Origin of the sequence: Actinosynnema sp. NPDC020468, assembly GCF_040642015.1 — a bacterium.
Taxonomy (GTDB): domain Bacteria; phylum Actinomycetota; class Actinomycetes; order Mycobacteriales; family Pseudonocardiaceae; genus Actinosynnema.
Genome location: NZ_JBFAEO010000009.1, coordinates 10,683 through 68,353 on the forward strand (window position 1 = coordinate 10,683; position 57,671 = coordinate 68,353).

Annotated in this window: 29 protein-coding genes (1 of these 29 only partly in view); 20 read left to right on the top strand and 9 right to left on the bottom strand. The window is 73.5% G+C overall.

Annotated features, from left to right (window positions below):
* The first annotated feature begins 20 nt into the window (after positions 1 to 20).
* Positions 21 to 2,327 carry a HEAT repeat domain-containing protein gene (locus AB0G50_RS09510; RefSeq protein ID WP_360104356.1) on the top strand — a complete coding sequence of 769 codons (2,307 nt, stop codon included), beginning with the start codon at positions 21 to 23 and terminating at the stop codon, positions 2,325 to 2,327.
* Positions 2,328 to 2,364: 37 nt separating this feature from the next.
* Here the strand turns inward: AB0G50_RS09510 and AB0G50_RS09515 are convergent, their stop codons facing one another.
* A complete protein-coding gene (locus AB0G50_RS09515) occupies positions 2,365 to 2,841 on the bottom strand; it encodes a hypothetical protein (protein ID WP_360104359.1) in 477 nt (158 codons plus the stop codon).
* A 100-nt stretch (positions 2,842 to 2,941) separates the two neighbouring features.
* Here AB0G50_RS09515 and AB0G50_RS09520 point away from each other — a divergent pair, with 100 nt between their 5' ends.
* Complete coding sequence (locus AB0G50_RS09520; protein WP_360104362.1) at positions 2,942 to 3,757, top strand: AAC(3) family N-acetyltransferase; 816 nt, start codon at positions 2,942 to 2,944, stop codon at positions 3,755 to 3,757.
* A gap of 449 nt (positions 3,758 to 4,206) precedes the next feature.
* Entirely contained in the window at positions 4,207 to 5,175 is a 969-nt protein-coding gene (locus tag AB0G50_RS09525; RefSeq protein ID WP_360104365.1) for an XRE family transcriptional regulator, read from the top strand.
* Here AB0G50_RS09525 and AB0G50_RS09530 read toward each other — a convergent pair.
* Together AB0G50_RS09530 and AB0G50_RS09535 are read right to left on the bottom strand one after the other, a co-directional pair.
* Complete coding sequence (locus tag AB0G50_RS09530) at positions 5,121 to 5,921, bottom strand: hypothetical protein (protein ID WP_360104368.1); 801 nt, start codon at positions 5,919 to 5,921, stop codon at positions 5,121 to 5,123. The two genes, AB0G50_RS09525 and AB0G50_RS09530, sit on opposite strands and share 55 nt — an antisense overlap.
* A gap of 12 nt (positions 5,922 to 5,933) precedes the next feature.
* Positions 5,934 to 6,551, bottom strand: coding sequence for a papain-like cysteine protease family protein (locus tag AB0G50_RS09535; RefSeq protein ID WP_360104691.1), 618 nt, complete (start codon positions 6,549 to 6,551; stop codon positions 5,934 to 5,936).
* A gap of 352 nt (positions 6,552 to 6,903) precedes the next feature.
* On the opposite strand from AB0G50_RS09535, the gene AB0G50_RS09540 reads away from it, so the two are divergent.
* Positions 6,904 to 7,581, top strand: a complete 678-nt coding sequence (locus AB0G50_RS09540; protein WP_360104371.1) for a hypothetical protein — start codon at positions 6,904 to 6,906, stop codon at positions 7,579 to 7,581.
* Here the strand turns inward: AB0G50_RS09540 and AB0G50_RS09545 are convergent.
* A complete protein-coding gene (locus tag AB0G50_RS09545) occupies positions 7,578 to 8,351 on the bottom strand; it encodes a CPBP family intramembrane glutamic endopeptidase (protein WP_360104374.1) in 774 nt (257 codons plus the stop codon). The two genes, AB0G50_RS09540 and AB0G50_RS09545, sit on opposite strands and share 4 nt — an antisense overlap.
* A 197-nt stretch (positions 8,352 to 8,548) precedes the next feature.
* Positions 8,549 to 9,439 carry a LysR family transcriptional regulator gene (locus AB0G50_RS09550; protein WP_360104377.1) on the bottom strand — a complete coding sequence of 297 codons (891 nt, stop codon included), beginning with the start codon at positions 9,437 to 9,439 and terminating at the stop codon, positions 8,549 to 8,551.
* Positions 9,440 to 9,538: 99 nt separating this feature from the next.
* On the opposite strand from AB0G50_RS09550, the gene mdlC reads away from it, so the two are divergent.
* On the top strand, positions 9,539 to 11,113 hold the full coding sequence (mdlC, locus tag AB0G50_RS09555; RefSeq protein ID WP_360104380.1) for a benzoylformate decarboxylase: 1,575 nt from the start codon (positions 9,539 to 9,541) through the stop codon (positions 11,111 to 11,113).
* A 38-nt stretch (positions 11,114 to 11,151) separates the two neighbouring features.
* Positions 11,152 to 12,336 carry an MFS transporter gene (locus tag AB0G50_RS09560; RefSeq protein ID WP_360104383.1) on the top strand — a complete coding sequence of 395 codons (1,185 nt, stop codon included), beginning with the start codon at positions 11,152 to 11,154 and terminating at the stop codon, positions 12,334 to 12,336.
* 16 nt (positions 12,337 to 12,352) lie between these two features.
* On the opposite strand, the gene AB0G50_RS09565 is transcribed toward AB0G50_RS09560, so the two are convergent.
* Entirely contained in the window at positions 12,353 to 16,111 is a 3,759-nt protein-coding gene (locus AB0G50_RS09565) for a hypothetical protein (RefSeq protein WP_360104386.1), read from the bottom strand.
* 99 nt (positions 16,112 to 16,210) lie between these two features.
* A complete protein-coding gene (locus tag AB0G50_RS09570) occupies positions 16,211 to 16,717 on the bottom strand; it encodes a MarR family transcriptional regulator (protein ID WP_360104389.1) in 507 nt (168 codons plus the stop codon).
* Between the two features lie 256 nt (positions 16,718 to 16,973).
* Between AB0G50_RS09570 and AB0G50_RS09575 the strand changes: the two genes are divergently transcribed.
* The 5 genes from AB0G50_RS09575 to AB0G50_RS09595 are packed head-to-tail and all read left to right on the top strand — an operon-like array spanning position 16,974 to position 23,546.
* On the top strand, positions 16,974 to 17,927 hold the full coding sequence (locus AB0G50_RS09575) for an aldo/keto reductase (RefSeq protein ID WP_360104392.1): 954 nt from the start codon (positions 16,974 to 16,976) through the stop codon (positions 17,925 to 17,927).
* A gap of 43 nt (positions 17,928 to 17,970) precedes the next feature.
* Positions 17,971 to 19,629, top strand: a complete 1,659-nt coding sequence (locus tag AB0G50_RS09580; protein ID WP_360104395.1) for an ABC transporter substrate-binding protein — start codon at positions 17,971 to 17,973, stop codon at positions 19,627 to 19,629.
* 7 nt (positions 19,630 to 19,636) lie between these two features.
* Positions 19,637 to 20,641 (top strand): ABC transporter permease, encoded by a 1,005-nt coding sequence (locus tag AB0G50_RS09585; RefSeq protein ID WP_360104398.1) that lies wholly within the window; start codon positions 19,637 to 19,639, stop codon positions 20,639 to 20,641.
* Positions 20,638 to 21,540, top strand: a complete 903-nt coding sequence (locus AB0G50_RS09590) for an ABC transporter permease (protein WP_360104401.1) — start codon at positions 20,638 to 20,640, stop codon at positions 21,538 to 21,540. The genes AB0G50_RS09585 and AB0G50_RS09590 overlap by 4 nt, the downstream gene beginning before the upstream one ends.
* 2 nt (positions 21,541 to 21,542) lie before the next feature.
* Positions 21,543 to 23,546, top strand: coding sequence for an ABC transporter ATP-binding protein (locus AB0G50_RS09595; protein WP_360104404.1), 2,004 nt, complete (start codon positions 21,543 to 21,545; stop codon positions 23,544 to 23,546).
* Positions 23,547 to 23,556: 10 nt separating this feature from the next.
* Here the strand turns inward: AB0G50_RS09595 and AB0G50_RS09600 are convergent, their stop codons facing one another.
* Positions 23,557 to 24,240, bottom strand: coding sequence for a GntR family transcriptional regulator (locus AB0G50_RS09600; RefSeq protein WP_360104407.1), 684 nt, complete (start codon positions 24,238 to 24,240; stop codon positions 23,557 to 23,559).
* Between the two features lie 111 nt (positions 24,241 to 24,351).
* On the bottom strand, positions 24,352 to 24,744 hold the full coding sequence (locus AB0G50_RS09605) for a BlaI/MecI/CopY family transcriptional regulator (protein ID WP_360104410.1): 393 nt from the start codon (positions 24,742 to 24,744) through the stop codon (positions 24,352 to 24,354).
* A 92-nt stretch (positions 24,745 to 24,836) separates the two neighbouring features.
* Here AB0G50_RS09605 and AB0G50_RS09610 point away from each other — a divergent pair, with 92 nt between their 5' ends.
* From AB0G50_RS09610 to AB0G50_RS09650, 9 genes are all read left to right on the top strand, one after another.
* On the top strand, positions 24,837 to 25,769 hold the full coding sequence (locus AB0G50_RS09610) for a M48 family metalloprotease (RefSeq protein WP_360104413.1): 933 nt from the start codon (positions 24,837 to 24,839) through the stop codon (positions 25,767 to 25,769).
* A 792-nt stretch (positions 25,770 to 26,561) separates the two neighbouring features.
* A complete protein-coding gene (locus tag AB0G50_RS09615) occupies positions 26,562 to 26,792 on the top strand; it encodes an MbtH family protein (protein ID WP_360104416.1) in 231 nt (76 codons plus the stop codon).
* Positions 26,789 to 31,537: a salicylate synthase gene (locus AB0G50_RS09620; protein WP_360104419.1), complete on the top strand. Its 4,749-nt coding sequence runs from the start codon at positions 26,789 to 26,791 to the stop codon at positions 31,535 to 31,537. The genes AB0G50_RS09615 and AB0G50_RS09620 overlap by 4 nt, the downstream gene beginning before the upstream one ends.
* 20 nt (positions 31,538 to 31,557) lie before the next feature.
* On the top strand, positions 31,558 to 33,162 hold the full coding sequence (locus AB0G50_RS09625) for an AMP-binding protein (protein WP_360104694.1): 1,605 nt from the start codon (positions 31,558 to 31,560) through the stop codon (positions 33,160 to 33,162).
* A 45-nt stretch (positions 33,163 to 33,207) separates the two neighbouring features.
* Complete coding sequence (locus AB0G50_RS09630) at positions 33,208 to 37,935, top strand: amino acid adenylation domain-containing protein (protein WP_360104422.1); 4,728 nt, start codon at positions 33,208 to 33,210, stop codon at positions 37,933 to 37,935.
* Positions 37,932 to 52,949 carry an amino acid adenylation domain-containing protein gene (locus tag AB0G50_RS09635; protein ID WP_360104425.1) on the top strand — a complete coding sequence of 5,006 codons (15,018 nt, stop codon included), beginning with the start codon at positions 37,932 to 37,934 and terminating at the stop codon, positions 52,947 to 52,949. Before AB0G50_RS09630 ends, AB0G50_RS09635 begins: the two co-directional genes overlap by 4 nt.
* Positions 52,946 to 56,560: an amino acid adenylation domain-containing protein gene (locus AB0G50_RS09640; protein ID WP_360104428.1), complete on the top strand. Its 3,615-nt coding sequence runs from the start codon at positions 52,946 to 52,948 to the stop codon at positions 56,558 to 56,560. Before AB0G50_RS09635 ends, AB0G50_RS09640 begins: the two co-directional genes overlap by 4 nt.
* A gap of 37 nt (positions 56,561 to 56,597) precedes the next feature.
* The gene (locus AB0G50_RS09645) at positions 56,598 to 57,641 is read left to right on the top strand and encodes an ABC transporter substrate-binding protein (protein ID WP_360104431.1); all 1,044 of its coding nucleotides are present in this window, start codon (positions 56,598 to 56,600) and stop codon (positions 57,639 to 57,641) included.
* A gap of 26 nt (positions 57,642 to 57,667) precedes the next feature.
* Positions 57,668 to 57,671: the start of a TauD/TfdA family dioxygenase gene (locus AB0G50_RS09650; RefSeq protein WP_360104434.1), read on the top strand. 920 nt of this gene lie beyond the right edge of the window; the window shows 4 of its 924 coding nt (coding positions 1-4); the start codon lies at positions 57,668 to 57,670; its stop codon lies beyond the right edge, outside the window.

Consider the following 57,671-nt stretch of genomic DNA (forward strand, 5'->3'; position numbering starts at 1 on the left):
TGATTGGTGATCCTGGTGCGGTGGGGGCGTTGGCGGTCGCGTTGGCCGGTGACGTGGAGGGGAGTGTTCGTGGTTCGGCCGCGAAGGCCCTGGGGTTGATTGGTGATCCTGGTGCGGTGGGGGCGTTGGCGGTCGCGTTGGCCGGTGACGTGGAGGGGAGTGTTCGTGGTTCGGCCGCGAACGCCTTGGGGCTCATCGGCCGGGTGGACGCCGTGCCGGCGTTGGTGGCGGCGCTCGCCGGTGACGCGGAGGCCGGTGTGCGTGGTTCGGCGGCGGACGCGTTGGGGCACATCAGGGATCCGCGCGGGGTGCCGGCGTTGATCGTCGCGTTGGTGGAGAACGGCGAGGCGTACACGAGGGGTTCGGCGGCGAACGCCTTGGGGCTCATCGGCGATCCTGGCGCGGTGGACGCGTTGGCGGTCGCGTTGGCCGAGGACCGCGACGCGGGAGTGCGCGGTTCGGCGGCGAACGGGTTGGGGCGCATCAGGGATCCGCGCGGGATTCCGGCGTTGACGGTGGCGCTCGCCGGTGACCCCGACGCCAACGTCCGCGGTTCGGCGGCGAACGCGCTCGGGCTCGTCGGTGATCCCGACGCGGTGGAGGCGTTGGCGGTCGCGTTGGCCGAGGACGCCGACGACTACGTCCGCGGTTCGGCGGCCAACGCCCTCGGTCGCGTCCACGCCCCCGGCGCCTTGGCGCCCCTCACCGACGCGCTCGTGCGCGACGTCTCCGGTCCGGTCCGCGGCACGGCCGCGAACGCCCTCGGGCTCCTGGGCGACCCGGCGGCGGCGGAGGTGCTGCGGACGACCATCCGCGATCCGAAGGAGACCCTGTGGACGCGGCGCAGTGCCGTGGGCTCCCTCGGCCACCTGGACACGGGGCCCGAAGCGTGGATCATGGCGGTCGCCGACCGGCTCAAGGTCGGTGCCAAGAACCAGCCCGCGCGCGCACTGCGCGGTGCCATCGTGGACCTGGTGGCCCACCGGGAAATCGAGCGGAGCGCGAAGGAGTGGTTGGTCGGGGTGATCCGCGAGGACCGGGATCGGATGAACCGCACCACGGCCCTGGAAGGTCTGGCGCGGGCGGGTCAGGCGGACGTCGAGCTGATCAAGTTCATCATCGCGCCCGAGCTGCCGCGCGAGGACGGGCGACCCCGGGACACCGACGCGGGCGTGTGCGGTGTCGCGGCGACCGCCGTCGTGCGCGCCGCGGTCGACCGCCCGGACTACACCGAGGCGCTGCTCCCCAGTGTCGCGCGCCTGCTGGCGCACAAGGACACCCGGTGGGCGACGGTCATCCCGCCCCTGACCCAGCTGCGCCTGCTTCCCCTGCCGGTCGCCGACCGGGTGTTCTCCCGCCTCGTGCAGCTCCTGGACGACGGGCCGGTGGAGAACCCGAACCTGGAACGGGCGCTGGCCGCCGAGCGGGAGTTCCTGGCCGAGCGCCGCCGTGTCCAAGCCGACGTCGAGTCCTTCTCCGGCAACCCGGAGGCGGTGCTCGCCGGATTCCGCCACCAGAAGTCGAGGTTCGAGGTGACCGCACCCAGGAACGGCGACGAATACCACGTCGCCCTGCTCACGGCAGTGCCGGTGGAGACCAAGGCGCTCTTCCACGTGCTCGACGAGCGCGGCGTCCGCCCGGTCGAGGCGCAGCGCGACGGGCGGTACTACGACGTGTTCGAACTGGCCTCCGAGGGCCGTCCGCCGGTCCGCGTGGTGACCACGCAGGCCACCGACCAGGGCGGTCAGTCCGCGGCGGCGGTGACGCGCGACCTGCTGTCGGCGTTCCGGCCGGACCTCGTGCTGCTGGCCGGGGTGTGCGGCGGGTTCGGCGAGCGCGGGGTGTCGGTGAACGACGTGCTGGTCGCGCGGGAGGTGTTCGACTACGGGCCGGAGAAGGTGCGACCCGAGGGCGACGGCCTGCGACCGCAGGTGTACCGCACGGACGAGCAGGTGCTGCGGTTGGTCACCAGGCTCGACGCCCGGGGCAGGTTGGACGAGTCCCTCGGCGGTGGGCAACTGCTGGTGAAGGACTTCGTGAGCGGCGAGAAGGTGATCGCCTGGAAGGACTCCGCACTGCGGGCCCGCCTGCTCGGGTTGTCCACCGACATCGGCGGGGTGGAAACCGAGGCGCACGGGGTGCTGCACGCGATCTGGGAGGCGTTCAAGGTGAAGGACTTCGTCGGCGGTGCGATGCTCAAGTGCGTCAGCGACCTCGGCGACGAGGAGATGACCGTGGACAAGAAGGTCAAGCAGACCGAGGCCGCGCGGCGGGCGGCACGGGTCGCGCTGGACGTGGCGGGAGCCTTCCACCGCGTGGACGCCTGACCCGCGCCGACCTCGTCCCCGGTCCGACGCCGGATCGTCAGCCCGTGCGGGCCGCCAGGGCGGTGGCCGCGGTGGCGGTGTCGGTCCACGCGGCCGTGGTGGGGAGGTCGATCACGGCCAGCGGCGCCACGCCGGTCAGGTCGACGGGGGTGTCGACGGGGAAGGCGCGCAGCGTGGTGGCGTGCGGGTGCAGGGGCACGAGGGCGTCCTGGCCGTCGACGGTGGTGCGCAGGGCCATGACCTGGTCCGCGCCCAGCGCCGGGTCGACCCGGACCTGCCAGGCGGTGGCCTCGACGCCCCGTTCGGCGAGCAGGGCGACGACGGCCTGGGCGTAGGCGTCGGTCGCGGCGATGATCCGGGAGGCGCGGAGGACCCGCAGGTAGCGGTCGGCGGGTTCGTGGGTGCCGCCCTGGTCGTGGCGGACCGGTGCGGGCTGGTCGTCCAGGGTGGCGAAGGTGGCGCGGGCCGCGTTCTCCAGGTCGTTGGGCTTGCCTGCCACCAGTGCCTCCAGCATGCGAAAACGATCGATGCTCGTATTTTGCACGGGGCGTCCGCGGCGCGCCGGGTGCGGGTGGTCGACGCGTACGGTGTGCGGCGGACGAGGAGGCGTGTCGATGATCGGTGTCGAGCGGCTGGGTGAGGCCGTGGACGAGGTCGCGGTGAGCGGGAGGCCGGTGCTGGTGCACGCGGCGCTGCGGTCGTTCGGCGAGGCGGTGGACGCCGACCTGCTGCTGGACGTGCTGTTGGGGCGGGGGTGCACGGTGCTCGTGCCGTCGTTCACCGAGCCGCAGTTCGAGGTCGACCCGCCCGCCGCACCGCGCCCCGCGCGCAACGGGTTCGACTACGCCGACGTGCCCGCCGACCCCGGCGTCCCGGACGGTCCCGGGTACGACGTCGGGTGCGGGCTGGTCAACGAGGAGTTGGGCGTGTTCCCGGCGGTGCTGCTGCGCCGGCTGGACGCCCGGCGCGGCGACCACCCGCTGAACTCGTTCGCGGCGGTCGGTCCGCTCGCGGGCGACCTCGTCGGCGAGCAGGGGCCGAAGGACGTGTACGCGCCGATCCGGGCGCTGGCGGAACGCGACGGGGTGGTGCTGCTCGTCGGCGTGGGCGTGGACGCCATGACCGCGATCCACCTGGCCGAGCAGCGGTCGGGACGGCGGCTGCTCGCGCGGTGGGCGCTGGACCACGACGGCGAGGTGACGGCGGTCGAGGTCGGGTCGTGCTCGGTGGGCTTCACCCGCCTGGAGCCGGTCCTCGCGCCGTTGGCCCGGGTCACGGCGGTCGGCGCCTCGACGTGGCAGGCGTTCTCGGCGGGCGCGGTGCTCGACGCGGCGACGGAGGCGATCGCGGCGGACCCGGCCATCACCCACTGCCCGGACGAAGACTGCTTGCGCTGCAACGACTTCATCGCCGGCGGCCCGATCTGGTGAGTCCTCGGTGGCCGGCGGGCACGCGACCCGCACCGCGGCGCCGGCAGCAGCACTTGGTGGTCGAGGCCGAGCCCCGGCGAGCAGCCCACGACGGCGGGCGTGACGGTCTCGGGTTCGCCCGCGACGCGTGGTCGGGCCGCGGTCACCCGGCCCCGGAGGTGGGCCGCGACGACCGGTACGGCCACCACCGGCGTCGCGAACGTGGCTCCGAGCCCCCGCGGCCGGCACCGTGCCGCAGCCCGGCGAGCGGTATCCGGGAATCCGCCGCGAGCACCGGAACGGTCATTCGAAATGTCTCATTAAGTGGTTTTGTGCCTTTTTGGGCGGGACCTCGACCGCGGGCCATCCGACTTTGGTAGGTTGGCCGTTCCGCCACCTCGTGCCTACAGTGCGTGGGTCGTGATCACCGGATGCCGGGCCGCCCTGACTTTGCCGCGTGAGGTATGTGCATGCGTCATGAGATCCAGGTGGTCGGGCGTGACCGGGCGGATTCCGCGTCGCCGGGGGATTTGGCCCACGCGCTGAGGTACGGCCCGTTCTCGCGGGCGCTCGCCGAGGCCATCCGCCGCCGAGGCCTCTCGCTGGCCCGGGTGTGCGCCCACCTGAAGTCGCACGACGTCGCGATCGCGCAGTCGACCTTGAGCTACTGGCAGCGGGGACTCCGGCACCCCGCCGCGCCGCGCGCGCTGGACACCGTGCGCGCGTTGGAACGGGTGCTCCGGCTGCCGGAGGACAGCCTCGTCGTGCTGGTCGGCCCGGCGCCGCACCACGAGCTGGACCGGCGGGTCGCGTCGATCCCCGAGCTGAGCGAGAGCTGGACGCGCACCGGGGTGCTGCTGGGCGAGTTCGACGGCGTGTCCGGCGTGCCGTGCAACTCCGAGCTGGACGTGGTGACCGTGTTCGACGAGGTCCGGCTGACCGGTGACGGCGGGATCTCGGAGCTGGTGTCCACCATGGCGGTGCGGGCGCGGCGGCCCGGGCCCGACGGGTTCGTGGTGACCCACCAGGCCGAGGCGCCGGACGACATCGCGACGGCGCGGGTGCTGGCCGGCGAGGGGTGTCGGGTCGGACGGGTGCGCAGGCAGCCGTCGTCGGCGGGGATGGTGTTCGAGCTGCTCTTCGACCGCCGGCTCACCGAGGGCGACGTGCACGTGTTCACGTCCACCCTGGTGTTCACCACCCCGGCCCGGACACCGACGTTCTACCGGGTGGTCCGAGGTCCGATGCAGGCCTACCTGATTCGGCTGCACTTCGACCCGGCGGCGCTGCCGGTCCGCTGCACGCGGGTCGAGCGGCCGCGCGAGGGGCTCGCGCCGACGGTCAGCGAACGGCTGCTGTGCGGCGCCGACGGGTTCGCCTGCGCCTACTTCGGCTCGGTCGACCCGTCGATCGCGGGCGTCGACTTCCTCTGGGAGTAGCGCCACACCACGACCGCCGCGAACCCGAGCACCAGCACGCCGCCCGCGATCAGCAGGGCGAGCGTCGTCGTGGACGGACCGGAGAACGTGGCCGGGGGCGCGATCTCGCGCTGGGCGAAGCCGATCCCGTGCTCCTTCTCGTAGTCCGAGCCCGGCAGCTTGTCGCCGTAGCGGGACTTCACCTGCTTCTGGTACTCCGCGAGCGGCAGGAAGCCGCCGACCTCGGACTGCGGCAGGCTCGCCTGGAGCAGTACGACGCCGGTCGGGGTCAGCTCGTACCACCCGTTGATCTGGGGTTCGTTGAGCAGCACCGAGTCCGGGCGCAGGCGCTTGCTCAGGGTTTCCTCGTCGTCGCCGGAGAACACGCTGCCGACCGACCAGTGCCCGCCGCCCTCGGGGTTGGCGCGCAGGGTCGCCCGGTTGCCGTCGTCGGCGGTGGCGGTGACCGCGATGTACTGGAACACCCCGGCGGGTGCGCCCGCGTCACCGCGCACGAACGCCGGGTTCAGCACGTACGCGGCCACGCCGTGGTCGGCCACCGCGACGGTGGCCGGTTCCGCGCCGTGGACCTGCCGGAAATTGGTCTTCGCGAAGCTGATCGCCGCCGGTTGGTTCGCGGCGTCGAGCGCGGCGGCGAAGTCCGCCGGAGAGGGTGGCGGCACCGCCTCGCGCGCCGAGGCCGGCGAACCGGGGAACACCAGGACGACCAGCACCGCGACGAACGCGGCCAATTTCCGGCAGATCACGACCGCAACCCCTTATCGCGCCTTGGTGATGTTCACGATGGTGTCGTTCCAGCGGAACCGGCTGTTGCTGGTGTACTGGTTGTACGCCCAGGTCTGGTACCGCTGGTAGGTCGGCCACGGGTCGCCGACCAGGATCGACTGGTTCGCCGAGTCGTACCCGTAGATCACCTCGGCGTGCCCGCCGCCCGACGTCCAGTAGATGCCGGTCAGGTTCGGGATGCCCGCGTCGATCTGCTTCGTGATGGAGGAGAAGCTGATCGGACCGCCCGCGTCCTGGGCGTTGAACCCGGTGCCGCGGAAACCGCGCACGATCTCGGAGATCTGCGCGGCCTGGTTCGGGCAGTAGCCCGCGGACGTGCCCTTGCCCGCCGCGCAGAACGTCTGCTGGCTGGCGGTGCCGCCCAGCAGCTGCTCGATGCTGGACCCGTCAGCGGCCCAGCACCACTGGTTCTGCGACTGCACCTGCTGGCTGTAGTTCAACTTCTTGGCGGCCAGCGGCGCGGCGTTCAACGACGCGCGTGCCGGTGCGACCTCCTTGATCTGGTGGTGCTCCGCGGTTTTGACCAGACCGTTGGGGTTCTGGTCGGACGCCGCGACGGCCGGGGTCGAGAACGCGACCGAGGCCGTCAGGGCGGTGGCGACGGCGGCCACACAGGGAAGCGTCCGCCGTAGGGATGTCCACTCCACGAGTATTCTCCTTGCAGGGGAGGGAGACGAATACACGTCGACCGACCGCTCGTGTGCGGACCGGCCGGCATCACCGTGCGCTCCCCGTCCCCTCGCGGACAACGGCCGCTCGTCCGGCTCGGGCGACCCTGTGATCGTTCACCGCCGGTTCATCGGCCGGAGAACGGCGGACTTTCTGGTCCTCCGGCGTTCCCGAACCACCCGGATCACCCGCCGGCCGAGAACGTTCACCACCCGTTCACCGCGGTGTGAACGACGGGCTGCCGATCCGGGCGCGCGGTGCGAGAGTGGACCGGTGGCAGACCGGTCCGTCGTCGCGTGGACGCTCGGCGCGTTCGTGGTGACCTTCCTCGTGACCAGGCTGGTCACGCGGCTGATCCGGGCCGGGCGCGGGCCGTTCCGGGACCTGTCGGTCGGCGGCGTCCACCTGCACCACCAGGTGTTCGGGATCTTCCTGCTGCTGATCACCGGCGCGACGGCGCTGGTGTTCCGGCCGGCGGACGGCTGGGCCGACGCGACCGCCGTCGGGTTCGGCGTCGGCGCGGCGCTGACGCTGGACGAGTTCGCGCTGTGGCTGCGACTGGACGACGTGTACTGGGGTCCGGAGGGCCGCCGGTCGGTGGACGCGGTGCTCGTCGCGGTCGTCATCGGGCTGCTGCTGCTCGCCGGGTTCTCGCCGTTCGACGACGACCCGGCGGACGGCCCGGTGGCGGGCGTGGTCGTGGTGGCGGTGAACCTGCTGTTCGCGGTGCCCGCGATCCTCAAAGGACGGACGCTGCTGGGCGTGTGCGGGTTGTTCGTGCCGCTGCTCGCGATCGTGGCCACGTGCCGCGTCGCCCGGCCGGGCTCGCCGTGGGCGCGGTGGCGCTACCCGCCGGGCTCGGCCAAGCGCGCCAAGGCCGAACGCCGGTTCCCGCCCGGCCGGCGCAGCCGCTGGGACCCGCTGGTGGACCTGTTCGCGGGTCGCGACTAGCGGGCGGGCTCGACCTGGTGCCGGCGCACGAGCACGAGCACCGTGAGCACGACCAGGGCGAGGATGTTCAGCACCGGTCCGAAGTAGCCCTTGCCCGGCACGACGGAGGCGGAGATCAGCGAGAAGTCCCACAGGCCGTGCACCACGGCGGGCAGCAGCAGTCCGGCACTGCGCCGGCGCACGAGGTAGAGGAAGTACCCGGACAGGGCGGCGACGAGGACCTGGACGAACGAACCCGGTCCCTCGCTGATCACGTTGGTGGCGTGCGCCAGCCCGAAGATCACCGTGGACCACAGGGCGGCCTTGCCCTCGCTGAACCCGTTGCGGCGGAACGCGGTCAGGCCCAGACCGCGGAACATGCCCTCCTCGGCGAAGCCGACGAACAGCGCGCCGATCAGCAGGAGCGCGGTGAACCCGAGGCCGCGGTCGGCCAGGCCCGCGTAGTTCGTGCCGAGCACGATCGCCGCGAGCATGATCGTCGGCACCGCGATCACCCACGGTCGCACGGGCTTGTCGTCCACCAGCACCGGCCGCCACCAGCCGAGCGCGGTCACCACGCCGACCACCACCAGCAGCGACAGCCCGACCGGCACGGTGATCGAGCGCCACACCGCGTCGACGGTGGTCGGCGCGGCGTACTCCGAGTCGAGGTCGCGGGTGAGGAACAGGCTCGACCCCTGCACGACCACCAGGTACGCCACGACGACGGCGACGTACCCCCACACCGACAGGTTCCTGGCGGGTGCCTTGACCACCGAGTGCTCGCCCATCGGGGAACTCCGTCCGACTCGGGCCCGCGTGCCGACCAGTAGGCCGGATTCTGCGTGCCCGGGTCGCGACCCGCCATTCGGAGCCGTTCGGGCACACCGGCCGGGCCGGAAGGGGGACGAGGTCGGTGAGCGGGTGCTCGCCGCGTTCGGGCTGACCGAGGCCGACGTGGAGTGGACCGCGTGGGGCGACTCGGCGGTCACGTGAGGGTGGCGCGCAGGAAGTCGACCAGCCAGCGCTGCGCCGGGCTGCGCGCGTGCGAGTGCCGGGCGTAGATCGACACCTGGACCGGTTCGACGTGCAGCGGGAGGTCGAACAGCCGGACGTCGTGGCGGTCGGCGAACAGGTCCGCGATCAGCCGCGGCGCCATCGCGACCAGTTCCGAGTCGCGGACCAGGTACGGCAGCGTGGCGAACCGGGTGATCTCCACGGCCACCCGGTCCAGCAGGCCGTGCGCCTCCAGCGCCTTGCGCGGGCCGTCGTGGCCGGTCGGGCCGAACACCGCGATGTGGCGTTCCGCGGCCAGCGCGGGCAGGTCGACCTCGCCGCGCAGCCGGGGGTGCCCGTTCGACACCAGGCCCAGGTAGCCCTCGGCGAACAGCGGCACGCGGGCCACCCGGGGTGTGCTGAGCATCGGTGACGCGATGAACGCGTCGATGTCGCCCCGGCCGAGCTGGTCGGCGGCGTCGGTCACGTCCAGCGGGCGGATCGTCAGCGTCACGTTCGGCGCGTGGGTCGCCAGTGCGCTCAGCACGAGCGGCAGCAGGGCCAGTTCGCCCAGGTCGGACAGGCACAGCGTGAACCGGTGGTGCGCGGTCGGGTCGAACGCGTGCGCGCCGCTGACCGCCGCCTCGATGCCGGACAGCGCAAGGCGCAGCGGCTCGTAGAGGTCGCTCGCGGTGGTCGTGGGCACGAGCGTGCCGCCGGCCCGGCGGAACAGCGGGTCCTCGAAGCGGCGGCGGAGTTTTTGCAGGCTGTAGCTGATCGTGGGTTGGGTGAGGTGCATCGCCTCGGCGGTGGCGGTGACGCTGCGCGTTTCGTAGAGCAGCACGAACGTGCGCACCAGGTTCAGGTCGAAGTCCCGCATCATCGAGCCCATCTATTCCGGTGGTCGCCAACATTTATTGGAACACACCCCGGCCGGGTCCCTAGGGTCCGTAGTCACCCGCCGTCTCCAGGGAGTGACCCCATGCCGACCGTCCGCCGGATCGTCCACGAGTTCCTGGAGCGTCGCGGTCTGACGACGATCTTCGGCAACCCCGGCTCGAACGAGCTGCCCTTCCTCACCGAGCTGCCCGAGTCGTTCCGCTACGTGCTGGGGCTGCACGAGGGCGTCGTGGTCGGGATGGCCGACGGGTTCTCCCAGGTGACCGGGAAGCCGGTGCTGGTCAACCTGCACTCGGCCTCCGGCTCGGGCAACGCGATGGGCGCGCTGACCAACGCGGTCTACTCGCGGTCGCCGCTCGTGCTCACCGCCGGCCAGCAGGTGCGGTCGGCGGTCGGGATGGAGGCGATGCTCGCCAACGTCGACGCGGCGCAGCTGATGAAGCCGCTGGTGGGGTGGGCCGGTGAGCCGACGTGCGCGGGCGACGTGCCGAGGTCGCTCGCCCAGGCCGTGTTCGAGGCGGAGTTGCGCCGTCGGCCGACCTACCTGTCGGTCCCCTACGACGACTGGGACGTGGAGCTCGACTCCTCGGCCGCCGTGACACTCGGCCGGGACGTGCGACGGGGGCTCGTCCCGGCCGAGGCCGTGTCGGCCGAACTGGTCGACCGGGTGGGCGAGGCGCGCAACCCCGTGCTGGTGCTGGGCGGTGACATCGACGCGGACGGCCTGTTCGACCGCGCGGTGGCGCTGGCCGAGCACCTGAACCTGCCCACGTGGGTCGCGCCCTCGCCGCACCGGCTGCCCTTCCCCAACCGGCACCCGCTGGCCAGGGGCGTGCTGCCGGCCGCCATCGCCGGCGTGGCCCGCGCGTTCGAGGGCCACGACCTGGTGCTGGTGCTCGGGGCGCCGGTGTTCCGCTACCACCAGCACGTGCCGGGGGAGTACCTGCCCGCAGGCTGCTCGCTCGTCCAGGTCACCGACGACGCGGGCGCGGCGGCCCGGGCACCGTTCGGCGAGGCGCTGGTGGCCGACCCGGGCGCGGTGATCGAGGCGCTGCTGGCCGGGCTCCCGTCCCGGCGCGTCGAACGGCCGTTCACGCCGAACCCGGAACCGGCGGTGGGCGAGGGCGCGCTGCACCCGGAGCAGGTGTTCGCCGCGTTGCGCGACACCGGGGCCGACGACACGCGGTACGTGGTGGAGTCCACCTCCACCAACGGCTCGTGGTGGCGGCAGATGGACCTGCGTCGACCCGGCTCCTACCTGTTCCCGGCGTCCGGTGGCCTCGGCTTCGGGCTGCCGGCGGCGGTGGGCGCCGGACTCGGCCGGCCCGACCGGCCCGTCGTCGCCGTTGTCGGCGACGGGTCGGCCAATTACGGCGTCACCGCGTTGTGGACCGCCGCACAGCACCGGGTTCCGGTGACGTTCGTGATCCTGCGCAACGGGACCTACGGCGCGCTGCGCTGGTTCGCCGGGTTGCTCGGCACGCCGGACGCGCCGGGCGTCGACATCCCGGGGCTCGACTTCACCTCCATCGCCGAGGGCTACGGCGTGCCCGCCGTGACCGTGACCGACGTGGAGGACCTGCGTTCCCGGCTGAAGGCCCCGGCGGACGGGCCGCGGCTGATCCAGGTGGACACCCAGCCGACCACACCGGACTGACGGCAGCCGTCGACAGGCGGCAGTGAGGGGAAACGACGATGTCTCCCGACCGGACCGCGTGGACGGCCGCGCTCTGCTGGCTGGCCGTCCTGCTGGAGGGCTACGACCTGGTGGCGCTCGGCGCGGCCATCCCGACGCTGCTGCGCACCCACGACCTCGGCTTCACCCCGGCCGGCGCGACCGCGGTGGCGACCGCGTCACTGGTCGGGGTCGCGGTCGGGGCGGGGTTCCTGGCCCCGGTGGCCGACCGGCGCGGGAGGCGGTCGGTGCTGCTCGGCTCGGTCGCGCTGTTCTCGGTGTTCACCCTGGTGCTGCCGCTGGCGCCGAACGTGGCGACGTTCGGCGTGCTGCGCTTCCTGGCCGGGTTGGGGTTGGGCGCGGTGATGCCGGTGGCGCTGACCACGATGGCGGAGAGCCTGTCCTCCCGCCGGGCGAGCGCGAGCACGATCACCATGACCGGCTACCACGTGGGCGCGGTGCTGACGTCCGTGCTGGCGCTGGTCTTCGCCTCGCACTGGGAGGTGCTGTTCTACGGCGGCGGCCTGGCGGGCCTGCTGGTGCTGCCGCTGATGTGGTGGCGCCTGCCCGAGTCCACCGCGTACCTGGCCGCGTCGCGGGAGCGCGTGACGGTGCGCGAGGTGCTGGGCGGCCGGTTCCGCCGCACGACGATCGCGGTGTGGGTCGGCTCGTTCATGGGCCTGCTGCTGGTGTACGGCCTGAACACCTGGCTGCCGCAGCTGATGACCACCGCCGGCTACCCGCTGTCGACGTCGATCACGTTGCTGCTCCTGCTCAACGTGGGCGGCGTCGTGGGCCTCCTCCTGGCGGGCCTCATCGCGGACCGGTTCGGCACGAGGCGCGTGGCGGTCCTGTGGTTCGCCGCGTCGGCCGTGCTGCTGGCCGCGCTGAGCCTGCGCGTGGGCAACGCCCTCCTGCTGAACGCATTGGTATTGCTGACCGGCGTCTTCGTCTTCTCCGCGCAGGTGCTGATCTACAGCCACGTCACGGAGTCCTTCCCGACGTCCACGCGCGGCACCGCCCTGGGCCTGACCTCGGCCGTCGGCCGCCTGGGCTCCATCACCGGCCCGTTCCTGACCGGAGCCCTGGTGACGGCAGGCGTCGCCTACCCGTGGGGCTTCTACTTCTTCGCCGCGGTGGCCGTGCTGGGGCTGGCCGCGGTGTTGGTGCTGCGTAACGTGCCGGCGGAAGCGCGGTCGTTGTAGGCACTCTAAGTTCGGGTCAACTCCGCCCTTTCAGCACCTGGAGATCCTTGGCGGCGGCCACGGACAGCTCATCGCCGAGGTCTTCTGCCATCCTGATGGCAATTGCGGTGAGATCGGAAATGTCGACTTCGACAGGATTCACAGCCAGCCAGACTGCCAACATCTTGATCAACTCTTCCGTCTTGGCCCGCTGCATTCTCGGTCCTTCGAGCGTGATCGCTCGAGCGGTCAGCGACGCGAGGTCGAAGTGATCGATGTCCGCCGTGAAGTGTTTAAGTGCGTGTCGTGCCAGAATGAGAAACCTCAATGCTCCAAAGGTCTTAAGCAGTGGGCCGTCCATCAATTCTTCGACAGCGGCTTCGATCCAGTCGAGAGTTCCTTCGTGTTCGGATACGCGCAAAAGTTCACATATCGTGTCCAGTGGCCTTTCGGCGAGGGTTCGGACGTCTACCCCCTCGCCTAGCAGGAATTTCCTCAGAGTGCTTGGCGCCATTTCACTGGCGATCAGCTCGTACAGAACTTCATTCGATACGGCGGCGGTTTGGCCGGATGCCAGCCTAGCCGCGCGGGAGGTTACCAGCCTATTGGATTGGAATCTCGGGTGGCGCTCGAGTAGAATGTAATTTGCGGCCACGCGGGAACGGTGTAGTATAAGTAAATCAATTCCACCTTCCGAAACTGTGATGCTCAAGTTTCTTTTGTATGCCTCCATGTCCATGGAAAAGAATTCCGCATTGAGCTCCTGGACTGTGGAATACTGTTCAGTGTGGTAGTCGATTTCGGGGCTGTGATTGACGAGCCTGAGCAGTGCTATGCTGCTGGTCTCTTTTACTGTATCAAGCCAATGCGGCAGGGGGTGGTAAGCACCATGGGCGGCTCGCTCGCGCAATATGGCACGAGCGCGGATCTCGTTGTGGAACGCGGAGCCGGCGATCGAGGGGAGATTGGCCAACTCCCTCAGGTCTGGAGGCGGTGGAAAACCTGGGTGGGCGTCTTGGATTGCCCACCCTGACAGCGCGATCAACTGCTCGTCGCCGGTGGCCTTGGCCAGCTCGTAGAGCTCCCACAGTTGGCTCTCGGCTGCGGGTGCGGTGAACGTCTCCCGGGCGGTGAGTTGTAGACCGTTTTCCACCGTGGATTGGAGGATGGCGCTCAAGCCTTGCAGGCCTTCACGGCCGATGCCCGCCCGCCACAGGTCCAGGAGGCTGTGCCACGGTTTGGCTGTCAGCTCGGAACCGAGCCGTTCCATGTCCACGGTGAACGGGCCGCCGAGTACGCAGCGCAACAGCACCAGGTTGAGCGTATAGGTGGCGAGGTGGTGCAACGACGCCGATCGTGGGAACGGGGTGGCGCCTTGGAGCAGCATTGCGGGCGGTGTGGAGTCGGCCAGGACGTGCTTGAGTTGGCCGTAGACCAGCGTGTCCAGGTCGGTGGTGAAGTCCGCCTGGTCCTGGCCGAGTTCGGTCAAGCGGTGCGCGGTCCACTCACGGAGCATGTCCAGTACGACCGGGCGGGTGAACAGCGGGGTCGCGATCAACGAGGCGAACCAGCGGTCGGACAGGTCGACGCGGTTGGCCAGGCTTTGCTGGAGGGTCGGCTGGATTCTCATCAGCCGCGGGATTTCGGTCTCCTGGAGCACCGTTTTCAGCAGCCAGTCGGAAGTGAGGAACTCGCCGAAGGTGTTGTGCAGGAACTCGAAGGCGGCCGGTATCTCGGCGTCGTCCCCGCGCAGTCCGGACTTGGACTCGTGCACGAAGAAGAAGCTGCCCACGAGCAGTTCCGCCTCGCCCAATCGCGCCCCCGGGCCGGGGGTGGCCCCGGAGGCGCGCTTGAAGTAGTCGATGTCGTCGTTCAGGTCTGCTTTGGAGATGTGCAGCGCCCGCCGGTTGAACATGCCGATCGCGGCGATGCCCAGGCGGTCCAGGTCGGTGTCGATCAGTTTCCGCTGTTCCGACTTGGGCAGGGCCAAGAACCTCTTGCCCTGCTCGCCCTTGTGGTGTTCCCGGGTGATGAACCGGATGAGCAGGTTGTGGTAGAGCGCGGTCTGCCTGATGTCGGGGTCCCGGGACAGGCGGTTCCCGTCGGAGTCGTACAGGGCCAGCATGAGCAGCAGCAGCGGTTGCTTCGCCAACTCCTGGATCCGGCCCTCCGAGGGCAGCGTGAAGGGCCGCACGCCGGACGACCGGAAGTACGGCTGGTTGACCCGGTTCCAGATGTCGACCCACGCCGCCTGCCTCGCGATGTCGAACTCCTCCAAGCGCACCACGGTGGCGCCGATCGGGATCACGGCCTTGTCGATCAGCGTCACCCGGCTCGTCACGACCACCCGCACCGGACGGCCCAGCAATCGCTCGCGGCGTTGGAAGTCGGCCACCTGGCGCAGGTAGGTGCTGAAGACCAGGCCGGTGGCCTGCAACAACTCGTCGTACCCGTCGAGGATCACCAACGGCGGCCGGTCGCAGCGCTCCGACAGGTCCGCCCAGTTGACGTCGCGCCCGGTGTCCGCGCGGATCTGCTCCTGGATCTGGCCCTGGATGTCCGAGTCGGGGTTGACGTCCCGCAGTTCGACCCGGACGGGGTGGTATTCGACTGATGCGAGTCGGGCCGCGAGGAGTTCGGTGAGCAGGGACTTGCCCGAGCCCGGGTGGCCGAGCACGATCAGGGGCGTTTCCAGGCTGTACGGACTGGCCAGGTGCGACAGCACGTACCGGCCGAGATCGCTTCGGGCCTCCTGCTCGCCCCAGATCTCCTCGGACTCCAGTCGCACCCCGGGCTTCCCGTAGCGGAGGGTGCGGAACGCCTGGGGGATGTAGATCTCCGACTTGCGCGGGTACCGCAGGTCGACGCCCTCGGCTCCGACGTAGGTGTCGGTGATGACCGGGTTCTCGATGGAATCCCGGTAGGTCACGCCGAGGTCGTCCAGCACGTCATCCAGGCCGTCGCGGGCGATCCGCGCCAGCGCCGTACCCAGCGAGGCGAGACCGACGTCGACGCTTTCCAGGCTCGACGCGGCGCTGTCGAGCGCCGCGCGGACGTCCGCGGTGAGGTCGTGGACGCCGGCCACGGCCTCGCGGACCGCGGTCCGGGTGAGCGCGTGCTCCTGGAGGTTCGCCCACGTCGCGAACTCGGGGAACTTCCGGCACAGCGCCAGGTACTGCTCCACGTACATCTTCTTGGCCACGTCGGGGAGTTCGGCCAGTGAGGCGGAAATCCGGTCCCGGGTCGTCTCGTCCGCCTCGTCCCACGTCGCGAGGCCCTTGATCAACTGACCGAGACCGCGGGCCAGGTCCGCGTAGAGCTGTTCGAGCTGGTCCGCGTTGTGCTCGACCGGGTCGTTGGGGTGCGGCAGCGCGATCGAGTGCCGGGCCAGTGCCGACGCGTCCCCGGTCGTGATCGTGTCGAGGGCCTCGGTGGTCAGGCGCAACCGGTCGCCCGGTACCAGGTCCGCCCGGATGTCGACCTCCATCCGGTCGACCGCCTCGAAGAACGCCGTGTAGCAGCTCAGGCAGTACGCGGTGAGGAGGACGTCGTGCCGGGCGAGCGGGTCGTCCGCGGTGCGAGCGCCGAGCCAGGTGAACACCTTCCGGCCGGCTTTGACGATCTCGTTCTTGGCCCCGATCAGGCCGAACACCGAGGCCGTGGGAACGCCAAGCACCATGGGGGACAGCACCATCAGCGCGCCCGACACCGCGTCCAGGCCGGCGATCACCTCGCTGTCCGGCGAACCCGACTCGAGCAGCGTGCACAGCTCGTCGAACGACAGTTCCGTCTTCACCAGGCGGTCACCCCTCGGGATCGGCGTGGCGACACCCTAGGGAATCAGCCCGTCACGGAGGGGCGTTTCGGGGCGGTGGCGGCCGAAGGGGTGACGGAGTTACTGGCGGCGTTGGAGGTTGCCGTCGTCCAGGCGGGCGTTGACGAGTTTGCCGAGGAGGGTGACCAGGGTGTCGCGTTCCTCCGCGGTCAGGGTTTCGGCCCAGTAGCGCTCACGTTCGTTGTAGACGGTGAACGCCGCCACGAACTCCGCGCGGCCCGCGTCGGACAGCGTCACGTGGTGCGTGCGGCGGTCGCGGGTGGATTCCTCGCGGTCGATCAGGCCCTGGCTCGACATCTTGTCCAGCAGCGCCGACGTCGTCGCCCGGCTCATGCCCGCCAACCTCGTCAGGTCGCGGGTTTCCATCTCGCCGTACATGAACAGGATCAGCAGGAGCTTCAGCGGTGGCGCGGCGACCGAGTCGAGTTGGCGCAGGGTCCGGTACAGGTCGTAGAACACCACGTCCGTCGCGCAGCGCAACGTCATGCACAGCCGCATCGCCTCGTGGTCGACGCCGTCGACGCGCGCGGGCACGGTGGCCACCGCCTCGTCGATCAGCGACCACATCGTGGTGTCCTGCACGGCTCGCGCGTTCGGGAGTTCGTCACTCGGCAATGGACTCGACCTAGCTCGTGTCGGTGGGCGGTCGGGGTGGCGCCGGCGGGCGTCGGTGCATTCAACCACCGACGCTGATCGTCAACAAATTGACCGTCAACATGTTGACAAATCTGGGCCTCGACTCGCAGCCTGTGGCGACACACATCGAGTGCTCGGAGGCCGCCGCATGATGAGGTACCACTCCCTGGGAACCAACGGTCCCAAGGTGTCCGCGCTGAGCATCGGCTCGTACCACACGTACGACCGCATGGCGCACGAAGACGTGGTGGAGCTGCTGCGGGCCGCCCGCGCCGCCGGGATCAACTGGTTCGACGTCGGCCACTACACGTCCTCGGCCCGCCCCGACGACCCGGTGTCCGAGACGGACCTCCGGTTCGCCGCCGCCCGGGACGCCGCCGGGATCGCCCGCGAGGACTACTTCCACACCCAGAAGCTCTGGTACGGCGGACCGCGCCCGTCCTTCCGCGACCAGCTCGCCGCGTCGCTGCCCCGGTCCGGTGTGGACGCCGCCGACTGCGTGGTCTACAACCCCGACACCGCCTACCACTTCGGCACCGCGGTGGACATGCCCGCGATCGTCCGCGAGATGGCGGATCTGGTCGAGGCCGGGCTCACCACGTACTGGGGCATCAACCACGCCACCCCGGCCGAGGTCGACCAGGCGTGCGCCTACGCCGACGCCGAGGGACTGCCCCGGCCGAGCGTGTTGCAGCTGCCGTACTCCGCGATCGCCCGGCGGATGGCCGAGGACCCGGAGTTGGCCGCCGTGGTCGAGCGCTGGGACCTGGTGTTCCAGCCGACCAACGTGCTCGCGGTCGGCGTGCTGGCCGGTCGCCGGGCCGAGCGCAGCGAGCGACCGCTGGGTCCGTCGGGCATGACCCGGCACGCCGAGCACGTCAACGAGCTGTTCGCGCGGCGCGCCGAGGGCCTGGGGGCCACGGCCGCGCAGCTGGCGATCGCGTTCGTGCTGAGCCACCCGCGCACCGCGTCGGCGCTGGTCGGCGTCAGCGGTGTCGAGCAGTTGCGGGCCAACCTCGGCGCGCTGGACCTGCTGGCGAAGGTCGGTGCGGACGGCGTCCGCGCCGCCGTCGCCGACGTGCCGCAGAACCCGGACGAGCTGGTCGTGGGCCAGCTCGACGGGCAGCCCGCCGTCAGCTGACCGAGTCCGCGAGGGGGACCACTTCCGCAGAGAGGCACGACCCGTGAGCCCAACCACCACCCGCGCGCGAAGACTGGCGGTCGCGACCGTCGCCGTCGCGCTGGCGGTCACGTCCTGTTCCAGCGAGCGCGGCAAGACCGCGACCGGCGCGACCGGCGGCACGTTCGTGTTCGCCGCCGCGTCCGACCCGGTCGCGCTGGACCCGGCGTTCATCAGCGACGGCGAGAGCACCCGCGTCGCGAACCAGATCTTCGAGGGGCTGGTGTCGGTCAAGCCCGGCACCGCCGAGCCCGCGCCCGGACTGGCCACCTCGTGGACCCAGAGCGACGACGGCCGCAGCTACACCTTCCAGCTGCGCAAGGGAGTGCAGTTCTCCGACGGCACGCCGTTCGACGCGGCCGCGGTGTGCTTCAACTTCGAGCGCTGGCACAACTGGACCGGCCCGCTCCAGGCCGAGAACATCAGCAACCTGTACCAGCTGGTGTTCGCGGGCTTCAAGACCAGCGACAACCCGTCGTTGACCAACGGGATCTACCAGGGCTGCGCGCCCGGCCAGGACGCGGTCACGATCACGCTGACCCGCTCCTACGGCAGTTTCATCCCGGCGCTGGCCATCTCGTCGTTCGCCATGCAGAGCCCGACCGCCCTCAAGCAGTACAAGGCGGACGAGCCGGGCCAGGGCGGCGACGTGCGGCGAAACGAGTACTCGACCGCGCACCCGACCGGCACCGGTCCGTTCGTGTTCGAGTCGTGGGAGAAGGGCCAGCGGGTCACGCTCAAGGCCAACCCGTCCTACTGGGGTGACAAACCCAAGGTGGACAAGGTGATCCTGCGGATCATCCCGGACGGCACCGCGCGGCTCCAGGCGTTGCAGAGCGGCGAGGTCGACGGCTACGACCTGGTCGCGCCGGGTGACGTGCAGAAGCTCTCGGACGCGAAGTTCCAGGTGCTGCCGCGGGAGCCGTTCAACGTGCTCTACCTCGGCATGAACCAGGCCGACCCGCTGCTGGCGGACCTCAAGGTGCGCCAGGCGATCGCGTACGCGCTGGACAAGCAGGCCATCGCGACCCAGACGCTGCCGCCGGGCACCAAGGTCGCTAACCAGTTCATCCCGCCCGCCGTCAACGGCTTCGCGGCCGACGGCGTGCCGACCTACGACCACGACCCGGCCAAGGCCAAGGCGCTGCTCGCGGAAGCGGGCGCGACCGGGAAGACGATCACGTTCAACTACCCGACGGGCATCTCCCGGCCGTACATGCCGAGCCCGGAGGACACGTTCGTGGCGATCCGCTCCCAGCTGGAGGCGGTGGGGCTCAAGGTCGAGGGCGTGCCGGAGAAGTGGAGCCCGGAGTACCTCCAGCGGATCAAGTCCGATCCCGCGCACGGGCTGTACCTGTTGGGCGGCACCGGGATCATGAACAGCGCGGACACCTTCCTCGGCATCTTCTTCGGCCGCAAGACCGTGGAGTGGGGTTTCGAGGACCAGGCCATGTTCGCGTCGGTGGCCGCCGCGCGCGGCGCGCGCAACGTGACCGAGCAGGGCGCGCTGTACGCCAAGGTCAGCCGGGACCTGATGACGTTGCTGCCGGGCATCCCGGTCGCCCACCCGGTGCCGTCGCTCGCGGTCGCGCCGAAGGTGTCGGGTTACGTGACCAGCCCGTTGGCCGCCGAGGTGTGGAACACCGTCCAGATCGAGGGCTGAGGACACCATGATCGCGTTCATCGCCCGCCGGCTGGCGCTGGTCGTGCCGGTGCTGTTCGGCCTGAGCGTCCTGCTGTTCTTCTGGGTGCGGCTGCTGCCCGGCGACCCGGCCCGCGCGCTGCTCGGCGAGCGGGCCACCCAGGAGGGCATCGACCGGGTCAACCGGATCTACGGGTTCGACAAGCCCGTGCCGGAGCAGTACCTGTTGTTCCTCGGCCGGATCGCGCGCGGTGACTTCGGCGCGTCGATCCGCACCGGCCAGGACGTGACGGCCGGGTTCCTGGAGCGGTTCCCGGCGACCGTCGAGCTGGCGATCGCGGGCCTCGGCCTCGCGATCGTGCTCGGCGTGCCGCTGGGGTACCTCGCCGCCAGGCGGCGGGACGGGCTGCTCGACCACCTGTCGGTCGGCGCGTCCCTGATGGGCGTGGTCGTGCCGGTGTTCTTCCTGGCGTACCTGCTGAAGTGGGTGTTCGCGATCCGGCTCGGCTGGCTGCCGAGCGCGGGCCGGCAGGACGTGCGGTTGGACGCGACGCACCCGACCGGGCTGTTCGTGCTCGACGGGGTGCTGACGGGGGAGTGGGACGCGGCGTGGGACGCCGCGCTCCACCTCGTGCTGCCGGCGCTGGCGCTGGGCGCGATCCCGTTGGCGATCATCGTGCGGATCACCCGGGCATCGGTGCTGGAGGTGCTCGACGAGGACTTCGTCCGCACCGCGCGGGCGAAAGGCTTGGCGCGCAACGTGATCCGGCGTCGGCACGTGCTGCGCAACGCGATGCTGCCGGTGTCGACCACCATCGGGTTGCAGGCGGGCGCGCTGCTCGCGGGCGCGGTGCTGACCGAGACGGTGTTCGCGCTGAACGGGGTGGGCGAGTTCCTGTTCACCGCCATCAACCACCTGGACTACCCGGTGCTCCAGGGCTTCATCCTGTTCATCGCGGTGATCTACGCGGTGGTCAACCTGCTGGTCGACGTCTCGTACTCGATCATCGACCCGAGAGCGAGGCTGTCGTGAGCGCACCCGCGGCGCCGCCGCCCGTGACCGTGCGGGTGGGCGGCTCGTGGCGGCCGGTGGCGCGCCGACTGGTGCGGCGGCCCGCCGCGCTGGTCGGAGCGGCGATCGTGCTGCTGTTCGTGCTGGTGGCCGTGTTCGCGCCGCTGTTGACCCCGTACCAGCCGGGCAGCGCGGAGTGGGCCGGGCTGATCACGCCGTCGTCGGTGCCCGGTCCCGGTCCCGGTCACCTGCTCGGGTTGGACAGCTTCGGGTCGGACCTGCTCACCCAACTCGTGCACGGCGCCCGGCAGTCGTTGACCATCGGCGTCACCGCGACCGCGCTCGGCCTGGCGGTCGGGTCCGCGCTCGGGCTGCTCGCCGGCGGGCTCGGCGGGTGGGTGGACACCGCGGCGATGCGGCTGACCGACGTGATGCTGTCGATCCCCGCGCTGCTGCTCGCGGTCAGCGTGGCGGCGGTGATGGGGCGCAGCCCGCTCGCCGTCATGATCGCGATCGCGGCGGCGCAGGTGCCGGTGTTCGCGCGGCTGCTGCGCGGGTCCATGCTCGCCCAGCGCAACCGGGACTACGTGGTGGCGGCGCGCTCGCTCGGGCTCTCGCGCGGTCGGATCGTGCTCGGCGAGATGCTGCCGAACTCGGTCGGGCCGGTGATCGTGCAGGCGACGCTCGTGCTGGCCACCGCGACGATCGAGGTCGCCGCGCTGTCGTTCCTCGGTCTCGGCCAGGCGGACCCGACCGTCGCCGAGTGGGGCCGGATGCTCGTGAAAGCTCAGGCCCGCCTGGAGACCGCGCCGCACCTGGCGCTGTTGCCCGGCGTCTGCATCGCCGTCACCGCGCTGGGGTTCACCCTGATCGGCGAGGCGCTCCGCGAAGTCCTCGACCCGAAGAACACCACGAGGTGACCGTGCCGAACTCCCTTGCGCGCCAACCGGAATCCCCTCCGCTGTTGGAGGTCGCCGACCTCCGGGTGCGGTTCTCGCCGACCGGACCCGCCGCGGTCGACGGTGTCGGCTTCCAGGTCGGCGCGGGCGAGGTCGTCGCCCTGGTCGGCGAGTCCGGCTGCGGCAAGTCCGCGACCGCGCTCGCCGTGCTGGGCCTGCTGCCGCGCACCGCGACCGTCTCGGGCAGTGTGCGGTTCGACGGCGTCGAGCTGACCGGGCGGGAACTCGACGCCCGGCGCGGCAAGGACGTCGCCATGGTCTTCCAGGACCCGATGACGTCGCTCAACCCCGTGGTGCGCATCGGGGTCCAGCTCACCGAGGTGCTGCGCCGGCACACCGACCTGAGCCGGTCCGCCGCCCGGGCCAGGGCCGCCGACCTGCTGGGCGAGGTCGGCATCCCGGACCCGGCGCGCCGGTTGCGCCAGTACCCGCACCAGCTCTCCGGCGGCATGCGGCAGCGGGTGATGATCGCGATCGCGCTGGCGTGCGAGCCGAAGCTGCTCATCGCCGACGAGCCGACCACCGCGCTCGACGTCACGGTGCAGGCGCAGGTGCTGGACCTGTTGGCGCGCTTGGCGCGCGGGCACGGCGCGGCGCTGTTGATGATCACCCACGACCTGGGCGTGGTCGCCGGGCTGGCCGACCGGGTCGACGTGATGTACGGCGGTCGGATCGTGGAGACCGCGCCCACGCTCGAGCTGTTCCGCCGGCCGCGGCACCGGTACACCCGCGGCCTGCTCGCGTCGATCCCGACCCTGGACACGCCGCGCGGCGCCAGGTTGACCCCGATCGCGGGCTCGCCGTTCGACCGGCTGCCGTGGGACGAGGGCTGCGCGTTCGCCTCCCGCTGCGCCGCCGTCGACGCCGCGTGCCTGGTGCCGGACCTGCCGTTGGTCGGCGCCGGGCACGCGCACCGCTGCGCGCACCCCGGCGACCGCCCCGTGGTGTCCACCAAGGACGCTCCGGTGCCGGCCGCGGCCGTGCCGGTGGAACCGCTGGTCCGGATCGAGGACCTGCGGGTGCGCTACCCCGGCCGGCGTACCGCGATCACCAACCGCCCCAGGGAGTACGTGCACGCGGTCGACGGCGTCACGCTCGACCTGCCGCGCGGCCGGACCTACGGCCTGGTCGGCGAGTCGGGGTGCGGCAAGTCGAGCCTCGGTCGCGCGGTGCTGCGGCTGGAGCCGGTGGCGGGCGGGCGGGTGCTGTTCGACGGCACGGACCTGGCCGCGCTCGGCGAGGGCGCGCTGCGGCCGTTGCGCCGGCGGATGCAGATGGTGTTCCAGGACCCGATGGCGAGCCTGAACGCCCGCCAGACCGTGGGCGCCATCCTCGAGCAACCCCTGCGCGCGCACCGGGTTCCGGGCGGACGGGCGGGGTGGCACGACCGGGTGGAGCTCGCCCTGGACCGGGTCGGTCTGCCGCGCTCGGCCCAGCACCGGTACCCGCACGAGTTCTCCGGTGGTCAGCGGCAGCGGGTGGGCATCGCGCGGGCGATCATCCTGGAGCCGGACCTGGTGATCGCGGACGAGCCGGTGTCCGCGCTGGACGTGTCGGTGCAGGCGCAGATCGTGAACCTGCTGGAGGACGTCAAGCAGTCGCTGGAGCTGACCACGCTGGTGATCGCGCACGACCTGGCCGTGGTGCGGCACCTGAGCGACACGGTCGGCGTGATGTACCTGGGCCGGCTGGTGGAGGAGGCCTCCTCGACCGCGCTGTACGAACAGCCGCTGCACCCCTACACCCGGTCCCTGATGTCGGCCGTGCCGGTGCCGGACCCGGAGGCGGAGAACCGGCGGGAGCGCGTCATCCTGTCCGGCGACCTGCCGAGCCCGACCTCGCCGCCGCCCGGCTGCCCGTTCCACACCCGCTGCCCGGTCCGCCGGGATTCCCGCTGCGCCACCGAGGTTCCGGCGGTGCGGGAGGTCCGGCCCGGCCACCGGGTGGCGTGCCACTGGGTGGAGTGACGCCCGTGGTTCAGCTCGCGGGCGCGTCGGCCGGCGGCACGGGCGTGTCCCGGTCGGCGTGGTCCGCGGCGGCCAGTTGCGCGCCGCGGACGTCGCCGTGCTCGATCGCCTCGTAGATCCGGGCGTGCTCGGCGTCGCGGCGCTCGCCGGGCTGGGGGTCCAGGTTCGCGTAGCGCAACGCGGCGATCGCGCACCGGTGCAACTCGGTCAGCACCGGGTTGCGCGCGGCGGCGAAGACGGTGGTGTGGAAGACGTCCGGGGTGACCTCGGTGCGGCCGCTGGCGTTCCGGTAGGTCGCGGTCCAGCACGGCTGCCTCGGCGCGGTGAGCGCGGCGCGCAGGATCGCCAGGTGCTCCTCGGACCGGTGGGCGGCGGCCAGGCCGGCGGCCTCGGACTCCAGGGCGCGGCGCAGGTCGAGGGTGTGCGCGACGGGCTGGTCGCGCAGGTGGTCGCTCAGCACGGTGCTGACCGCGCTGCGGGCGCGGACGAACGTGCCGCGACCGCGTGCGCTCTCCACCATCCCGTTGCCGGCCAGCATCCCGATGGCCTGCCGCACCACGGTGTGGCTCACGCCCATCAGCTCGGCCAGCTCGTCCTGGTTCGGGATGCGGGAGTTCAGCGGCCACTCGCCGCTCTCGATCCGCCGGGTGATCCACTCGGCGGCCTCTTCGAAGCCCGCCCGTCTCGGCGGCATGTGGTCCGGATGTCCTTCGCGCTCGCGGGACCGCACCGTGCGGCCGAGTTTCTTTCTACACGACTGTAGAAGGTCGCGGCGGCGGGCTGTCAAGCGGTGGCCGGTCGGTGGTCAGTCGTCCAGTCGGCCGAGGAGGTCGCGCAGGATCCGCTCGTCGTCCTCGTCCAGCGCGCCGACGAACCTGGTCAGCACGGACGCGCGGTCCGGCTCGCTCTCCAGCAGCCTGCCCATCCGCCACGCGGTGAGCGCGGACGGGTCGGCGGTCGCGGAGTACCGGTAGGCGCGGCCGTCGCGGGTCCTGGTCGCGAGCCTTTTCTCGTAGAGCCGGGTGAGCGTGGTGACGACCGTGCTGTAGGAGAGGGTGCCCGACGGGTCGAGCCGGTCGCGCACCTCGGCCGGCGTCAGCGCCTCGCCCGCGTCGCCGAGCACCCCGAGCACCTCGGCGGCCAGCGCGCCGGGCAGCCGTCTGGCCGGCTGGTCTCCCGCGTCCTTCTCCCTGGTCACGGCCAGATGGTACCTATCGGTGCCCGATGCGACCGGCCCACCGGTGGGCCGTGGGAGACTGGAGCGCTGACGCACCTGGAGGGGAGTCCGGCGTGTTCGACCACTTCGCCTGGTCCGTGGTGGCCACCCCGTTGCTGGTGCTGCTCGGCACCTGGCTCTCAGCCGACCGCCTGCGCCCCGACCTCGCGCCGCGGGTGTTCGCGTGGTCCGCGGTGGTCGCGGCGCTGGCGAGCACGGTGAACCTGGTGGTGTTCGGGCTCAAGGCGCTGGCGCAGATCCCGGCCGTCGCGGCGGTGGGCGACTGGTCGGCCGACGTCGTCGTCGCGGACACCGCGCACGTGCCGTGGGTGCCGGGGTTGTCCCTGGTGTGGGCGTGCGCCGTCGCGATCGCGGTGGGTGCGCAGTGGTGGCGCCGGCGGCGGGTGCTGCGCGCGGCCCGGGCCGAGGTCGAGTGGCTGGAGCCGCGCGGTGACGTGGTGACGGTGGCCGACGAGCGGGTCGAGGCGTTCGCGCTGCCCGGCACCCGGGGTCGGCCCGGTCGGATCGTGCTCACCACGGGGATCCTGGACATCCTGGACGAGCGGCAGCGCGTCGCCGTGATCGCGCACGAGCGCGCGCACCTCGCGGGCGACCACCACACCCTGGTGTGGCTCACCCGGGTGGCCGCGACCGCGCACCCCGTGCTGTGGCCGGTGGCGCGCAAGGTCGCGTACCTGGTCGAGCGCGCCGCCGACGAGGCCGCCGCGGTGGAGTTGGGCGACCGCAGGCACGTCGCCCGTGCCATCGGCTTCGCGGCCCTGGCCGCCGCCCGCTCCGGGGGAGTGGCCCGCTCCCACGGCCTGCCCGCCGCGCTGGGCGCCGCGCCCGGCGTCGTGCCGCGGCGGGTGTCGGCGCTGATGGTCCCGCGCGAACGCCGGCGCTGGACGGCGGTCCTGCCGGTGCTGCTCGCGATCGGCACCGTGGTGTGGACGTTCGAATGCGTCTACGACCTCCACGAACTGCTCGCCCTCGCGTCGATCCGCTAGCCGACCGCAGCTCGACGCGCGGCTCCGCACCGCGTCCGGCGATCACCGGGCAGGCGAGCCGGAGCAGCCCTGGCACGTCCTCGCGCCCCCCAGCTCGCGAAGCGCCCGGTGTGCGGCCGGCCGGCCGGAGCAGTCCCGGCTTCCCTCGCGCGCCACGACCACGGCCGCCCGCACCTGTTGCCCGACGGGCGTTGTCGTGGTCGGCGCGCCGGTTCCGCGGCACGCCGACCACGGTTCTTTGCCGGGTGGCCGTTGTCCGGGGCGGTGGCCGGTTCCGCACCAGGCCCGCGCGCATTCCGTTGCCCGGTAGGCGTTGCCCGGGGTGGCGCCGGTTCCGCGGCGGGCCCGCGCGCGCTTCCTCGTCCGGCCGACGGTGTCCAGCGGACCGTTCGCGCCGTGTGCCGTGCGCGGCCCGTCACCTGAACGGCCGCGTTCGGTGCTGCGGCGAGTGATCGTCCCGGAGAGCCCGATCAGCCCGCCCGCACGCCGGGCGGCCTGCGTTTTCCTTGCGGTTGCGGTACTTCCGGCGGGGGCGCGGGTGTGTCGATCATCGCACCCCTTGACAGCGCCGAGGTCTCTTCTACAGTCTAGTAGAAGCAAATTTAGCCTAACCTAACCGGCGGAGGCTGTCACGATGTGTGAGCACACGTCGACCCTTGGCGACCCCGTCCGCGGTGCGGCGACACCGGCGACCGCCGGATAGCCCGACTCCCCTCAGTCCCTCGACCGGCCACCCCGCGGTGGTCGGTCGGTCGAGCGTGCCCACCGGCCTTCCCTGGAGGTTCTGCGCTGATGTCCGGCAACCCCTTCGACGACGAGAACGGCGAGTTCCACGCCCTGGTCAACGACGAGGGCCAGTACTCGCTGTGGCCCGTGTTCGCCGAGGTGCCGTCGGGGTGGGCGGTCACCCTCGCGAACGCGAGCCGGCAGGCCTGCCTGGACCACATCGGGAGCCGGTGGACCGATCTGCGGCCCACGAGCCTGATCTCCGCGACGACCGCGACCGGGGCCGAGTCGCGATGACCGTCCACGACTGGCGTTCCCGCGCCCACACCGGAACCGTCGCCGATCCGCTGACCGCCGCGGCCGCGCTCGCCCGCCGTGCCGACGGCCCGTACGTGGTCTACGAACGCGACGGCTGTTGGACCTTCGCCTCCGGCGTGGTCGCCGAACTGCGCCTGACCCGGCACGGGATCACCGTGGCGCACGGCGGTGTCGCGCGGGTGGTGCCGCCGGCCGACGACCTGCCCGCGCAGCTGTCCACCCTGCTCGCCGAACTGCCCGTGCCGTGGCGGCGCGCGTACGGCTGGGCCGCCTTCGAACTGGCGCACCTGCTGCACGGCGTGCCCGAGGCGGCGGGCGACGGGACGTTGCTGCACCTCGTGGTGCCGGCCGAGGAGGTCCTGTTCGCCGACGGCGCCGCCGAACTCGTCGCGCCCGACGACCGCGCGCTCGACCGGCTGCGCGACGTGCTGGACGGTCCGGCCGGGCCGTGGGGCGCGCCGCAGACCGGCGTCGACCTGGCGGCCGCGGACGACCCGCGCTACCGGGAGATCGTCGCGGCCGCGGTCGCCGACATCCGGGCGGAGAAGCTCCAGAAGGTCATCCTGTCGCGGGTCGTGCCGGTGCCGCTGGAGGTCGACCTGGTCGCCACCTACGTGGTGGGCCGGCGCGGCAACACCCCGGCGCGGTCGTTCCTGCTGGACCTGGGTGGCTTGCGCGCCACCGGGTTCAGCCCCGAGACGGTGGTCGAGGTGTCCGCCGACGGCCGGGTCTCCACCCAGCCGCTGGCCGGCACCCGGAGCCTGCTCGGCGACCCGGCGAACGACCTCGCGGGCCGGGTCGAGCTGCTCGGCGACCCCAAGGAGGTCTTCGAGCACGCGATCTCGGTGCGGCTGGCCCAGGACGAGCTCTGGTCGCTGTGCCGGCCGGGTTCGGTCGGCGTGGACGAGTTCATGACGATCAAGGAGCGCGGCAGCGTCCAGCACCTCGCCTCGCGGGTGAGCGGGACGCTCGCCGAGGGCAAGGGTCCCTGGCACGCGTTCGCCGCGCTGTTCCCGGCGATCACCGCGTCCGGCATCCCCAAGCCCGAGGCGTTCGAGCTGATCGCGGGCCACGAGGAGCCGCGCGGCCTGTACAGCGGCGCGGTGCTCGCGCTCGACGCGGACGGCGGGTTGGACGCGGCCTTGGTGCTGCGCACCGTGTTCACCGAGCACGGCCGGACCTGGCTGCGCGCGGGCGCGGGCATCGTCGGCCTGTCCACCCCGGAGCGGGAGCTGGAGGAGACGCGCGAGAAGCTGCGCAGCATCTCCGGCTTCCTGGTGCCCGCCGGTGTGTCCACTTCGGACGGTCCGGACCTGACCGAGGCCGGGTTGCGCGACCTCGCGGCCGAGCTGACCGAGGAGGAGCCGGCGTCGATCGACGCGCAGGCCAACCTGTTCGAGCTCGGCCTGGAGTCCATCGCGCTGATGAAGCTCGTCGGCACCTGGCGCCGGGCGGGCATCGAGGTGAACTTCGCCGAGCTGGCCGGAAACCCGACGCTGGACGGCTGGTCGAAGCTGCTGGCCGAGCGCCGGTCGACCGAGCCGCCCGCGCCGGCGGTCGAGGACGAGCACGAGCCCGCCGACGAGCACGACACGTTCGGTCTCGCCGTGCTCCAGCACGCGTACTGGTTCGGCCGGACCGCGGGCCACCGGCTCGGCGGGGTGGCGGCGCACCTGTACTCGGAGTTCGACGGCGCGGACGTGGACCCGGAGCGGTTGCGGGTGGCGATCGGCCGGTTGGTCGAGCGGCACGCGATGCTGCGCGTGGTCGTGACCGACAACGGGCGGCAGCGGATCGCCGAGACCTCGGGGTGGCGCGGCCTGGTCGTGCACGACCTGCGCGCGGTGCCCGAGGAGGAGCGGACGGCCCGGCTGGCCGCGATCCGGGACGCGAACTCCCACCGGGTGCTGGACATCGAGGCGGGCGAGGTGTTCGCCACCGAGCTGACCCTGCTCCCCGAGGGGCGCACCCGGCTGCACCTGGACGTGGACATGGTGGCGGCGGACGCCGTCAGCTACCGGGTCCTGCTCGCCGACCTGGCCCGCTTCTACGAGCACCCCGACGAGCAGCGCCCCGCGCCCGGCTACACCTACCGGCAGTACCGCGCGGCCCGACCCGCCGCCCGCGCCGAGGCGGCCCGCGAGGCCGCGGAGTGGTGGCGCTCGCGGCTGCCCGACCTGCCCGGCGCGCCGGACCTGCCCGCCGCGCTCGGCGCGCCGGTGTCGAGCACGCCCCGGGTCGCCCGCCGGGCGACCACGTTGTCGCCGGCCGAGCGGTCGCTGCTCGCGGAGAAGGCGCGGGCGCACGGGATCACGCCCGCGATGGCCGTGGCCACGGCGTTCGCCGAAACCGTCGGGCACTGGAGCGCCGAGCCGCGGTTCCTGCTCAACGTCCCGCTCTTCGACCGCGAGCCGGTGCACCCCGAGGTCGGCGACGTGGTCGGCGACTTCACCGGGTCGGTGCTGCTGGAGGTCGACCTGTCCCGGCCCGCGTCGTTCGTGGACCGGGCCCGACGGACCCAGTCCCGGATGCACGCCGACGCCGCGCACGCCGACCACACCGGGGTGGAGGTGCTGCGGGACCTCACCCGGGCACGGGGCGAGCAGGTGCTGGCGCCGGTGGTGTTCACCAGCGCGCTGAGCCTGGGCGAGCTGTTCGACGCGGGTGTCCGCCGGCACTTCGGCGACGCGGTGTGGATCATCTCGCAGGGTCCGCAGGTGCTGCTCGACGCGCAGGTGACCGAGCTGGACGGCGGACTGCTGGTCAACTGGGACTCCCGGGACGAGGAGTTCGCGGCCGGCGTCGTGGACGCGATGTTCGCCGCGTTCGCCGACCTGGTGCACGCGCTCGCGACCGACGCGGACGCGTGGACCTCGCCGGTGCCCGACCTGCTGCCCGCCGCGCAGCGCGAACGCCGGGAGCGGGTGAACGCGACCGACGGCCCGCGCTCGGGTCGGTTGCTGCACGGGGGTTTCTTCGCCGAGGCCGCCCGGACGCCGGACGCGCCCGCGGTGCTCGACGCGGAGACCCTGTCCTACGGCGACCTGGCCGACCGCGCGCTGCGGGTCGCGGCCGCGCTGGTGGCCCGCGGGGTCCGGCCGGGCGACACCGTCGGCGTGACGTTGCCCAAGGGGCCGGACCAGGTCGTCGCGGTGCTCGGCGTGCTGGCGGCGGGCGGCGTGTACGTGCCGGTCGGCGTCGAGCAGCCGGAGGCCAGGGCGCGGCGGATCGCGGCACTGGCCGGGTACCGGGTGCTGCTCGACACCGCGACGCTCGCCGAATCCCTGGGCGCGCCACCGTTGTCGGCCCCGGTCGAGGTGGACGAGGAGCAGCTCGCCTACGTGCTGTTCACCTCCGGGTCCACCGGCGAGCCGAAGGGCGTCGAGGTGCCGCACCGCGCGGCCATGGCGACGATCGACGACCTGGTCGAGCGGTTCGGGCTGGGGCCCGCGGACCGGACGCTCGCGTTGTCCGCGCTGGACTTCGACCTCTCGGTGTTCGACCTGTTCGCGCCGCTGTCGGTGGGCGGCGCGGTGGTGACCGTGCGGCAGGACCGGCGGGACGCGGCGTCCTGGGCGGAGCTCGTCGCGACGCGCGGTGTCACGGTGCTCAACTGCGTGCCGGCGCTGCTGGACATGCTGCTCGCGTCCGGGGTGCCGCTGGGCTCGTCGCTGCGCGTGGTGCTGCTGGGCGGCGACCGGGTCGGCGTCGACCTGCCGGGTCGGCTCGCGCGGGCGGTGCCCGGGTGCCGGTTCGTCGGGTTGGGCGGCACCACGGAAACCGCGATCCACTCGACGGTGTGCGAGGTGACCGGGCCCGTTCCGGCGCACTGGCACGGTGTTCCGTACGGGACGCCGCTGCGCGGGGTGCGCTGCCGGGTGGTCGACGCGGTGGGTCGGGACTGCCCGGACTGGGTGCCCGGCGAGCTGTGGATCGGCGGTGACGGCGTCGCGCACGGCTACCGCGGCGACCCCGAGCGCACCGCCGACCGGTTCGTCACGCACGCCGGGTTGCGCTGGTACCGCACGGGGGACGTGGCGCGGTACCACGACGACGGCACGCTCGAGTTCCTCGGCCGGCGCGACGACCAGGTCAAGATCCGCGGCTACCGGGTGGAGCCGGGCGAGGTCGAGACGGCGTTGCAGGCCGATCCGGACGTCCGCGAGGCGGTCGTGGTGGTGGTCGGCGGACCGCGCCCGTCCCTGGTGGCGGGTGTGGTGGGCGAGGTGGACCCGATCGCGGTCGCGGACCGGTTGCGCGGGTTGGTGCCGCCGCACATGGTGCCGGACCGGATCGTGGTGCTGGACCGGATCCCGTTGAGCGGCAACGGGAAGGTGGACCGCAAGGCGGTGCGCGCGCTGGTCGGCGAGGTGGCCCGCGACGACACGGCCGACCCGGAGACGCCGCTGGAGCGGGTGGTCGCGCTGGCGTGGCGCGAGGCGCTGGGCCTGGCGCGGGTCGGTCGGGACGAGGAGTTGTTCGCCGTCGGCGGCGACTCGGTGGTCGCGACCGCGATCGTGTCCCGGCTGCGCGACCTCCTGGACACCCGCGCGGTGTCGGTGCGCTCGCTGTTCGCCGCGCCCACGGTGGCGGGCCTCGCCGCGGAGCTCGCCCGCACCCAGGACCGGCCGGGCCGGTTGGAGGCGGTCGCGGAACTGGTGTGGGAGATCGAGTCCATGAGCGATGCCGACGTGCTGGCCGAAACCCGCGGGGAGTCGGAGTGAGCGCGAGGTCGGGGGACGGGATGAGGCTGGACGGCGCGGTCGGGTGGCCGGCGGAGTTCGCGGCGCGGTACCGGGAGGCCGGGTACTGGCGCGGTGTCACGCTGGGCGGTCTGCTCGCCGAGTGGGCCGGGCGGTTCGGCGACTCGGTCGCGGTGGTCGACGGTGGTCGGCGGGTGACCTACCGCGAGCTGGACCGGTGGGCGGACCGGGTCGCGGCCGGGCTGCTGGCGCGGGGCGTCGGGCGTGACGACCGGCTGGTGGTGCAGCTGCCGAACGTCGCCGAGTTCGTCGTGCTGCTGTTCGCCCTCGCCCGGGTCGGCGCGGTGCCCGTGCTGGCGCTGCCCGCGCACCGGCGCACCGAGATCACCCACCTGGTCGAGTTGTCGGGCGCCGTCGGGTACGTGATCGCGGACGTCCACCAGGGTTTCGACCACCGCGCGCTGGCCGCCGACCTCCCGTCGGTCGCCGGGCACGTGCTGGTCGTCGGCGACCCCGGGCCGTTCGTCGCGTTCGACGACGTGGTGGGCGACCCGGCGACGCTCGCCGACCTGCCGCCGGTGCGTCCCGAGGACGTCGCCGTGCTGCTGATCTCCGGCGGCACCACGGGTCGACCGAAGTTGATCACCCGCACGCACGACGACTACGCCTACAACGCGCGGGCCAGCGCCGAGGTGTGCGGACTGACCGCCGACGACCGCTACCTGGTCAGCCTGCCCGTCGCGCACAACTTCCCGTTGGCGTGCCCCGGTGTGCTGGGTGTCCTGGGTGTCGGCGGCACGGCCGTGCTGGCGCCCGCCCCCAGTCCCGACGTCGCCTTCGAGCTGGTCGAGCGGGAGCGGATCACGGTGACCGCGCTCGTGCCGCCGATGGCGCGGATGTGGGTGGACGCGGCGCCGTGGTCGCGGAACGACCGGTCCAGCCTGCGATTGCTCCAGGTCGGCGGGTCCAAGATGGACGCCGACTTGGCGCGGGCGATCCCGCGGGCACTGGGCTGCCGGGCGCAGCAGGTGTTCGGCATGGCCGAGGGGCTGCTGAACTACACCCGCGACGACGACCCGGAGGAGCTCGTCGTCGGCACCCAGGGTCGTCCGCTGAGCCCGGACGACGAGATCCGGGTGGTGGACGAGGACGGTCACGACGTCGAACCCGGCGTCGTCGGCGAGCTGCTCACCCGCGGTCCTTACACGCCGCGCGGCTACTTCCGGGCCGGCCCGTACAACGCGGGAGTGTTCACCCCCGACGGCTTCTTCCGCACCGGAGACCTGGTGCGGGCGCTGCCGAGCGGCCACCTGGTGGTCGAGGGCCGGATCAAGGACGTGGTCAACCGGGGCGGCGAGAAGGTGCCGGCGACCGAGCTGGAGGACCTGATCCTCGCGCACCCGGACGTGGCGCAGGCGGCGGTGATCGGCCTGCCGGACGAGCTGCTCGGCGAGCTGGTGTGCGCGGTGGTCGTCGCGGGTGAGCAGGGTCCGCCGAAGCTCAAGGCCCTCAAGGCCCACCTGACGGCGCTCGGCGTCGCCCGGTTCAAGCTGCCGGACCGCCTCGTCGTCGTGGACGCCTTCCCGCTGACCGCCGTCGGGAAGATCAGCAAGCGCGAGCTGGTCGACCGCCTGTCCGGCGACTGAACCACCCCCCCCAGAACCACCAGGCACAACCGAGAGGCGACGAGCGTGGCCACCCAGGACGGGCGAGCGGACATCGACACACTGCGGCGCGAGCTGGTGCGGCGCAGGCTGGCCGAGCGCGACCTCGCCGAGTCGCCCGCCGCGGTCGAGGTCCGACCGGACCGGTCGCCGACCGCGGGGCAGCGCCGCATGTGGTCGTTGCAGCAGCTGGACCCGTTGTCGGTCGGCTACAACGTCCGGATCGCGGTCGACCTGACCGGTCCGCTCGACCCCGGGGCGATGGCGGCGGCGGTGCGGTCCGTCGTGGCCAGGCACGACGTGCTGCGCACCACCTACCGGATGGGCGAGGACGGCGAGGTGGTCCAGGTCGGGCACGCCGACCTGCCGCCGGTGCTCGACGTCCGCGCGCTGCCGGCGGCCGAGGTCGACGGCGCGTGCCGGGACCTCGCGGGCCGGCCGTTCGACCTGGCGGTGGACTCGCCGCTGCGGGTGGGCGTGTTCACCACCGGGCCGGACACCGCGACGCTCGTCGTGGTCGCGCACCACATCGCCTGGGACGACGCCACGTCCGCGATCTTCTTCGGCGAGCTGATGGCCCACTACGCCCGGCCGGACGTGACGCCGCCGCCCGCGCGCCAGATCGCCGACCTGGTGCTGCCCCGGGCTTCCTCACCGGACTTCTGGCGCGACGCGCTCGCCGCGCCGCCGGAACCCCTGGAACTGCCGTGGCCGCGCGCCGCGACCTCCGGTGTCGACCAGCAGCGCGCGTTGCGGCCCGGCGCGGCCGCCCGGGTCCGGGAGCTGGCACGTGCCGACGGCGCCTCGACGTTCATGGTGCTGCTGGCCGCCGTCACCGCGTTGCTGCACCGCTACACCGGGTCCCGCGACCTGGTGGTGGGCGCGCCGGTGGTCAACCGCGACCTGCCCGGCGGCGACGAGGTCGTCGGCTACCTCGGCAACACGATCCCGCTGCGGATGCGGGTCGAGGACGGCGACACCTTCACCGACCTGCTGGCCCGCGCGAAGCGGGTGTGCCTGGCCGCGTACGCGCACCAGGACGTGGACTTGGACGACGTGACCCGCGCGGTCGACCCCGGCCGCACCCGCGGCGACGCCGGGTTGTTCGACGTGGTGCTGTCCCTGCGCACGCCGGTGCTGGACTCATTCCGCCAGGCCGGTTTCACGGCCGCTCGCCGGCACGTGCCGGGCCCGGACGCCCGGTTCGCGCTCACCCTCGCGGTCGAGACCGACGGCGACGACCTGACCGCGGAGGCCAACCACCCGGACGCGCCGCACGCGGTCGAGCTGGTGGCCCGCCTGCTCGGGCACCTGGATCTGGTGCTGGACCGGGCTTCCGCCGAGCCGGGCACGCCCGTCGAGGCACTGCCGGTGCTCACCGACGACGAACGCGCCCGGCTGGCCGGGTGGAACGACACCGCCGCGCGGGTGCCCGAGCCGCTGCTGCCCGAGCTGTTCGCCCGCCAGGTCGCGGCGACGCCGGACGCCCGCGCGCTGCTCACGGCGACCGGGGAGGTCACCTACCGCGAGCTCGACCGGCGGGCGGCCGCGCTGGCCCGGCTGCTCGTCGCCGAGGGCGCGGGCCCGGACACCGTGGTGGCGCTGGCCGTGCCGCGGTCGGTGGAGCTGGTCGTCGCGGTGCTGGCGGTGGTGAAGGCGGGCGCGGCGTACGTGCCGGTCGACCCCGGCTACCCGGCCGACCGGGTCCGGCTGATGCTGACCGACGCCCGGCCGACGCTGCTGCTCACCACCCCGGACACCCGGCTGCCCGCGACGCCGGGGTTGCCGACCGTGCTGCTGGGCGCGCCGGAGACGGCCGAGCGGCTGGCCGCGGTCCCGCCCGGCGACCCGGAAGTCCTTCTGCGGCCCGGACATCCGGCCTACGTCATCTACACCTCCGGCTCCACGGGCGTGCCCAAGGGCGTGGTCGTGTCGCACGGCGCGCTGCGCAACCACCTCGCGTGGTCGGTGCGCCGGTTCGCCGGGTTGGCCGGCCACACGCTGCTGCACTCGTCGGTGTCGTTCGACTTCACCGTCACCCCGCTGTTCGGCCCGCTGATCACCGGCGGCTGCCTGGAGCTGTGCGCGGACTCGCCGGACTCGATCGCGGACGCGCTGGGCGCGGCGACGTTCCTCAAGATCACTCCGAGCCACCTGCCGCTGCTGCCGTCGGTGCGGTTCGCCGCCGACGGGCCGCGCACGCTGGTGATCGCGGGCGAGGCGCTGCGCGGCGAGGCGCTGGAGGGCTGGCTCGTGCCCGCCGGCCTGGACGTGATCAACGAGTACGGGCCGACGGAGACGACGGTCGGCTGCCTGCTGCACCCGGTGGAGTCGACGGCCGGTGTCGTCGCGCCGGGTCCGGTACCGGTGGGCTCGCCGGTGGACAACGTGACGTGCCACGTGCTGGACGACCGGCTGCGGCCCGTCCCGGTGGGCGTGGAGGGCGAGCTGTACGTGGGCGGCGCGCAGGACGCGCGCGGCTACCTCGACCGGCCGGGCTTGACCGCGTCCCGCTTCGTGGCCGACCCGTTCGGCTCGGGCGGTCGGCTCTACCGCACCGGCGACCGGGTCCGCCGGCTGCCGACCGGCGCGCTGGAGTTCCGGGGTCGGGTGGACGACCAGGTCAAGATCCGCGGGTTCCGGGTCGAGCCGGGCGAGGTCGAGGCCGTGCTGCTGACGCACCCGGGCGTCGAGCGCGCGGTGGTCGTGGCCCGCACCGACGGACCCGGCGGCGCGTACCTGGCCGCCTACGTGATCGGGACCGCGGCACCGGCCGACCTGCGCGCGCACGTCGCGGCCGTGCTGCCGGAGCACCTGGTGCCGGCCGCCGTCGTGCCGGTGTCGGAGATTCCGCTGTCCCCGTCCGGGAAGCTCGACCGCCGGGCACTGCCCGCGCCGGACTTCGCCGCGCCGTCGGTCGACGCGGAACCGGCGGGTGAGGTCGCGCGGGTGCTCGCGGGACTGTTCGCGGAGGTGCTGAACCGGCCGTCGGTGGGCGTGGGTGACTCGTTCTTCGAACTGGGTGGCGACAGCATTGTCGCGATCCGGTTGGTGGGTCGGGCGCGCAAGGCGGGGTTGAGGATCACGCCGCGGGACGTGTTCGCGCACCGCACGCCCGCGAAGTTGGCGGAACTGCCCGGAGTCCGGCCGGACAACGGGGTCGCGTCGCGGTTGGCCGCGCTGTTCGCCGAGGTGTTGAACCGGCCGTCGGTGGGTGTGGGTGACTCGTTCTTCGAACTGGGCGGCGACAGCATCGTGGCGATCCGGTTGGTGGGTCGGGCGCGCAAGGCGGGGTTGAGGATCACGCCGCGCGACGTGTTCACCCACCGCACGCCCGCGAAGCTGGCCGAGGTCGCCGCCGTGCAGGAGGCCGTGGCGCCGGCCGCGGACGGGGTCGGCGCGGTGGAACTCACGCCCATCATGCGGTCGTTCGCCGAGCGTGGCCCGCTGGGTGACCGGCACCGGATGTCGTTGCGGCTGAAGGGACCCGAGCCGCTGGACGAGGCACGGCTCCTCGTCGCCCTGCAAGCGGTGCTGGACCGGCACGACGCGTTGCGCGCGCGGTTGGACCGGGACGGGCCGGCGCTGGAGTTCCGGCCGGTCGGCTCGGTGCGCGCGGCCGACGTGCTGCGGGCCGCCGAGTCCACTGTGGACGAAAGGGCGGTCGCCGATCGGCTGGTGCCCGCCGACGGCACCGTGGTGCAGGTCGTGTGGTTCCCCGGCACGGCGGAGCTGCTCGTCGTCGTGCACCACCTCGTGGTGGACGGCGTGTCCTGGCGGGTGTTCGTGGAGGACCTGGCCACCGCGTACCGGGGTGAAGCGCTCGCGCCCGTGCCGACGTCGTTCCGGGCGTGGGCCTCGGGGTTGCGCGCCCGGGCCGCCGACCGGGTCGCCGAACTGCCCACCTGGCGGTCGGTGCTCGCGGGCCCGGACCCGGTGTTCGACCAGCCCGGCGAGCGGACCTGGGCGGACGTCCGCACGGTCACCGTCCGGCTGGACCCGGAGACCACCGGCGCGGTGCTGACCACGGTGCCCGCGCTGTTCTTCGCGGGCGTGGACGACGTGCTGCTGACCGCGCTCGCCCTCGCCGTCGGCTCGTGGAACCCGGCCGCGCGCTCGTTCCCCGTGCTGCTGGAGGGACACGGCCGGCAGGAGGCCGCCGTGCCCGGCGCGGACCTCTCGCGCACCATCGGGTGGTTCACCAGTCAGCACCCGGTCCGGCTGGACACCACCGGTGTCGACCTCGCCGAGGCGCTCGCCGGCGGACCGGCGGCGGGCGTGCTGGTCAAGCGGGTCAAGGAGCACCTGCGGTCGTTGCCCGACCACGGCATCGGGTTCGGGGTGCTGCGCCACCTGCACGGCGCCGGCGAACTCGCCTCGCCCGCGCCGCGCCTGGGGTTCAACTACCTCGGCCGGTTCGACGCGGCGGGCGACCAGGGCTGGACCGTGCCCGCCGACGGGCTCTCCGCCGCCTACGACCCGACCATGCCGCTGTTCGCCGGGCTGGTGGCCAACGCCGTCACCGAGGACACGCCCGACGGTCCTTCCCTGGTCGCGCACTGGATGTACGCCGAGGGCGCGTTCGACGCGGCGGGTGTCGCCGACCTCGCCGACCTGTGGTGCGCGGCCCTGCGCGCGCTCGTGAAGCACGCCTCGGGTGGCGGCACGGGTGGGCGCACCCCGTCCGACGTCGCCCTGATCTCCCTGAACCAGGGCCAACTCGACGCCCTCGAAGCGAAATGGAAGCGTGCATGAGCCCCTCGGCGATCGAGGACATCCTTCCGCTGTCCCCGTTGCAGCAGGGCCTGCTGTTCCACTCGACGCTGGACGAGGACGGCACGGACGTCTACCTCGCCCAGCTCGTGGTCGACCTCGACGGGCCGTTCGACGCGGCCCGGATGCGGCGTGCCCTCGACGCCCTGGTGGCCAGGCACACCGCGCTGCGCAGCGCGTTCGTCCGGGACGTCGGCGACCCGGTGCAGGTGGTGCTGCGCGAGGTCGAGGTGCCGCTGGTCGAGGTCGACGTGACCGGTGACGAGGAGCGGGCGCGGGCGCTCGTGGTCGCCGACCGCCGCACCCGCTTCGACCTGGCCACGCCGCCGTTGCTGCGCGCGATGGTGCTGACCCTGGGCCCGGACCGGCACCGGCTGGTGCTGACCAACCACCACCTCGTGGTGGACGGCTGGTCCACCCCGCTGCTCATGCGCGACCTGTTCACCCTCTACGCGGCCGACGGCGCGGAACCCGGACTGCCGGTCGCCCGGCCGTTCCGCGACCACCTGGCGTGGTTGGCGGGCCGCGACCAGGCCGCCTCGCTGCGCGCCTGGGAACGGGCGCTCGACGGCGTGGAGGAGTCGACGCTGCTCGTGCCCGCCGCGCTCGGCCGCGAGTCGGTGCTGCCCGAGGAGGTGGTGGAGCACCTGCCGTCCGCCGCGCTCGCCGGCACCGCCCGCGCGCTCGGCGTCACGCTGAACACGGTGGTGCAGCTGGCCTGGGCGGTGCTCACCGGTCGGCTCACCGGTCGCGACGACGTGGTGTTCGGCGCGACGGTCGCGGGCCGGCCCGCCGACCTCGCGGGCGTCGAGCACATGGTGGGGTTGTTCATCAACACCATCCCGGTCCGGGTCCGCCTGCGGCACGGCGAGACGGTGGCGGACCTGGCCGCGCGGATCCAGGCCGACCAGGCCGACCTGCTCGACCACCAGCACGTCGGTCTCGCGGACACCCAGCGCGCGGCCACCTCGTGGTCCGGCGGCGGCGAGCTGTTCGACAGCCTGGTGGTCTTCGAGTCCTTCCCGTTCGACGCGGCCGCGATCGACACCGCGCTGGCCGCGTGCGGGTTGCGCGCGGGCCGCCCGGAACGCCCGATCTCCACGCACTACCCGGTGACCCTGATGGTGATGCCGTCCGGCACCGGGTTGGAGCTGACCCTCAAGCACCGGCCGGACGTGCTGGACGAGGCCGCCGCGCGGCTGCTGCTCGCCCGGCTGCGCCGCGTGCTGACCGCCGTGTCCGCCGACCCGCACGCGCTCGTGGCGTCGTTGGACGTGCGGGCACCGGACGAGGTCGCCGCGCTGCTCCGGCACGGCGCCGCGACCCCGCTGGACGTGCCGGGTGTGACGCTGGTCGACCTGGTGGAAGCCCAGGTCGCGCGTACCCCGGACGCCGTCGCGGTGGTGGCCGGCGACATCTCGCTGACCTACGCCGACCTCGACGCGCGGGCCGAGGCGCTCGCGTCCGCGTTGACCTCCGGTCCGGGCGACCTGGTCGCGATCGCGCTGCCGCGGTCGGCCGACCTCGCGGTCGCGGCGCTGGCCGTGCTCAAAACCGGCGCGGGGTACCTGCCCGTCGACCCGGACTACCCGGCCGACCGGATCCGGTTCGTGCTCGAGGACGCCCGACCGGTCGCCGTGATCGCGCACGACGACATCGCGGGCGACCTGCCCCGGGTGAGCCCGCACGGGCACACCGCCCGGCCCGACCGACCGCGGCGCGACGGCGACATCGCGTACGTCATCTACACCTCCGGCTCCACCGGCACGCCCAAGGGCGTCGTGGTGCCGCACCGCGCGGTCGTCGCGCTGTTCACCGCGGCCCGCGCGCACTTCGACTTCGGGCCGGACGACGTGTGGACCCTGTTCCACTCCTTCGCGTTCGACTTCTCGGTGTGGGAACTCTGGGGTCCGCTGCTGCACGGCGGCACGCTCGTCGTGGTGCCGCACGACGTCTCCCGCTCGCCGGCCGACTTCCTGGACCTGCTCGACCGCCACCGCGTCACGGTGCTCAACCAGACCCCGTCGGCGTTCTACGCCCTGGCCGCGGCCGACGACGGCCGACCGCTGGCGTTGCGCACGGTGGTGTTCGGCGGCGAGGCGCTGGACCCGGCCCGGCTCGCGGACTGGCACCGCCGGCGGCCCGGTGGTCCGGCGCTGGTGAACATGTACGGCATCACCGAGACCACGGTGCACGTGACGCACCGGCTGCTGGACGACGCCGCGTTCGGCGCGTCCACCGGCGTCATCGGCCGCGGCCTGCCCGGGTTCTCGGTGCACCTGCTGGACACCGCGCTGCGCCCGGTGCCCGACGGCGTGCCGGGTGAGCTGTACCTGGGCGGCCCGCAGGTCGCGCGCGGCTACCTCGGCCGGCCCGGGTTGACCGCGACGCGGTTCGTCGCCGACCCGTTCGGTGGTGCGGGACAACGCCTGTACCGCTCCGGCGACCTGGCCCGCCGGTCCGTCGACGGCGGGCTGGAGTACCTGGGCCGGGCCGACGACCAGGTCAAGATCCGCGGCTTCCGGATCGAGCCGGGCGAGGTCGAGTCGGTGCTGGCCGCCGCTCCGGGCGTGACCGGCGCGGCCGTGGTGGTGCGGACCGACGGTCCGGCGGGCGCGTACCTCGCCGGGTACGTCGTCGGCGCGGGCGTGGCGGACGTGCGCGCGTACGCGCAGTCCCGGTTGCCCGCGCACATGGTGCCCGCGGCGATCACCGCGCTGGACGCGCTCCCGTTGACCGCCAACGGCAAGCTGGACCGGCGCGCGCTGCCCGCGCCCGCGGTGACCCGCCCGGTCGGCCGGGCGCCGCGCGACGAGGGGGAACGGCTGCTGGCCGAGCTGTTCGCCCAGGTGCTGCACCGCGACGAGGTCGGCGTGGACGACTCGTTCTTCGAGCTGGGCGGCGACAGCATCGTGGCGATCCAGCTCGTCGGACGGGCGCGCGCGGCGGGCTTGGCGCTGTCGCCGCGCCAGGTCTTCGAACTGCGGACGGTCGCCGAGTTGGCCGCGCTGGCCCGACCGTCCGCAGTGGACGAACCGGTGGTGACGGACGCGGTCGGCGCGGTGCCGACGACGCCGATCATGCTCGCGTTCCTGAGCCGGGGCGGGCCGTTCGAGCGGTTCTCGCAGGCGGTGTTCGTGCCGACCGGTGCGGGCCGGCCGGACGTGGTCCGTGCGCTGCAAGTGCTGCTGGACCACCACGACGCGCTGCGCGCCCGGATGCCGGACACGCCCGACGGCCCGGCGCTGGAGGTCCGGCCGGTGGGCGCGGTCCGCGCGGAGGACGTGCTGGTGACCGCGCGCACCCCGCTGCCGGAGGAGCACGCGGCGGCGGTCGCGCTGCTCGACCGGTCGGCCGGCGTGCTGGTGCGCGCGACCTGGTTCGCCGGCCGCGGCGTGCTGCTGACGTGCCACCACCTCGCGACCGACGGCTTCTCCTGCCGGGTGCTCGCCGAGGACCTCGCCACGGCCCTGGCGGGGCAGGCGCCGCCACCGGTGCGCACCTCGTTCCGGGGTTGGGCGCTCGGGTTGGCCGAGGTCGACAAAACCGCCGAACTGCCGCTGTGGCGGGGGATTGTCGACGCGCCGGACCCGGTGCTCGGCTCGCGTCGGCTCGACCCGGCCCGGGACACCCGTGCCACCGTCCGCGAGACGGCGCTGTCGTTCCCCGTGCCGTTGCTGGACGAGGTGACCGCCGCGTTCCACGCCCGGCCGGACGAGATCCTGCTGGCCGCGCTCGGACTCGCCGTCGCGCGGTGGAAGTCCGTCACCGGCACCGTGGTCGCGATCGAGGCGCACGGCCGCGAGGAGCACCTCGTGCCCGGCGCCGACCTGTCCCGCACCGTCGGCTGGTTCAACACCCAGTACCCCGTGCGGCTGGACGTCGCGGCGGACGACGCGGTGCCCGTGTTCGTCAAGCGGGTCAAGGAACACCTGCGCCGGGTGCCCGACCGCGGCGTCGGCTACGGCCTGCTGAGGTTCCGCGACGGCGCGCTGCCCGAGGCCGTCGAACCGCAGATCCTGGTGAACTACCTCGGTCACGTCGAGCCGCGCGCGGGCGACCGGGCGGACTTCGACGCGATCGCCTTCGGTGGTGTCGCGCCGGCCGCCGACCCGGCCCTGCCCGCCGCGGCGGCGCTGGTGGCCAACATCGCGATCACCCCGGGTTCCACCCTGTCCCTGTCGCTGCGCTACGCGTCCGGGGTGTTCACCGCCGACGACGTGGCGCGGCTGGGCCGGTTGTGGGCCGCGGCGCTGGACGCGATCGGCGAGCACGTGCGCGGCGGTGGCCCGGCCGGTCGGACGCCCGCCGACCTGCCGCTGGTGCGCGTCACGCAGGCCGACGTCGAGCGCTGGGAGCACCGCCACCCGGGGCTGGCCGACGTGCTCCCGCTGTCCCCCTTGCAGGAAGGCCTGCTGTTCCACGCCCGCTTCGACGCCGACGCGGTGGACTTCTACTCCGTGCAGCTCGTGGTGGACCTGCGCGGCCCGCTCGACGTGGACCGGCTCCGGACCGCCGCGCGCGCCGTGGTCGACCGGCACCCGGTGCTGCGGACCGCGTTCGCCGACGACGGCGCGGAGCCGGTGCAGCTCGTGCTGGACGCGGTCGACCCCGTGCTCACCGCGCTGACCCTGCCGGACGCGGCCGCGCTCGAGGAGTTCCTGGAGGTGGACCGGCGGACCGGGTTCGACCTCGCGGCGCCGCCGTTGCTGCGGCTGACCCTGGTGCGGTTGGGCGAGCGGGAGCACCGGCTCGTGGTGACCAACCACCACCTGGTGCTCGACGGCTGGTCGACACCGCTCGTGGTGCGCGACCTGTTCGCCTGCTACGAGGGCACGTCCGAGGTCGGGCGCCCGCGCCCGTACCGGGACTTCCTGGCCTGGCTGGACCGCCGCGACCGCGCCGAGTCGCTCGCCGCGTGGGCCGACGTGCTCGACGGCGTGGACGAGGCCACGCTGCTCGCCGGTCCCGACCTGCCGGACGGCTCCGTGCTGCCGGCCGAGGTGGTGGACGTGGTGCCGGCCGACCTCACGGCCCGGCTCACCGCCGCCGCCCGCGACTGCGGCGTCACCCTGAACACCCTGCTCGGCACCGCGTGGGGACTCGTGCTCGGCCACCTGACCGGCCGCGACGACGTGGTGTTCGGCATCACCGTCTCCGGCCGGCCGCCGGAGCTGGCCGGTGTCGAGTCCATGGTGGGCCTGTTCATCAACACCGTGCCGGTCCGGGTGCGCTGGTCGCCCGCCGACTCCGGTCGCGCGGTCGCCGAGCGGCTGCACGCCGACCGCACCGCCGTGCTCGACCACCAGCACCTGGGCCTGACCGACGTGCAGCGGGTCACCGCCGTCGACGCGGGCCGGCTGTTCGACACGCTGATGGTGTTCGAGACCTTCCCGCTGGACCAGGCCGGGTTGCTCGACCCGGAGCACAGCGGCGGCTTGACCGCCGAGGTCGGCTGGTCGCGCGGCTACACGCACTACCCGATGACGCTGATGCTGATGCCGGACGACGACGTGCTGCGGGTGAAGCTGGAGTACCGCACCGACGTCTTCACCCGCGCGGCGGTGGAATCGGTGCTGCGCAAGGTGTTCACCGCGTTCGCCGCGCTGGCCGACCGGCCGCGCGCCGCGGTGGCCGCGCTCGACCTGCTCGACGCGGCCGACCGCGCGCTGGTCGCGGGCTGGAACACCCCGGTCGCCGCCGTGCCGGACCTGGTGCTCACCGACCTGCTGACCGCGCCCGCGTCCGCGCCCGCCGTGGTGTGCGACGGGGTGTCGTTGACGTTCGGGGAGTTGGCGGCGAGGTCGGACCGGTTGGCGTCCCACCTGGTGTCGCTGGGCGTGGACCGCGAGGTGCCGGTGGCGGTGGTGTTGCCGCGGTCGGTGGACGTGGTGGTCGCGATGGTGGCGGTGTGGAAGGCCGGGGGAGTGGTGGTGCCGGTCGACCCGGCCTACCCGGCGGACCGGATCGCGACCGTGCTGGCGCAGGCCGCTCCCGTGGTGGCGGTGACCCGGCGTGCCGACCTCGGGATCACCGCGGTGGCACCGGATGCGGCGACCTGGGTGGGTGCCGGCGTGCCGCGAGGGCCGGCGGGACCGGACTCGGCGGCGTACGTCGTCTTCACGTCGGGGTCGTCGGGCACGCCGAAGGGCGTCGTCGCGACCCACGGCGGTGTGGTGAACCTGGCGTCGGCGCACCGGCGCGCGGTGATGGAGCCGTTGGGGCGCAGGGTGCGCGTGCTCAACGCGTTGTCGTTCGCGTTCGACGGGTCGGTGGATCCGTTGGTGTGGATGTTGGCCGGGCATGAGATGCATGTGTTGCCGGACCGGTTGATGGGTGACCCGGCGGGGATTGTCGGGTACGTGCGCGAGCACCGGATCGACTTCCTCGACGTGCCGCCGTCTTTGTTGGAACTGGTGGTGGCGGAGGGGTTGCTGACCGGGGAACACCGGCCGACGGTGGTCGCGACCGGTGCCGAAGCGGTGGGTGCCGGGTTGTGGACGGCGCTCGCCGAGGCCGACGTGCTCGGGTTGAACTTCTACGGCCCCACCGAAACGACCGTCGACGCGCTGTGGACGCCGATCGAGGGCACCGCGCCGCACATCGGCCGCCCGGTCGCGGACACGACCGCGCACGTGCTGGACTCGGCGCTCGCGCCGGTGCCGCCCGGTGTGCCGGGTGAGCTGTACGTCGGCGGCAAGGGGGTGGCCCGGGGGTACGCCGGCCGGCCGGGCGAGACGGCGGCCCGGTTCGTGGCCGACCCGTTCGGCTCGGGCGGTCGCCTCTACCGGACCGGCGACCTGGTGCGCCGGACCGCCGAGGGCACGGTGGAGTTCCTGGGGCGGGTGGACGACCAGGTCAAGATCCGGGGGTACCGGGTCGAACCGGGCGAGGTCGAAACCGTCCTCAGTGGACTGACCGGTGCCGGTCGGGCCGTCGTGGTGGCCCGCGCGGACCGCGGCGACACCCGCCTGGTCGGGTACGTCACCGGCGAGGTCGACCCGGAGGCGCTGCGCGCCGAGTTGGCCCGCCGGCTGCCCGACCACCTGGTGCCCGCGGCCGTGGTGGCGCTGGCGGAGTTCCCGAGGTTGCCCAACGGCAAGCTCGACCGCCGCGCCCTGCCCGCGCCCGACTTCACCGCCCTGGTCTCCCGCGCGCCCGCGACGCCGACCGAACGCCTGCTGTGCGCGGTGTTCGCGGACGTGCTGGGCAGGCCCGAGGTCGGCGCGGAGGACTCGTTCTTCGCGCTGGGCGGTCACTCCCTGCTCGCCACCCGGCTGATCTCGCGCGTCCGCGCCGAGTTCGGCGGCGACCTGTCCATCCGCGCGGTGTTCGACCACCCGACCGTCGCGGGCCTGGCCGCGCACCTGGACGGCCTCGCGCCCGCGACCCTGCCCCGACTGTCCACAAGGGAGCGTCCGGCCCGGGTACCGCTGTCCGCCGCGCAACGCCGGCTGTGGTTCCTGCACCGGCTGGACGGCCCGTCGGCCACCTACAACCTGCCGTTCGCGGCCCGGTTGGCGGGCCCGCTGGACGTGCCGGCGCTGCGCGAGGCGTTCGCGGACGTCGTGGCCAGGCACGAAAGCCTGCGCACGGTGTTCCCGGACGTCGACGGCACGCCCGAGCAGCTCGTGCTCGACCCGGTGCCCGTGCCGTTCGCCGAGGTCGACACCACCGAGGCGACCCTGGCGGACGACCTGGCGCGCGCCGCCGGGCACCTGTTCGCGCTGGAGGTCGACATCCCGATCCGGGTCACCCTGTTCCGGCTGTCGGTCCGGGAGCACGTGCTGTCCCTGGTGGTGCACCACATCGCGGGCGACGAGTGGTCGACCGGCCCGCTGCTGCGCGACCTGGCGCGGGCCTACGCGGCCCGCCGCCGCGGCCACCTGCCGGACTGGACCCCGTTGCCGGCGCAGTACGCGGATTACGCGCTGTGGCACCGGGACCTGCTCGACCACACCGAGGACCGGCAGCTCGCCCACTGGGTCGAGGCGCTGGCGGGCGTGCCGGACGTGGTGCCGCTGCCCACCGACCGGCCGCGCCCGAACCGCCCGGAAGCGGGTGCCGGCCGGGTGCGGATGACGGTGCCCGCCGCCACCGCGTCCGCGTTGCGCACGCTGCTCGCGGACACCGGGGCGAGCGAGCTGATGCTCGCCCACACGGCCGTGGCGACCGTGCTGCACAAGCTCGGCGCGGGCACCGACCTGCCGTTGGGCGCGCTCGTCGCGGGCCGGTCCGACCCGGCGCTGGACCAGCTCGTCGGCTTCTTCGTCAATACCGTGGTGCTGCGCGTGGACCTCGCCGGCGACCCGACGCCCCGCGAGCTGCTGCGCCGGGTCCGCGACACGGCCCTGGCCGCGTACGCGCACGCCGACGTCCCGTTCGACCGCGTGGTGGAGGCGGTGAACCCGGACCGCTCGGCCGGGCACCCGCTGTTCACCACCCTGGTCGACTACTGGAACCCGACGTCGACCGACACCGGTCTGGACGGCGTCACCACGACCCCGCTCGACCCGGCGAACCCCGGTGCGGCGAAGTTCGACCTGGGCTTCACCTTCACCGCCGACCGGGACGGCGCGCTGCTCGGCTCGCTCGAGTACGACGCGGACCTGTTCGACCACGCCACCGCCGAGTCGATCCTGACCAGGCTCGGCCGGGTGTTCACCGCCCTGGCCACCGCGCCGGACCGCCCACTGTCCACAGTGGACGTGCTCGACGCGGCGGAGCGGGAACTGCTGCTGGAGCGCTGGAACCGGCCGGTGGTCGAGTTCCCGACGGCCACCCTGGTGGACCTGTTCGCCGAGCAGGTGGCCCGGGTGCCCGCCACCGACGCCGTGGTCTGCGGCGCGCAGGCGCTGACGTTCGCCGAGCTGGACGCCCGCTCGACCGCGCTGGCCGCCCACCTGGCGTTCGCGGGCGTGCGGCGGGAAACGCGGGTCGCCGTCGTGCTGCCGCGGTCGGTGGACGTGGTGGTGGCGCTGCTCGCGATCTGGAAGGCGGGCGGCGTGGCCGTCCCGGTCGACCCGAGGCACCCGACCGACCGCGTCCGGTCAGTGCTGACCGACGCCGCGCCGGCGTTGGTGCTGACCACGCGGGCGTCCGACCTCGTGCCGGTGTTCGCCGCCGAGTCCGTCGGTGACGCGCCGCGGGTCGTGGTCGTGGACGGGCCGTGGGAGGGCGCGGCGGAACCCGTCGGTCCGGTGCCGGGTTCGGCCGCGTACATCGTGTTCACCTCGGGCTCGACGGGGCGGCCCAAGGGCGTCGTCGCGACCCACGAGGGCGTGGTGAACCTGGCGCTGGCGCACCGCCGGGCGGTCATGGAGCCGCTCGGCCGACCGCTCAAGGTGCTCAACCTGCTGTCGTTCGCCTTCGACGGCTCGGTCGACCCGCTGGTCTGGATGCTCGCCGGCCACACCATGCACGTGCTGCCCGACGAGCTGACCGGTGACCCGGCGGGCATCGTCGCCCACCTCCGCCGGCACCGGCTCGACTTCGTGGACGCGCCGCCCTCGCTGCTGGAACCCCTGGTGGCGGAAGGACTCCTGGTCGATCCGCCGGCGGTGGTGGCCACCGGCGCGGAAGCGGTCGGGCCGGCGCTGTGGGCGCGGCTCGCCGAGGCCGACGTGCTCGGGCTGAACTTCTACGGCCCCACCGAAACCACCGTCGACGCGCTGTGGACGCCGATCACCGCCGACGCCCGGCCGCACATCGGCCGCCCGGTCGCGAACACCCGGGTCTACGTGCTCGACGCGGCGCTCACGCCGGTGCCGATCGGGGTGCCGGGTGAGCTGTACGTCGCCGGCGCGGGCCTCGCGCGCGGTTACGCGGACCGGCCGGCCGAGACCGCGTCCCGGTTCGTCGCCGATCCGTTCGGCTCGGGCGGTCGGCTCTACCGGACCGGCGACCTGGTCCGCTGGACCGCCGAGGGCACGGTGGAGTTCCTGGGTCGGGTGGACGACCAGGTCAAGATCCGGGGCTACCGGGTCGAACCCGGCGAGGTCGCGGCGGCGCTGGGCGCGGTGCCCGGCGTCGGGCACGCCGCCGTGGTGGCCCGGACGGACCACGGCGTGACCCGGCTCGTCGGCTACGTCACCGGCGCCGGGGTCGACCCGGTAGCCGTGCGCGACGACCTGGCCCGGAGCCTGCCGGACTACCTGGTGCCGGCCGCGATCGTCGTGCTCGACGCGCTGCCGGTCACCCCGAACGGCAAGCTCGACCGCCGCGCCCTGCCCGCGCCGGAGTTCACCGGCACCGGCACGGGACCGCGCACCGGGACCGAGCGGCTCGTGGTCGACCTGTTCACCGAGGTGCTGGGCGTGGCCGGGGTCGGCGTGACCGACTCGTTCTTCGCGCTGGGCGGGCACTCCCTGCTCGCCGCGCGGCTGATCTCCCGGCTGCGCACCGAGTTCGGCGGCGACGTGTCGATCCGGTCGGTGTTCGACGCGCCGACGCCGGAGGGCCTCGCCGCCGCGCTCGACGCCGCCGGCCCGCGCCGGACCGGCCCCGCCCTCACCCGCCGGGAGCGCCCGGACCGCGTCCCGCTCTCGGCCGCCCAGTTGCGGCTGTGGTTCCTGCACCGGCTGGACGGCCCGACCGGCACCTACAACGTGCCCTACGTCGCCCGGCTGCGCGGCCCGCTCGACACCGACGCCCTGCGCGTGGCGCTGCACGACGTGGTCGAGCGGCACGAGGCGTTGCGCACCGTCTACCCCGACGACGCCGGCACCCCGTACCAGCACGTGCTCCCCGACGTGACGGTCCCGTTCGAGGTGCTCGACGGCGACGACCCGGCGGAGTTCGTGGCACGCCCGTTCGCCCTCGACACCGAGCCGCCGATCCGGCTCGCGCTGTTCCGCGCCGGCCAGGAGGAGCACGTGCTCGCCCTGGTGGTGCACCACATCGCGGGCGACGAGTGGTCCACCGGCCCGCTGCTGGGCGACCTCGCCGTCGCCTACACCGCCCGCCGGCTCGGCCGCGCGCCGGACTGGGCTCCGCTGCCGGTCCAGTACGCGGACTACGCGCTGTGGCAACGGGAACTGCTCGGCGACCCGGACGACCCGCGCGGTCTGCTCGCCCGCCGGCTGCGCTGGTGGTCGGCCACGCTCGCGGGTCTGCCGGAAGCCCTGTCGCTGCCCACCGACCGGCCGCGGTCGGCGAGCGCGGGCGAACGCGGCGGCGCGGTCCGGTTCACCGTGCCCGCCGACGTCGTCACGGGGTTGCGCGCGCTGGGCGAGGCCACCGGCGCGACCGACTTCATGCTGGCCCAGACGGCAGTGGCGGTGCTGCTGCACAAGCTCGGCGCCGGCACGGACATCCCGCTCGGCGCGCTGGTCGCGGGTCGGGACGACGAGGCGGTGCACGACCTGGTCGGGTTCTTCGTCAACACGGTCGTGCTGCGGACCGACCTGTCCGGCGACCCGACCGCGCGCGACCTCGTCACCCGGGTCCGCGAGGTGGCGCTGGGCGCGTACGCGCACGCCGAGGCCCCGTTCGACCGGGTGGTCGAGGCGGTCAACCCCGAGCGCGTCGCGGGACGGCACCCGCTGTTCCAGACGATGGTCGACTTCCGGCCGGCCGACACCGGCAACCCCGGCCTGCCCGGCGTGACCGCCACGCCGGTCACCGGGCAGCACGACACGGGGGCGAAGTTCGACCTCGCGGTCAACTTCGCGCCGCTGGCCGACGGCACGCTCGACGGGTCGGTCGAGTACGACGCCGACCTGTTCGACCAGTCCACTGTGGACACCCTGGCGACCAGGCTGGTCCGGGTGCTGCGGGTGCTGGCGACCGCGCCCGGGACCCCGTTGTCCCGGCTCGACGTGCTGGACCCGGCCGAGCGGCACCGGCTCATCGCGGGCTGGAACGACACCGCGGCCCCGATCCCGGACGCGACCGTGCCGGGCCTGTTCGCCGAGCAGGTGGCCCGCACGCCCGACGCGCTCGCCGTGGTGGACGGGGAGACCCGCCTGAGCTACGCCGAACTCGACCGGCGCGCCGACGTGGTCGCCCGCGTGCTGACCGCGCACGGCGTCGGCGGCGAGGACGTCGTGGGCGTGCACCTGGACCGCTCGGCCGACCTGGTCGCCGCGCTCCTCGGCGTGCAGCGGGTCGGCGCGGCGTTCGTGCCGCTGGAACCGTCCTGGCCCGCGAGGCGGATCGCCGACATCCACGCCACGGCCCGGCTGCGCGCGGTGCTGAGCGCGACCGGCGAGGGGTTGCCCGACCTGGGCGTGCCGGTGTTCGCGGGCGCGCTCGCCGATCCCGGCACGCCGGCCGCCGCGCCGCCGCTGCCCGGTGCCGGCCTGGCCTACGTCATCTACACCTCGGGTTCCACCGGCACGCCCAAAGGCGCCATGATCCTGCACCGCGCGATCGCGGCGAGGTTGTTGTGGCAGAAGGAGATGCTCGGCTACGGCCCGGGTGACGCCGCGCTGTTCAAGGCGCCGCTGGGGTTCGACATCTCGATCAACGAGATCTTCCTGCCGCTGGTGACCGGCGCGACGCTGGTCGTGGCCGAACCGGGCGGCGAACGCGACGTCGAGTACCTGCTGGACCTGATCACCCGGCACCGGGTCAGCTTCACCTACCTGGTCGCCTCGATGCTGGACCTGCTGCTGCAACTGCCCGGGATCGACGCGGTCCGCGGCACGCTCAAGCACGTGTGGTGCGGCGGCGAGGCGCTGACCCCGGAGCTGTTCGACCGGTTCCGGGCCAGGCTGGACGCCGTGATGTACCACGGGTACGGCCCGGCGGAGGCGACGATCGGCGTCAGCCACCAGTTCTACCGCGACGACGAGGCCCGGCACGGCATCAGCATCGGCAGGCCCAACCCGAACACCCGCATCCACGTGCTCGACGCCGCGCTGAACCCGGTGCCGGTGGGCGTGCAGGGCGAGCTGTACACCGGCGGCCTGCCGCTGGGCCGGGGCTACGTGGGCGACCCGGTGCAGACGGCCGCCCGGTTCGTGGCGGACCCGTGGTCGCACGGGCAGCGCCTGTACCGGACCGGCGACCTGGCCCGGTGGACCGCCGACGGCACGCTGGAGTTCCTCGGCCGCGTCGACCACCAGGTCAAGATCCGCGGCATGCGCGTGGAGCTCCAGGAGATCGAGGCCGCACTGGGCGAGCACGACGCGGTGCGCCAGGCCGTGGTCACCACGACCCGCGGCCCCGGCGGCGCGACGCTGCTCGCCGGGTACGTCGTGGCGCACCCCGGCCGGGAGCCGGGCGACCTGCGGGCGTGGCTGGGCGCGCGACTGCCGGACCACATGGTGCCGACCACGTTCACCCGCCTGCCCGCGTTCCCGCTGATGCCGTCGGGCAAGGTCGACCGCCGGTCGCTGCCCGCGCCCGACCTGACCTCGGGCGCACCCGCCCGCCTGCCCGGAAGTGCCGCCGAGGAGCGGTTCTGCGCGGTGTTCGCCGAGGTGCTCGGCCGCGACGGGGTGTCGCTCGACGACTCGTTCTTCGCGCTGGGCGGTGACAGCATCGTGTCCATCCGACTGGTGAGTCGAGCCCGCGAGCTGGGCCTCCGGGTGACCCCGCGCGACGTCTTCGAGCACCGCACGCCGGCCGCGCTCGCGGTGGTGGCCGACGCGCGGGCCGACGCGGCCGAGCCGGTGCGGATGGCCGCGGTCGGCGACGTGCCGCTGACCCCGATCATGCGCGACGTCCTGCGCCGCGACGGGTTGCGCCGCCGGTTCGCCCAGTCCGTCGTGCTGGAAGCCCCCGAAGGGCTCGACCTGGACCGGTTGGCCGACGCGGTGGACACGCTGGTGCGGACGCACGACGTGCTGCGGGCGTCGGTGACCCGTGAGGGCGACGAGTGGCGGATGATCGTGCCGCCGACCGGCGACCGGATCGACGGGTTGGTGCGCCGGGCGTCCGGTGACGTGCGGGCCGCGCTCGACGCCGCCGCCGACCGGCTCGACCCCGAACGCGGGGTGGTGCTCCAGGTCGTGGCGGTGGACGACGGCCCGGTGCTGCTCGTCGTCCACCACCTGGTGGTGGACGGGGTCTCCTGGCGGATCCTGGTGCCCGACCTCGAGCAGGCCTACCGGACCGGGACCCTCACCCGACCCTCGACGCCGTTCCGGCACTGGGCGCACGGCCTGGTGGCGGCGGCCCGGCGGCCCGAGCGGGTCGCCGAACTCCCGTCGTGGCGCACCGGTGCGGCCGGCTCGCGACCGCTGGACCCGGTGCGGGACAAGGTGGGCACGGTCCGGTCGGTGCGGGTGGAGGTGCCGGTCGCGGTGTCCGAGGCGGTGCTCACGACCGTGCCGGAGGCGTTCTACGCCGGTGTCGAGGACGTGCTGCTGACCGCCCTCGCGCTGGCGCTGACCGGGTCCGGCCCGGTCGTGGTGGACCTGGAGGGTCACGGCCGGGAGGAGCAGGTCGTGCCCGGCGCGGAGCTGTCCCGCACCGTCGGGTGGTTCACCACCCGCTACCCGGTGCGGCTCGACCTGACCGCGGTCGACGTGGCCGACGCGCTCGCGGGCGGCGTCCAGGCGGGCGACGCGGTGAAGCTCGTCAAGGAGGCGCTGCGCGCGCTGCCCGACCACGGCGTCGGCCACGGTCTGCTGCGCGCCCTCAACCCGGACACCGCCGCCGTGCTCGCGGCCGAACCTCCGGCCGAGGTGCTGTTCAACTACCTCGGCCGCTACGGGGGCGCCGGCCGGTCCGGGCCGTGGACCCAGTCCGCCGAGTACGCCGACGTCGCCGGGGTCGCCGACCCGGACGCGCCCGCGGCCGCGGCGCTGGAGATCACCGCGCTGACCGAGGACACCGACGCCGGGCCCGTGCTGCGGGCGACCTGGTCCTACCCGGAGCGGCTGTTCGCCGAGGCCGAGGTGACCGCGCTGGCGCACCGCTGGCGTGGCGCGCTGGAGGCGTTGGCGGGGCACGAGGGCGGCGGGCACACGCCGTCGGACATGACGCTCGTGTCGATCGACCAGGACCGGTTGGACGCCTTCGAGGCGAAGTGGGGTGCGTGGTGAGCCGCTCGAACGTCGAGGAGGTGCTGCCACTGGCGCCGTTGCAGGAAGGCCTGCTGTTCCACGCCACGCAGGACACCGAGGACGTCTACACCGTCCAGACCGTCGTGGACCTGACCGGACCGCTCGACGCCGGCCGGTTGCGGCAGGCGGCGGAAGCGGTGGTGGCGCGGCACTCCAGCCTGCGGGCCGCGTTCGTCGCCGACCCGGCGGGCGCCGTGCAGGTGGTGCTGCGCCGGGTGGTCGTGCCGTGGCGCGAGCTGGACCGGCCGGACGTCGAGGCGGTGCTGGCGGCCGACCGGGCGACCCCGTTCGTCATGGACGAGCCGCCGCTGATCCGGTTCCTGCTGATCCGGACCGGCGACGCGACGCACCGGCTGGTGATCTCGAGCCACCACATCCTGCTGGACGGCTGGTCCGCGCCGCTGCTGCTGCGCGACCTGTTCGCCCTCTACGCCGGCACGCCGCTGCCCGCGCCCCGGCCGTTCCGCGACTTCCTGGCCTGGGTGGCGGGTCGGGACCGGGCGGCGTCGCTCGCCGTGTGGCGCGGAGTCCTGGAGGGCCTGACCGAGCCGACCCTGCTCGTGCCGGGCACGTCGGACAGCCCCCGCGCGGCCCGGGTTCGGGTGCCGTTCGACCTGGCCCGGCTGGACGGGCGCGCGCACGGCGTCACGGTCAGCACCCTGGTGCACGCCGCGTGGGGCATCACGCTGGCCAGGCTCACCGGCCGCGACGACGTGGTGTTCGGCGCGACGGTGTCCGGCCGACCCGCCGACCTGCCCGGCGTCGAGTCGATGGTGGGCCTGTTCATCAACACCGTGCCGGTGCGGGTCGCGCTGTCGCCGGGCGAGCCGGTGTCGGCGTTGCTGCGCCGGCTGCACGACCTCCAGGCCGCCACGCTCGACGTGCACCACCTCGGGCTCGCCGAGGTGCAGGCGCAGGCGGGGCTCGGTCCGCTGTTCGACACGCTCGTCGTGGTCGAGTCCTACCCGGTGGACGAGGACGCGATCGACCGGGTGCGGGACGCGCTGGACCTGCGGGTGTCGGCGGTGGACACCGAGGACGCCACGCACTACCCGCTGTCGCTGACCGCGGTGCCCGGTGAGCACCCGACCCTGGAGTACCGGGCCGACCTGGTGACCTCCCGCCGGGCGGCGGAGATCGCCACGCGGTTCGCCGACGTGCTGACCGCGCTCGCGGCCGACCCCGAGCGGCCGGTGGGTCGGGTCGGTGTCACGTCGCCGGACGCCCAGGTGCGCTGGAACGGCGTCGTGGAGCCGGATCGCGCCGTGCTCGTGCCGGAACTCGTCGCGGCGCGGGACCCGGCGGCCCGCGCGGTGGTGTGCGACGGGGTGTCGTTGACGTTCGGGGAGTTGGCGGCGAGGTCGGACCGGTTGGCGTCCCACCTGGTGTCGCTGGGCGTCGGTCGTGAGGTGTCGGTCGGGGTGGTGCTGCCGCGGTCGGTGGACGTGGTGGTCGCGATGCTCGCGGTGTGGAAGGCCGGGGGAGTGGTCGTGCCGGTCGACCCGGCCTACCCGGGACCGCGGATCGCCGCCGTGCTGGCCGACGCCGCGCCCGTCGTGGTCGTGACGAACCGGACCGACCTCGGCATTCCCGCGGTGGCCGCGGATCCGGCGACGTGGGTGGGTACCGGGGTGCCGCCCGGCCCGGCGGGACCGGACTCGGCGGCGTACGTCGTGTTCACCTCGGGCTCCTCCGGGCGGCCCAAGGGCGTGGTGGCCACGCACGGCGGATTGGCGAACCTGGCGTCGGCGCACCGGCGCGCGGTGATGGAACCGTTGGGGCGCAGGGTGCGTGTGCTCAACGCGTTGTCGTTCGCGTTCGACGGGTCGGTGGACCCGTTGGTGTGGATGCTGGCCGGGCACGAGATGCACGTGCTGCCGGACGGGTTGATGGGCGACCCGGCGGGCATCGTCGGCTACGTGCGGGAGCACCGGATCGACTTCCTGGACGTGCCGCCGTCGTTGCTGGAACTGGTGGTGGCGGAGGGGTTGCTGACCGGGGAGCACCGGCCGTCGGTGGTCGCGACCGGCGCCGAGGCGGTCGGGTCGGGGTTGTGGCGGGAGCTGGCCGGATCCGGGGTGCTCGGGCTGAACTTCTACGGCCCGACCGAGAGCACCGTGGACGCGCTGTGGGCGCGGATCGAGCCGGGCACCGCGCCGCACATCGGCCGGCCGGTCGCCGGGCTCACCGCGTACGTGCTGGACTCCGGTCTCGCCCCGGTGCCCGCCGGTGTGCCCGGTGAGCTGTACGTGGGCGGCGCGGGCGTGGCGCGCGGGTACGTCGGCCGACCCGGCGAGACGGCGGCCCGGTTCGTCGCCGACCCGTTCACGCCCGGCGCGCGGCTCTACCGGACCGGGGACCTGGTGCGGCACAACGCGGTCGGCACGGTCGACTTCCTGGGTCGGGTCGACGAGCAGGTCAAGATCCGCGGGCACCGGGTCGAGCCCGGCGAGGTCGAGACCGTCCTCAGTGGACTGACCGGCGTCGGTCGGGCCGCGGTGGTCGCCCGGTCCGGGCGGCTGGTGGCCTACGTGGTGCCCACGCCCGGCGCCGTCCTGGACGACGTGCGGGCCCGGTTGGCGGCCGTGCTGCCCGACCACCTCGTGCCGTCGGCGGTGGTGGTGCTGGACGCGCTGCCCGCGTTGCCCAACGGCAAGCTCGACCGGCGCGCCCTTCCCGAGCCGGACTTCGCCCGCACCTCGTCCCGGCAGCCGTCCGGTCCGGTGGAGAAGGCGCTGTGCGCGCTGTTCGCCGAGGTGCTGGGCGTGCCGGAGGTCGGGCCGGACGACTCGTTCGCCGCGCTGGGCGGGCACTCGCTGCTCGCGGCCCGGCTGGTGTCCCGGGTCCGGGCCGAACTCGGCGTGCCGCTCGCGGTCCGGACCGTCCTCGACGCCCGGACACCGGCCGCCGTCGCCGCCCGGCTCGACGGCGGTGGCGCCGACACGTCGCTGGAGACCCTGCTGACCCTGCGGTCCGAGGGCTCCGCGCCGCCGCTGTTCTGCGTGCACCCGGCGCTCGGCCTCGGCTGGCGGTACGCGGGACTGCTGCCCCACCTGCCGGACCGACCGGTGCACGCGCTCCAGGCCACCGGGTTCACCGGCGAGCCCGCGCTGGAGGACGTCGCGCGGCGCTACGTCGAGGTGATCACCGCGACCGCGCCCACCGGACCGGTGTGCCTGCTCGGCTGGTCGCTCGGCGGGGTGATCGCGCACGCGGTGGCGTGCCTGCTCACCCGCGCCGGGCGGGAGGTCCGCGCACTGGTGCTGCTGGACGCCTACCCGGTCGGCGACGGCGAGCCCGCCGGTTCCGCGGTGCCGCCGGACGTGCTGGCGGGGCTCACCGAGTCGCAGGCCCGCGACCTGACCGCGAGCCTGCGCGCGGTGTCCACAGTGGACCGTTCCGGCCCGCTCGGGCGCTACGGGGGTGACGTCGTGTTCGTCCGCGCGGCGGCTGCCGACCCCCTCCCGGACTGGAAGCCTCACACCACCGGCCGCGTGCTCGTGCACGAGGTCGACTGGCCGCACGAGGACCTGATGACGGACGCCGCCCTGCGCGACGTCGGCCCGCTCACGGCCGCCGTGCTCACCTGACCCGCAGTACCCACCGCAAGACCAAGAGAGGTTCGACATGTCGCACAACAACGGGTATGGCGCCGCGCGCCCGCTGTCCCGGAGGTTCTTCCTGACGGCGGCCGGTGTGGGCGCGCTGTCCGCCGGCCTGGCGGCGTGCGGCGGCGGGTCGTCCGGCTCGACGCCGACCACGTCCGGCTCGGCCGCCGGCGGCTTCCCGCTCACCGTCGACGGCGCCGAGGGCAAGGCGGTCATCCCCGCCCAGCCGCGGAAGGTGGTCACGGTCGGCTTCATGCGCGACCTGGACGAGGCCGTGTCGCTCGGCGTCACGCCGGTCGCGACCACGCCCGCCACCAACTTCGACTCCGGCCTGCCGCCGTGGGTCGAGGCCAAGCTGGGCGGCACGAAGGTCGAGCAGCTGAGCTACGAGGACAACCTGCCGTTCGAGAAGATCGCCGCGCTCGGGCCGGACCTCATCCTCGCCACCGACAGCTACAGCCTGGCCGACGACTACGCGAACCTCAGCGCCGTGGCGCCCACCCTGTCCTACGAGAAGGACGTGGCCGAGGACTCCTGGCAAACCCGCGTCAGCCGCATCGGCGCCGCGCTGGGCCGCAAGGACGAGGCCGCGAAGGTGATCTCGGACGTGTCGGCGAAGATCGACGCGGCGCGCAAGCAGAACGAGAAGGTGTTGACCGGCAAGACGTTCAGCTTCAGCCTGCTCAACGCCGAGGGCGCGCTCGCCACGATCGTCCTGCCGACCGACGCGTCGGCCGCGTTCATCTCGCAGCTCGGCCTGAAGCTGTCGGACAAGGTGACCGGCCTGCCGCAGTCCGGCCCGGCCGGGCGCGCGGTCGTGGCGCAGGAGAGCACCGAGCTGCTCGACGCCGATGTGGTGATCTTCTCCTTCCGCACGCCCGAGGAGCGCGCGAAGGTCGAGGGCGACCGGCTGTTCCAGGGGCTGTCCGCGGTCAAGCGCGGCGCGTACATCCCGCTGGAGGTCGAAACCGCGCTGTCCCTGGCGTTCCCGTCGACGCTGAGCATCCCCTACGCGCTGGACAAGATCGTGCCGCTGCTGGTGCAGGCGGCGGGCAAGGCGTGAACCGCGCGAACCCGGGAGGACCGACGATGA

Coding starts and splice junctions, on each gene's coding strand:
- AB0G50_RS09525 (WP_360104365.1), top strand. CDS start 4,207: ATGCGTCATGAGATCCAGGTGGTCGGGCGTGACCGGGCGGATTCCGCG.
- AB0G50_RS09625 (WP_360104694.1), top strand. CDS start 31,558: ATGAGGCTGGACGGCGCGGTCGGGTGGCCGGCGGAGTTCGCGGCGCGG.
- AB0G50_RS09600 (WP_360104407.1), bottom strand. CDS start 24,240: ATGCCGCCGAGACGGGCGGGCTTCGAAGAGGCCGCCGAGTGGATCACC.
- AB0G50_RS09545 (WP_360104374.1), bottom strand. CDS start 8,351: ATGGGCGAGCACTCGGTGGTCAAGGCACCCGCCAGGAACCTGTCGGTG.
- AB0G50_RS09615 (WP_360104416.1), top strand. CDS start 26,562: ATGTCCGGCAACCCCTTCGACGACGAGAACGGCGAGTTCCACGCCCTG.
- AB0G50_RS09645 (WP_360104431.1), top strand. CDS start 56,598: ATGTCGCACAACAACGGGTATGGCGCCGCGCGCCCGCTGTCCCGGAGG.
- AB0G50_RS09570 (WP_360104389.1), bottom strand. CDS start 16,717: ATGTGGTCGCTGATCGACGAGGCGGTGGCCACCGTGCCCGCGCGCGTC.
- AB0G50_RS09560 (WP_360104383.1), top strand. CDS start 11,152: ATGTCTCCCGACCGGACCGCGTGGACGGCCGCGCTCTGCTGGCTGGCC.
- AB0G50_RS09635 (WP_360104425.1), top strand. CDS start 37,932: ATGAGCCCCTCGGCGATCGAGGACATCCTTCCGCTGTCCCCGTTGCAG.
- AB0G50_RS09550 (WP_360104377.1), bottom strand. CDS start 9,439: ATGATGCGGGACTTCGACCTGAACCTGGTGCGCACGTTCGTGCTGCTC.
- AB0G50_RS09515 (WP_360104359.1), bottom strand. CDS start 2,841: ATGCTGGAGGCACTGGTGGCAGGCAAGCCCAACGACCTGGAGAACGCG.
- AB0G50_RS09520 (WP_360104362.1), top strand. CDS start 2,942: ATGATCGGTGTCGAGCGGCTGGGTGAGGCCGTGGACGAGGTCGCGGTG.
- AB0G50_RS09585 (WP_360104398.1), top strand. CDS start 19,637: ATGATCGCGTTCATCGCCCGCCGGCTGGCGCTGGTCGTGCCGGTGCTG.
- AB0G50_RS09620 (WP_360104419.1), top strand. CDS start 26,789: ATGACCGTCCACGACTGGCGTTCCCGCGCCCACACCGGAACCGTCGCC.
- mdlC (WP_360104380.1), top strand. CDS start 9,539: ATGCCGACCGTCCGCCGGATCGTCCACGAGTTCCTGGAGCGTCGCGGT.